This is a genomic window from Mesotoga sp. UBA5557, assembly GCF_002425715.1.
In the GTDB taxonomy this organism is placed as follows: domain Bacteria; phylum Thermotogota; class Thermotogae; order Petrotogales; family Kosmotogaceae; genus Mesotoga.
Genome location: NZ_DIMV01000096.1, coordinates 1 through 57,671, shown reverse-complemented (window position 1 = coordinate 57,671; position 57,671 = coordinate 1). Strand labels below are relative to the sequence as shown.

Below are 57,671 nucleotides of genomic sequence, written 5' to 3'. Positions count from 1 at the left end.
TCATTCAACAGCTCTCCTATGACCGATAGGATCGGCAAACAGAAAGGGCATAAGGTATAAATCATTCCAAGTCGGTGGAACCTTAACTGAGATCAAAACTCTCTGGATGAATGTTTGTATTTCGAAAAGGAGGACTGATTACTATTATTAGAGACCTTGAGGTGTGGTTTATAACGGGAAGTCAGGAGCTTTATGGAAAGGAAGTACTGAAAAAGGTCGAAGAGAATTCGAAGAAACTAGTAGATGCACTCAACGATGCAATTTCAACTCCTGTAAAGATTGCCTGGAAACCAGTGTTGAAGGATGCAGATCAGATAAAGAAAGTAATTGATGAAGCTAACTCCAGCAAAGTCTGCATAGGTTTGATAGCCTGGATGCACACGTTTTCACCCGCGAAGATGTGGATTGCCGGACTGAAATCACTTGAAAAGCCTTTCCTTCACTTCCATACTCAGTTCGAGCAGAAGATACCCTGGAATACCATCGATATGGACTACATGAACACAAACCAGTCCGCACACGGAGGAAGAGAATTCGGCTTCATCTCTGCAAGGCTTGAACTCAAGCGCAAAGTCATCGCAGGACACTGGAGTGACTCTAAGGTCATATCGAAGCTGGAAGACTGGATTAGGGCGGCGCTCGGCTGGAATGAAGCTCATACACTCAAGGTCGCAAGACTTGGCGACAACATGAGAGATGTTGCAGTTACTGAGGGAAACAAGGTCGACGCTCAGATTGACTTTGGTTATGAAGTTCATGGTTTCGCTGTTGGCGACTACATAGAGGGCTACTTCAAACAAGTCAAGAGAAGCGAAGCTGAGGAACTGGTGAACAGGTATCTGGAGGAATATCCCATCAAGAAATCAACAGTCTCTGAAGAAGTCTTTCAGGCATCTATAAGGGAAGCCGCTAGAATCGAAATCGCACTTCGAAGGTTTCTGGAAAAGGGCGGATTCAAAGCATTCACAACCACTTTTCAGGACCTCCACGGGATGAGACAGCTTCCGGGAATTGCTGTACAGAGACTTATGAGAGATGGTTACGGATTCGGGGGTGAAGGTGACTGGAAGTCCGCGGCCCTTGTAAGAATTATGAAAGTGATGGCCGAAGGCATAGATATTGGAACCTCGTTCATCGAAGACTACATTTATCATTTTGAACCGGGGAACATAATGGAACTGGGATCTCACATGCTAGAAGTTTGTGAATCCATAGCGGACGGTACACCTTCCCTTGAAGTGCATCCCCTTTCAATTGGAGGGAAAGAACCCCCAGCGAGACTGGTATTCAATGCAAAGGAAGGCCCTGCAGTCCAGGCCTGCATAGTCGAGTTCGGAGACAGGTTCAGGATGATAGTCAATGAACTAGAAGTAGTGAAGCAGCACGAGGATATGCCGAAGCTCCCTGTTGCAAGGGCGCTATGGGTTCCAAAGCCAGATCTGGCAACAGCAGCGACCGCGTGGATACTTGCCGGCGGGGCGCATCATTCAAGTATGAGCTACACCGTTACTGCCGAACAGCTTGAAGACCTTAGTGACATGTTTGGAATTGAGATAGTAGTAATTGACGATAAGACTGATATCACGGAGTTCAAGAAGGAGCTTAGATACAACGAGGTATACTACAAATTGAAGAAGCTGTAATTTGCAGGTTTGAATCGCTGAAAGTGTAAGCAAATTCCTTGGTAGGGGGAAGCCTATGCTACGTGAACTAAAAGAGGAAGTCTACAGAGCGAATGTTACGCTCATTGAATCCGGACTGGTAAAACTCACGTGGGGAAACGCAAGCGGAATCTCCAGAAAGGAGCGTCTCGTAGTCATTAAGCCGAGCGGGGTAGACTATTCCGATCTTTCCCCCGACAATATGGTTGTTGTAGATCTTGAAGGAAGAGTGGTCGAAGGAGAGCTGAGGCCTTCTTCCGACACTCCAACTCACGTTCTTCTTTACAGATGCTTCGGGGAAATCGGCGGCGTGGTCCATACCCACTCAACCTGGGCAACTTCGTGGGCACAGGCGGGAAAAAACATTCCCTGCTTTGGGACAACTCACGCCGATCACTTCTACAATGAAGTACCTTGTACTAGATTTCTGAACGCCGAAGAGACAGAGACTGATTACGAGTTGAACACAGGCAGGGTAATCGAAGAAGCTTTTTCCGACAGAGATTACCTCGGAACCCCGGGGGTCCTCGTCGCCGGTCATGGGCCCTTCACATGGGGAAAGGATGTGCTGGACGCAGTCAAGAACGGCATAATTCTTGAAGAGATAGCCAAGACGGCATGTCTTTCACTTCTGATAAACGCGGAAACAAGCATCCTTCCAAGATACATAATGGACAAACACTATTTCCGAAAGCATGGGAAAGACGCGTACTATGGACAAGATCCGAAAAACAAGTGAATAGTACAACCGTTAGGAACTTTGGCAGTGATATCTCTTGTGAGTCTGTTTCACTGACTGACTTTTTGGAAGAAGTTCCTTTTCGGACGCAGCATTAAGTTCATATACTGTCCTTTTCATTTTGAGCGGCAGGCACTCTCCGGCCTCTAGCAAAACCGTGGACTCTATCGAGAACCAGATGAAGATAATAGCCGACAGAACCTGAAACACCGAGAAACAGCACTTCTGTGTAGTTCATCTCGCCCCCAAGAAGTTCCGATCTTAGAAGCACCGTTGTCACGATGATCAGGCCATAGAGAAATCCTCCCCATAACGAATGAAAGAAGCCCCTGTGACTGAGAAGATTTATCGCTTTTGAGACGATCACGCCCAATGCAATAGCAAGGGAAAAGGAAATTGCAACCGCAAGAGACATAGAATTTAGCCAGGATAGAACGATAGGCTGAATCTCTGGCGAAATCACCGAAGAGTAAAAGACGCAGGCAAAGAGACCAGCGATAAGCACTTCGAAGATTCTCTTTATTAAAGCGTTTTTTGAATCAATATCGGGTACATCGCTTCCCAACAAAAACAAGAGATATCCATAGCCTATCAGCCTGCTGTCTTGAAGAGGAGAGACATGCAAGAGCTCGATTGTAGTCAGTGAGAGAAAGATGAAGACAGGATAAGTCGCTATTCCCCAGTAAACATGCGTTCTAAAGTCCGGCATCGGCATCACTGCCAAATTTCGTTCCCTGACTCGAGACATCGACATACAGAAGCACGTCTTTCAGAGATATGCTCATACCACACTCTACTTCCTCCGGAACGGATTCACTCACATCCAGCGGATAAAGAGCCGTGCGGTCGCACAGAGAAAGGTTTACTCTCGAAAACCGCCTGTAGATTGCCGTTATTTCTTCTTCTTCGACATTCAGCCCAATGGTTGCCGTTATTCCAGACATGAAGAGGTATTCAAGCTCGTCGGGTTCGATCTTCATTGACTCAGAGTAGAGTGTCCCCTCAACAGGTAAACAGAAGAGAATCAACTCTCTTGAAAGATTTAGAAAGGGTGTTCCTTCAAGCCTTTCATACATTCTATACTTATCGATTGTTTTTTCGTCTGCAAGTAAGACCTGTCCGGAGTATTCGATAAGATCCCCGGCCTTCAATCTCCGGATGTTCTTTATAGATATCGGATAAAACATCTTCAAAGTCTGTCTTGCCAAGATACACCACCCTATTCGTCAAGCGGAAAATCTCTGTGAATAAATTCCAGCATCTTGTCTACCGTCTCAGATATAAATTTCGAGTAGAACTTGTAGAATTCCTCGAGCCTATCGTATACCGGCTTGGATTCAACCAGATCGATTTCGAAGACGGTTGAAACCGGTCTCGCTATTTTCATGTTAGGAGTGACGCTGGCGTTCCTCAGAACACTGCACTTCTTTGTGACTTCGATCCTGAATAATCTTGAAAGTTCCAGTATTATTGAACGGTCGATACTCTCGTTTATTTTGGGAGGACCAAAAGCAATCTTCAAGATATTCTGAAAGGGGAATATCAGGACCTCCCCGTCATCGAACTCTATCCATCTTCTATAGTTGTCTCTGCATATAGAAAAGAGGGCATCGTCAATCATTTCAGGCAGCCTGAAGTAGTCCTTTCCACGGAGAGAATCCTTCAGAATTTCTTTGCGAAGAAGTCTTTCATTGCCATAATAAGCGAGGAAGTACAGCTTCAACGGACTCTGAAAGATCGCCCTATGGAATACCAGCTCAGCTCCCTCTTCGAAGACACTGGAGAAATCATCAACGATAGGTTCTTCCTCTTCGTTTGAGAATCTGTATAAGGCGCTGGCCGTCTCGAAAGGAGACGAATTGGAGAGTCCCACAAAGCCTCTGCCCTCACTGTCTACGAAAACTGAAAGAACCGGTGTATTCCCCTTCGAAGTTTGAACTACAAGCGTCATAAAATGGCCGAAAGCATTGTCAAGTCTATCAGACCGCTCAACAACCAGTTTCGCGTAAGATGGAAAATTGCTTTCGACGCTCTCGTAAACCGCCTTGAGCTTGTTTCTATAGCTTTCTGGACCGGCATAGTATGTCACTTAAGGAACACCACCGATGATCGTCCATAGATAGATTTTGCCTCCTGGGCAAACTCTGGATTGTGGCTCTTTGGAAGAACAAACAACGCCCTTCTCGAAATCGTAGGAAGATCGGTAAATCCATCAGTGAAAAGCAGAAGTCCTTCAGGTCTGAGTTTTTCCTGAGCGTAGTCAACGGCAGGCTGAAGATCGGTCTCCCCTCTACCCATCAACTTAAGATCTCTCCACATACCCTTTCCATACTTCATGACACTCTGCACAGTCTCGTCCACCTGCACCAGCCAGACCCGTGAGTCTGTGACTCTAGTAACCTCATCTATCTCACTGAAGAAGGCGTTGAACTCCTCTTCTATTATGCTCCCGCTAGTATCGACTACGACAACGAGTTTTGCTGCGTAATCGTTTCTCCAGCCGGGCTGATCATCATATCTTCTGTTAGGTCTCATAGGAGTTCGGTATCTGCCAACCTGCATCGATGAACCGAAGAACCGCCTAATCATGTTTCTCCAGTCAAGGATCGGGTTGTCAAGAACCAGTTTCATTACCGCCTCAAGACCCTCCGGCATTCCGTCCTTAGCCTTTTCCATAGTCTCTGAGATCACCTGTTTAAGAAGATCCTCAACGAACTCTTTCGGGAGTTCAAACCTTCCAAAATCCTCATGTGAATCGGGCCTGGATATGCTTGAGTCCAGAAGCTCAAGATCAATGGTCTTGTTTTTCTTCATGAAGTCAAGGCCCCAGTCGTGGTAGAACTCTGCCGTCATTCCCGGATGCTGCATCGGAGGTCCAACGAAGAATCTCTCATTATCGGTTCCACATCCTTCCTGGAGAAGAGAGTCCATAGGAAGACTGAAAGCGTCAAGCTCGCGTATGAACTGATTTACTGCGGCATCCATGGATATATCCCAGAGCATCTTCTCTCTGGATTTGTTGACGGGTATCAGAATGTGTCCATTCACTATATGAAGACACTCGTGCTTCAAAAGCGCCTTCGAAAATGTAAGTGGTTTGTTTCGAAGTGTATCCGGATTGTATAGAAGTTGAAATCTCCCCCTGGAGCTCACCCTCAACTTCATCGTCCTGACCGAAGGAGAGGGAATTCTGTCGATGAAGAGAAGCAGGAAATTGTAGAAGGGGCTGTCCTTGCCTAATTCGAAAACAGCCCTTTCCATCAACTCCTCATTTCTCATCCTTTTCGCTCCTCTGAAGGAATTTCAGAACATCATGGTCCATGGCAAGTTCTTCGAGAAGATTCTCGTAGAAGGCCCGTTTTAATCCCTTTTCCCCCTCGACCTGGTGCACAATATGTCTTATTACCGAAAAGAACGAGTCTTTCGGGATGACTCTGCCTATCCTGAGAAGGTTTTCCGAGATTACAGGTACATTCTGGAAGTATTCCTGAACCTGTAAATCATCTATCTCAGAAAGATGCTTTGTGATACGGAGAATCGAGGCGCTAGTCGCCGAGATATCACCTCCAGAGAGTCTCGAAAGGATATTCTCATCCAGTTCGAGAAGCAGAGTTCGGGGAGAAGGAAGGAGCTCGCTGCCCTGAATCTTACTCATGAAAGTTCTGGCCGCTTCCGGTCCTACTATGCCGGCGGCGATTACATAGCCGAACTTTTCGATCTCCATGCTTGAAAGACCCGCGTATACTCTCCCCAATTTGTACCAGCTACGGGGGCTCGGTCTCAATTCCAGCCGCATCGAGACAACCGTGTCTCTTGAAAGAAACTCTGGATACTCACCTATGAAGTTGGTAACAGTCTCCGGCATCTTCTGGAGCTCTGCCCACTTAAGCCATTCTTCTGGATCGGGAGTCAGTTCTATGTGGAAGAATCGCGACATAAAGGCAGGATCCGTAATAAGTTCAACCTGATCATATTCCTCATCCGGCGGATTTGCCGCGGCCATTATCCAACAACCTTCGGGTAGAAAATGGTTGTGTATTCTTCTATCTATTAGAAGTTGCATAATTGCATTCCTGATTGATCTATGAGCCCTATTTATCTCATCTATCATGAGTATCACATTGCCTTCAGTCGGCCACCAATCGGGCCTCAAAAACAAGGTTCGTTCGCCGTCTCTCGACGGCATCCCGATAAGGTCACCTGGCTCCATCTGTGATATGACTAGGATTATCAACTCTCTGCCCGTCTCAGCTGCAATCTCCCTAGCAAGATCGGTCTTTCCTACCCCAAAGTGACCCCAAAGAAGCGGGATCTCCCCGGATTCCATGATCTTCCTGCTCAAGTGTTTTACGTCCTGAACCTTCAAGCCTATCCCTCCAAAATCCTCATTCAGACAAAATTATAGCACAGCGACTTTAACGATGCCCATGTAATGACTGCCCATAGAGCGAGTGGGAATACCAGCCCAAACAACCATGTGAATGGAGAGGCAACCGGAACATTGAGGAAACCAAGAAAGAGTCCGATATCTCTTGCAAGATAGAGGGTAAGTGGAAGGGTAGAAAAAACCGGCAACAGTGTGGAAAGTAAGAACGAGAGTATTGCACCCGGTAGGCTGAGCGCCTTGAAGACATTTCTTGTATCTTTGGTCCCGAAGCTCTTCTCAAGAAAGCCCCCGAACAATGAGAGCGTGAAAATTGTTGGAATCATTAGAATCAGGAAATTCATCATGAAAGCCCTATACTGAGATGCATTTGAAGACACATACAAACCGACAACCAGTATTATCAAAGAATATAGCGAGCTGACGACAATAGACTTTGAAAGCCCAGATTTTATCCTTCTTATTGGAAACAACCATACGCCATCCCCAATCTGACGTTCAAAGGCAAATAGAGCCGTTGAAGAGACAGTTGTGTAGTTACTGAAAAGAAAGACTATAAGACCAAGGAGCTGCAGAACCCCGAAGCTGTTCAGAAGCGCAGGGTTAACAAACACTACTACAGGCACAAACAGCGAGGGATAGAGAAAGGCAAACGTCAGTTTAGGCTCCCTGACCAGCAGAAGGAGATCCTTAATAATCAAACCCAATAGTACGTTGTGTCTCCTAAACCTCTCTTTTGAATGAAGAGCTGCATTTCCTATTGGTCTTGTCATAAGCTTCTGAAGAACGGTTGGATAAACAAAGACTTCTAGGAAGCCAAGCAAAACAAACAAAACTGCCGAAGTAGTAATGAAAACAAGAAGATCCGTGGTCTCTCCGGTTATTGCCCTTACAAAGGGTGTCCAAGGTAGATATGGAGAGGTGATGACTCTCTGGAGACCTCCGAACTGATTGGCAACCTGATCCGGCCTTGCAAGATCTATAGTAGAGAAGTCCATGAAGCGCAACGTGAAAATGAAGACGAAGATAGTCACCATAGTCATCATGGCAGAGAGAGTCTTGAGAAACCGCCCCTTGGAAAGGAATACTATTCCAAAAGAGATAATTGCGGTTATCACCAGAGTGTCAAGCACAAATACAAACAACAAGACCAGGGCCATCCAGAATCTCCCTCCCGAATAGCCAAGCCCTCTCAGTGCAGCCATGAAGATCGGCGCAAATAGGAGTATGGGAAATCCTCCCGCAGCGAGAACCTCAAGCAGTTGTACATTCGCAACCGTAGACTTCTTAACCGGCAAACTGAGCAGCATCTCAGCCCTATCGGAGAAGAAAAGATTCGAAACTACGATTGGAAGATCGCTACCCAGAAGTATAGAGAATATTATCGCGGAAAAAAAGGAGATGACTATTAGCTTCAGGTCAATTCCGGTAAGCTCTTTGAGCTGGTCGGATAAACCTGCAACTCTAGAGAAATTCGGAACAAGAAAGCCTCTCAGATAGAAAGTAATCGGAACACCTATAGCTATCACAATGACTACTGCAAGGAAAGTTGCAATAATCGCTCTCTTACCCTGCCTTGTCAGCATTCTGTAACCTTCTATAGTTCTCCACTTGATGATTACAAAGAAATCCCTCATATGAATATTCTGCCATAAAGAAGCTTGGATTCTTCATAACACATCCCTGAAGAACTTCTGGTTTTGATTTCAGGAAACAGTCGAGCTTGCAGGCTGCTCCATGGGTAGTGGGAAGAATCGCTTGACGCTGGACGCTGATGGAATGAGTTTCAGGTTCCGAGTTGTAAGCTGCCAGATAGTAATAGGTTCAATGCTGTAATAAGAAGGTACGACAGATTACTCCATTCTCAGAAATACTCCCACCCCGATTATTGGAGTAGAAGACCGGTTTCGATCAAATTATTGATTACTTTAATCTGAAGTATATATAAAAAAAGGGAGAGCAAGCTCTCCCTTCAAAGTGATTCTCTTATCAGTACTCTGGCATCTGTGGCATCGGAGCCTGAGGTTTTTCTTCTGGTTTCTCTGTTAGAGTTGCCTCTGTCGTCAGGAGTATTGCTGCGATAGAAGCTGCATTCTGAAGAGCACTTCTTGTTACCTTTGCGGGATCAATGATACCGACCTTGAACATGTCTGTATAGACATCATTCAGAGCATCGTAGCCGTATGCATTGTCATCGCTATGAAGTATCTTGTCGACAACTACTGCTCCGTCTAAACCGGCGTTCTCAACAATCTGTCTGATCGGAGCCTCTAGAGCCTTGAGAACTACCTTAACACCGATCTTGATATCAGGATTCTCTGTGCTGTCAAAGAGTTCCTGAACGGGCTTCTTTGCTCTTGCAAGGACAACTCCGCCTCCAGCAACTATTCCTTCCTCAACTGCCGCTCTTGTAGCGGAGAGAGCATCTTCGATTCTATGTTTCTTCTCCTTCAGCTCTGTCTCTGTCGCAGCACCAACCTTAATTACCGCTACGCCTCCTGAGAGCTTGGCGAGCCTTTCCTGTAGAGTTTCTTTTTCGTATTCGGAAGTTGTCTGATCGATCTGAACTTTGATCTGACCGATTCTCTGCTTGATCTTTTCAGGATCTCCCTTTCCGTCAACGATTATGGTATCGTCCTTCTTAACCTTCACAACACCTGCGCTACCGAGATCGTTTATCGTTGCGTTTTCCAGAGTAAGCCCAACTTCTTCACTTATTACAGTGCCTCCAGTGAGAATGGCGATGTCCTGGAGCATTGCCTTTCTTCTATCCCCGAATCCAGGGGCCTTAACCGCTACTGAATCGAGAGTACCTCTCAGTTTGTTGAGTACGAGGGTGGAAAGTGCTTCGCCTTCAATGTCCTCAGCAATTATGACAAGTGGCTTTCCTGCCTGCGCGACCTTCTCCAGGATCGGGACAAGCGGCTTAACTGCCGAGACCTTCTTATCGGTTATGAGAATTAACGGTTCTTTAATTATCGCTTCCATCTTTTCCGGATCGGAAACGAAGTAAGGAGAGATGTACCCTCTGTCAAACTGCATACCCTCAACGAATTCAACGTGTGTTTCGAGAGTCTTTGAATCTTCTACCGTTATTACTCCATCCTGACCGACCTTGTCCATTGCTTCGGCTATAAGCTCGCCAATTTCAGTGTCATTGGCCGAGATAGCCGCAACGGAAGCGATATCTTCTCTTGAAGAAATCTTCTTGGAGAGAGATCTTATGTGTGAAACGGCAGTCTCGGTTGCTTTCTGGATTCCCTTCTTCATGAGAATAGGGTTGGCTCCGGCTGTAACGTTCTTCAAACCTTCCTTGATCATTGCATGGGCAAGAACTGTGGCTGTTGTGGTTCCGTCACCGGCAATATCATTTGTCTTGGAGGCTACTTCTTTTACGAGCTGCGCTCCAAGGTTTTCGAATTTATCTTCCAGTTCGATCTCCTTTGCAATCGATACACCATCATTGGTTATCGTTGGAGAACCCCAGCTCTTCTCGAGAACTACGTTTCTACCTTTCGGACCAAGCGTTATCTTAACTGCATTTGCTACAGCATCTACGCCTTTTTCAAGTGATCTTCGTGCTTCTTCGCTGTATTTCAGAATCTTAGCCATACTGATTCCTCCTTCAATCTTCGATCTTTGCCAGGACATCATCCTGATCGATGATTATGTAGTCATCTTCATCGATCTTGATCTCCGTACCGGAATACTTGGAATAGAGGACCTTGTCGTTTTCCTTAAGGTCAATATCCTCGACTTTCTCGCCAACTGCAATTACCTTCGCAGTCATCTGCTTTTCCTTCGCAGCGTCTGGAAGAACGATACCACCTGATGTCTTCTTCTCTTCCTCATAAGGCTTAATCAGTAATCTTGTACCAAGGGGAACTACCTTCATAAAAAGCCTCCTTTCGTATTGTATATTTAGCACTCAAAGTAATAGTCTGCTAATAAATGATAAAACAACATTGTGATTTCTTCAAGGGCTTCCAGTGTTAAATGATCGTAAACATGAAAGATTAAGGGTGTTCGAGGGCGTTTATGCTCTCTTTCCCCCGGTTTTTCTGATTATCTTCGTCCCACTCTCGCCACTCGAGCTCACGGCTACGCAATCTCCAGTTTCAATATATTGGTAGAGTTACTAGTTCCAAACGGAATGCCAGCGGTAAGAATTATCGTATCCCCGCTTTTCACAAGCTTAAGCTGTCTTGCAAGAGGCCCGGCAACTTCAACAAGATCGTCTGTAGAATTGCCAAGACCCATTAATACTGGATGAGCTCCCCAAACGAGGTTTAGCCTATAATACGTTGCTTCATTGGGAGTAACCGCAAGTATATGAGCCCTTGGCCTGAACCCCGAGACATTTCTTGCAGTGTGTCCAGAGAAAGTGGAGCTTACAATGACCTTCACCTTCAGCGCTTCGCTAATGTCCCACGCTGCTCTGCAGATAGCATCTGTGTGATCGTCTGTTGAAACCTTTTCTCTTGTCCACCTCAGCAAACCAGGATCCTGCTTAAGATACCTTTCCGCTGATCTTGCCGTTAGATCCATAACTGTCACAGCTTCCAGAGGATATTTACCAATCGAAGTCTCACCAGAAAGCATTATGGCATCAGTACCGTCAATGATCGCATTGGTAATATCCGTTGCTTCGGCCCTCGTTGGCGCTGGATTCTCTATCATAGATTCAAGCATCTGGGTTGCCGTTATCACAGGAATCCGCTTCTGATTGCCGAACCTAATGATCTTCTTCTGAGCGACCGGCACCTCCTCAACGGGTATCTCAACACCCAGATCGCCTCTGGCAACCATCATACCATCGGAAACTTCTGCTATCTTCTCAATGTTTTTCAGCGCCTGTTCCGTCTCTATCTTGGATACTATAGGAATAGATCCTCCAAACTCCTCAACTACCTTCTTTGCGTGAAGAACGTCTTCCGGTCTCCTGACAAAGGATAGCGCAAAGTAGTCAACTTGTTCCTCGATTCCCAGTTCAATGAACCGCCTGTCCTTTTCTGTAATTGCCGGTATGCTTATGTCTATTCCCGGAAGGTTGATTCCTCTTCTGTGAGTTACAACTCCCCCACTCAAGATTCTTGTCCTAACTTCGGACTTTGTGACGGATAAAACCTTAAGCTTGATCTTTCCATCATCCATCATAATAAGATTCCCGGCCTTCACTTCCTCTGGGAGCTTATTGTAGTTAACACTTACAATCGTATCGTCTCCTTCAATGTCTTCAGTTGTAAGAACAAACTCGCCTCCCTTCGGGAGCTCCACATAAGGAATTCTGAAGACACCTGTTCTGATCTTTGGACCTGAAAGGTCCAGCAAGATCGTGAGAGGAGATCTCATTGATTGGCGAATCTCTTTCAATTTCCTGATTCTATCCTTGTGTTCAGTAATATTGCCATGAGTTGTATTCAGCCTGGCAACATCCATCCCTCTCTGTATGAGAGCCCTCAGCATTTCCGGAGTCTCAGTAACAGGTCCGATAGTGCAGACAATCTTGGTCTTTCTCAAAGCAGATCACCCCGTCAGGAGAGTATTTTCGCCATTTCAACCAGTTCCATATCCAACGTCCTTTTGTTGGAAAGAACTTCTTCGAGAGGTACAGCAGCGATTTTTCCGCCTTTCAATGCCATCATAAGGCCGCCTTCTTCCTTTTCGAGCACCTTAATGGAAGCGTATCCCATTCTCGAAGCGAGAACCCTGTCAAAAGCAGTCGGTGAACCGCCTCTCTGAATATGACCTAAGATGGTTATTCTCGTCTCGTACCCAATTCTGTGTTCTACATGTCTGGCAACAGTGAAGGCACTTGATGCACCTTCGGCAACTACAATGATGCAGTTGATCTTTCCTCTTTTCCTTTCTTTCAAAATCTTATCGGCTATCGACTCATAATCTACGGGGAGTTCAGGAACTATTATTGCTTCCGCTCCAACGGCAATACCCGAAGCAAGTGCCACGTAACCGGAGTTCCTACCCATTACCTCCACTACAAATGCCCTTTCGTGAGAAGAAGCAGTGTCTTTGAGCTTCTGAATTGATTCGACACAGGTATTCAAACACGTATCCACCCCTATACACATGTCTGTCATAGCAATGTCGTTATCTATTGTTCCCGGAATGCCGACAACTGGAATTCCGTTTTCTTCCATAAGCAGTTTTGCACCGGAAAGACTCCCCTCTCCTCCGATGACAATAAGAGCTTCAATGTGATTATTTCTCAGGACTTCGGCAGCCCTAGCTCTACCTTCCTCGGTCTTGAACTCTTCGCATCGGGAACTCCTGAGGACCGTTCCACCTTTCTCCATTATTCCTCCGACCGAGGAGTAATCCATATCGACGAACTCTTCATCAAGCAGACCAGAGTACCCTCTCCTAATTCCTACAACTGCTATTTCATCTGTCTGGGCAGTTCTTACAGCTGCCCTTATAGCTGCATTCATCCCTGGCGAATCCCCTCCACTGGTGAGGACCCCGACCTTCTTTATCATCATTATCCCTCCTAACGATGACTGCACTTAGCTAACCGACTACATTCTAGCACATTGCGATTCTATAATCACCAGCCAGAAATGCGTCCAGAAGTTAACTTATCTAATTACTTGGTGTATAATTTCAGGTGAAACAGGAGGTGATCGAATGAAGGTCCTCAAGTCAGGAATTCCGGAGTTTGAAGCAAAAATGTATCAGGAAATCCTTCTAAAAGAAGGAATCTTCTCGGAACTGGTGGATTCTCATTTCGCATACACCGACAGTATTTACTTTGATTCGGGCGGCTTAGTAGACATTATTATAGCCGACGATGATTTCGAAGAAGCCGTTCAGATCTTTGAAGACTTGCAAGAGAGGGGGAGGGAAGAAACGGATGAGTGATCTAAAGAGAACGCCGCTTTACAGCGAACATGTGAGACTAAAGGGAAAGTTGGTTGATTTTGCTGGATGGGAGATGCCTTTGCAGTTTGATTCGATAATCAACGAGCACAATCTTGTCAGGAAGGAAGCCGGCCTCTTTGATGTCTCGCACATGGGAGAAATCGAAATTGTGGGACCCGATGCTATTCGGTTTTCGGACTATTTGATAACAAACTCAGTCTCTTCGCTGAAGAACGGAGCCATAGTCTATTCTCCAATGTGCAATGAAAATGGTGGGATAGTCGATGACGTATTGGTCTACAGAATAGGCAATGGAAAGGTGATGTTCGTAGTTAACGCTTCAAACAAAGACAAAGATTTCGAGTGGATCACGAAAAACAAGGGTGCTTTCGACGTGCAAATTAAAGACGCATCCGACGACTTTGCGCAGATCGCCTTTCAGGGACCTCATGCAGAGGGGATATTACAGGAAATATCGCAGGTCAAATTGGCGGACATTCCCTTCTACCATTTCGTGTACGGCAGAGTGAACGGCATTCAGGCGCTGGTTTCTCGTACAGGCTATACGGGAGAAGACGGGTTTGAGCTGTATATCGATCCTCAGGGTGCTATCCCTCTTTGGAGAAAGATACTTGAGACGGGAGCTGGTTTAGGTGTGAAGCCTATCGGCCTTGGAGCAAGAGATACACTAAGGTTTGAGGCTTCCTACATGCTTTATGGCAACGAACTCTCCGATGAGACAACCCCTCTTGAGGCGGGTCTCAAATGGACGGTAAAGATGGACAAAGACTTCATCGGCAAAGCTATTCTGGAAGAACAACTAGCAAACGGGACAAAGTACAAGCTCAAGGGACTAGAACTATCCGGCAGGAGTATCGCGAGGCATGGATTTGAGGTCTTTGACGGTGAGAAGAAGATCGGTTGGATCACGAGCGGAGTATTTTCTCCAACGCTCGGCAAATCTCTCGCTCTAGCATATCTGGAAAAGGATTACTGGAAGAGCGGCTCAGAAGTGCAGGTCGAAATTCGATCGAAGAAGTCACCTGCAGTAGTTGTCAAAACACCTTTCTATAGAGGCTCTGTAAAATCGAAAAGTTAAGGAGGAGATTTGTAATGAAGAAGTTCGCGGCAACTCACGAATGGGTATCGGTTGAAGGAAAGGTAGCAACAGTTGGTATTTCAGATCACGCTCAAGACCATCTGGGTGACATTGTGTACGTAGACCTTCCTGAAGTAGGCAAGTCTCTTAAGAAGGGCGATGTCTTCTGCACGATAGAGTCTGTAAAAGCGGCAAGTGACATATACGCTCCCGTAAGCGGGAAAATCGTTGAGGTGAATGAGGAGCTTGATTCCTCACCCGAGAAGATTAACGATGATGCCGAAGGCGAAGGCTGGATAGTGAGAATTGAAGTTGCAGATGAATCGGAACTTGACAGCCTGATGGACTTGGAGGCGTATAAGAAGCACTGTGAAGAGGAGGGCTAATATGCCTGAGTTCCCTTATCTGCCCCAGACCAACAAGGATGTCGAGGAAATGCTGGAGGTAGTTGGCGTCAAGAGCGTTTCAGAGCTTTTCAAGGATATCCCCGATAAGTTTGATGTCGATATCTCAATACCCGAAAGCAAGGATGAATTCACTGTACTCAGAGATCTGAAAGAACTTAGTGAGAAAAACATAACGCTTGACGACCTGTCCGTCTTCAGAGGGGCAGGTGTGTACAAACACTTCGTTCCAAGCGTGGTTCAGGCGATCGCATCGAGAGGCGAGTTTCTCACCGCATATACACCTTACCAGGCAGAAGTCTCACAGGGGACTCTTCAGATGCTGTTTGAATTCCAGACGATGATCTGCGAGCTGACAGGAATGGAGGTAGCCAATTCATCTATGTACGATGGCGCAAGCGCAGCTGCAGAAGCTGCGCTGATGGCTGTTAGGGTAAGAGGGGGTCAGAAGGTCCTGGTTTCGGGGTCACTTCATCCCGAGTATATAGATACGATCAAGACCTACTGTTTTGGCAGTGACATAAGCGTTGAAACCGTTGCTTTCGATTCCGAGACAGGACAGGTGGATTTTGCCGATCTAGAAAAGAAACTCACCGAGGATACTTCCGGTTTTGTGCTGGGCTACCCAAACTTCTTCGGAATAATCGAGAACATTTCGGAGGTTCGAACCAGAATCGGCGAGAAGACAATGCTTATAGTATGCGCTGACCCAATCGCTCTCGGAATACTTGAAGCTCCCGGAAAGCTTGGAGCCGATGTTGTTGTGGGTGAAGGTCAATCGTTGGGCAATTCTCCTTCATTTGGCGGACCGGGTCTAGGCTTCTTCGCGTCAAAAGAGAGCTATATAAGAAAGATGCCCGGAAGAATTATCGGAGAGACAAAGGACAGTGATGGACGCACAGGATATGTCATGGTTCTCCAGACAAGGGAACAGCATATCAGAAGAAGTAAGGCCACATCCAACATTTGCTCGAACCATGCATTCAACGCACTGATCGCTTCAGTCTACATGAGTATGATAGGTTCTGATGGGATAAGAGAGATCGCGAAAAGATCTTTTGACAAAGCTCATTATTTGGCAGAGAGAATTGGAAGAACAGATCGTGTGCGGCTGGTCTTCACAGGCCCCTTTTTCAACGAATTCGTTGCACAGTTTGACTGTAACTTGAAAGAGTTTAACGAACGGCTACTAGAAGACAAGATATTAGGACCGCTAGAACTGGAAAGGTTTAATGAAGAGATGAAGGGTTATGGGCTTATCTGTACAACAGAAGCTAATCTTAACGAGGAGATTGAGTTTTTTGCCGGCAGACTGGAGGAGATATCATGACGATTTTCGATCTTTCAACTGAAGGAAGAAAGGCCTTTCATCTCCCGAAAGAAGAGAGCTACGGTTATGACCCTTCAGATCTGCTACGTGAGGACTGGTTGAGAGAGAAGAATCCCGGTCTTCCTCAGCTTAGCGAGCTTCAGGTAATCAGGCATTACACCGGACTCTCGGAGAAAAACCACTCAGTTGATACCGGTTTCTATCCTCTTGGATCATGTACAATGAAGTACAATCCAAGGCTCAACGAGAAAGTCGCTGGTCTTGAAGGTTTCAGTCAGATACATCCGTACCAATCTGAAGAGACTGTCCAGGGAGCTTTAGAAGTGATGTTCAACTTACAGAACTCTCTGTGCGAGATCACCGGAATGAGCAACTTCACTCTTCAACCGGCCGCAGGGGCACATGGCGAGCTGGTCGGAATGCTTCTGATGAAAAAATACTTCGAACTGAGGGGTGAAAGCAACAGAAAGAAGGTTATTGTACCTGACTCAGCACATGGGACTAACCCCGCTTCGGCAGCCATGGCAGGCTTTGAGGTCGTCGAAGTACCTTCAGGAAGCAATGGAAGGGTTGCCCTTAATAGCCTTGTTGAGATGCTTGATGAAGACGTAGCAGGAATAATGCTTACCAACCCGAACACAGTGGGCCTTTTTGAAAACGAGATCTGCGAGATTCAGGAGGCCGCGCACAAGAAGGGCGCTTTGCTCTATTATGACGGCGCCAATCTCAATGCGATAATGGGCCACGCGAGGCCAGGCGACATGGGTTTTGATATCGTTCACTTAAACTTGCACAAAACCTTTTCGACACCTCATGGAATGGGAGGCCCCGGAAGCGGCCCTGTGGGAGTGAAGAGCTTTCTTGCAGACTTGCTACCTGTTCCTGTGGTTAATTTTGATGGTCGGAAGTTCTCATTTGATTACAATCTTCCGAATTCAATAGGAAAAGTTAGGAGTTTCTACGGTAATTTCGGTGTTTTCCTGAAGGCTTACGCATACATATTATCCATGGGCGGCAATGGTCTCAAGAGAGCTAGCGAGATGGCTGTCTTAAATGCCAACTATCTTCGAGTCAAACTCAACAAGCTCATTCCGACCGCCTATCCCGATATATGCATGCATGAATTCGTTCTGAAAGGCAGCAAGCTTGTATCAGAATATGAAGTGAAGACCCTGGATGTTGCCAAAAGACTCCTAGACTACGGAATACACCCTCCTACAGTCTACTTTCCGCTGATTGTGGATGAAGCATTGATGATAGAACCTACAGAGACTGAGACCAAAGAGGTTCTAGATGCTTTTGCCGATACTTTCGAGAAAATTCTGAAAGAGGCAAAGGAGGATCCCAGCATACTCAAAGCTGCTCCTCAGAAGACAGTTGTCGGAAGACTTGATGAAGCAACTGCTTCAAGAAAGCCAAAGACAAGGTGGAGCAAGGGAACTTGATATTGAAACTTAAAAAGTGCTGTGATATCATAGTTTCAGCAGAGCAGGCGTAGCTTCAATCGGTCGAGCGCCGCCTTGGTAAGGCGGAGGTTGTGAGTTCAAATCTCATCGCCTGCTCCATCTTTATAACCGGACGAAAGTCCGGTTATTTTTTTGACCATGCGAAAAAGTACTAATTTTGAATCTTATTACAATCTATGCTAGAATGAAAATGTAACTTTCTTTGCGTAGCTATAACCATCCAGTTCTCCTTGTAAGGCTTTGAACGGTATTTGAAAGCAATACGACTGTAACCTCCGTTAAGAACACTGTGAGTCTAGCTCCGTTTACGGTCAGATTTGGCAATTCTTTGCTTTTTGGGTGGATGTATAGGTACTCTCGCTGTTCGGTGCGTTCTATTCAGGGGTGAAGTCTGTGTTTGATTTCTATTCAAAGCCAAGAATAATCCTGGTGGGAAGAAGCCAGAAGGATGCAAGAAGGTTAATTGAGGCTTTCGATGATCGTTTTGACGTCAGATACGTCGAAGAGGTGTCTGACGAGTTTGGTCGATTTTCAGATGCTATGATCTTTGATTATGTCAGTGAAGACATCATCAATAATCTTCGTGCAGGAACAATTCCATATCTTTGCCTTGTCGGAAGTGAGAAGTCAATGGAGAAGTTCTCCCTGGTACCGGGCGAGTATTTGCTAAAGGGACCGGGTTACCTGCATTATCTTCCAGAAATCGTCTACTCAATGCTTGAAAAGCACCGACTTCAGAAGACTCTGGATTTCGAGCGAGAAAAGTATATGGGCCTCGTCAATAGTATGGGATGCGGAATGCTCATCCTTAGAAAGAGAGATGGAAACGTAATCTTCTGTAATAAGGTTGCGCAGAGCCTTCTCGGGTACTCAGAAGAAGAGATCGAGAAGATGAGTATACAGGATCTTTTATACGATGAACCCTTTGCCTTGCAGACTATTCTTGGTAGAGAGAACTTTGACACCGATAGAGAGATCGTAATGCTGACGAAGGCCGGGGGAAAAATCTACGTGATTTTCAACACTTCAGAAATGTTATACGGTGCAGAGAGAGTTGTACAACTAACATTCATGGACGTTTCGAAGCAGAAGAGGGATAGGGAAGAACTAATCTTCCAATGGCGTTTTCTGGACAATGCAGAGGAAATTGCAATAGCCGTTGACGAGAAGGGAAGAATAGTCTATCTGAACAGATTTGCTGCGGAGATTCATGGTTATGATCTTGAGGAAATGATAGGGGACAGTCTCACTTCGTATCTGGTGCAAGACGAGGTAGAAGCAAAGTCCATGCAATTCTCCATAATGAAGTCTGGAAAATGGAAAGGAAGACACCTGCACAAGAGAAAGGACGGTTCCGTATTTACTGTAGAAGAGAAAAGAAGTATGTTGAGAGTCGATGAGAATGTATATGAGCTTGTGATTGGAATTGACGTCACCGAGAGCATCGAGCTTCAGAAACGAGCCAATCTCCATTCCCTGCTCCTCAACGGAACGGGAGACCTGGCTGTCGCGACAGACATGGAGAATAGATTGATCTACATGAATGAAGCTGCAGAAGAATACTTCAACACAAAACTCGAAGAAGAACAAGGAAGAGGTCCTAACGAAACGAATTCTAAGACTCTCCGGGCCTTTCTTGAGATGGCTGCATCTAGATCTTCTGAATCATCAGGAAAGAGAATAAGATTCCCTGACAACAGCAACTCAGAACCCCCAGTTGAGTTCACCAAGAAGATTGTGCGCGATTCCGGCAGAGAGGTAGGCACCATCTTTCTAGGAAGGCAGACGGACTAAGTAATAAGCCGTAACAATGATTAAGCAATTAATGGTAGTTGCATTTCCCCGCATAAGCGGCCATATTGGTTGAGTCATTCTAGATTCCGAAACCGAGCTACTATGAGTCTTGCCATTCAAGCACCTCTTCGTGAACGATATTATGACGATAAACTGACAAGCGCAATAATTGACAGACTAGTTCATCATTGCCATCTGTTCGTTTTTACGGGAAGAAGTTACAGATTGGAGCACTCTAACCTTAGAGGCTAAACAGTTAATCCCGGGTTCTGGATTTTTATCTGGCCAAGTACCGTATTTCCTAGGCCAAAAACATTCAGTAATGATTTGTGATTGGCATTCTCCAGTCTTTCCCAAACGCTCTTTTGGAAACCTTTATCCCAGGAGCGCACTGCTTGCGCTTGTACTCGTTCTTTCTCAACAGTTTCAGCGAATGCTCTACTGTTGACCTTTCGAACCCCTCGAGTACGATCTCCTCCGCTGAGAGACCTTCTTCTATGTGAAACCTGAGGATTTCATCTAGAATCTCATATGGAGGGAGAGTGTCCTGATCCTTCTGACCTTCCTTAAGTTCTGCCGACGGTGCCTTCAAGAATACATTGCTCGGAATGACATCTTTCTCTTCAAGTTCATTCAAGCGTTCTGCGATCATATAGACCTGAGTCTTGTAGAGATCCTTAAGAACCGCAAGTCCGCCCGCCATATCTCCGTAGAGAGTTGAGTATCCCGTTGCCATCTCACTCTTGTTGCCTGTTACAAGTACAAGCCATCCAAACTTGTTTGAAAGCGCCATAAGAATGTTTCCCCTGATTCTTGCCTGCAGGTTTTCTTCAGTAACATCTTCCGCTGCATCCTTGAAGGTAGTCTTTAAGGCCTTTAGAGTAGAATCCATTATGCTCTCGATCGGTACCTCAAGGATCTCAATGCCCAGATTCTCTGCAAGCTCCATTGCATCTCTTCTAGACTCATTCGAGGTTATTCGTGAAGGCATGAACACGCCTTTGACATTGTTTTTACCTATCGCCCTTACTGCAAGAGCCGCTACTAGGGCGGAGTCCATTCCTCCACTTAGCCCAAGAACTATCCTCTCGAAGTTGTTCTTCTTCAAGTAGTCTCCTATACCAAGTTCCAAAGCGGCTATCAACTCGTCGTATTTACTCAGTTCTGATTCTCTTCGAACAGCAAGCTCTGAAGCTGTTTCCCTGTATGATGGTTCAACTGTCACTTCTTCGATACTCACGTTCTTGGAGTAGACCTTCCTTTTTCCTTCAAAGAGGTTGTATCTGGTGGAAATATCTGTGTCTATGTCCAGCACAAGCAGATCTTCCTCAAAGGCCCTCCCGACCACCAGCCTCCCGTCTGGCATTGCTACGCAGCTCCTTCCATCGAATACTAGATCATCCTGAGCACCAACCAGGTTACAGTAGGCTATGGTGCTGGAATACTCCATCGCTCTCGTCAGCAGAAGAGAAGACCGGGTTTTATGCTTCTGCGAAGTGAACGGTGAAGCAGATAGATTGAGAATAAGATTCGCGCCCGCAATAGTCTGATCATTTATTGGGCCAGACGGCACCCAGAGGTCCTCGCAAACATTGATCCCAATCTTTGCTTCGCCAAATCTAACGAGAAGCGGGTGTGCTCCTGGAGAGAAGTATCTTCTCTCGTCAAACACAGAGTAATTGGGCAAACTCATCTTTCGATAGACTGATTTGATTTCCCCTCTCTGGAGAATTGCTGCCGCGTTATAGATCTCATTGACGAAGTCAACAAATCCCAAAACGATCATTGCTTTGCTTCTGGCCGTTTGACCCGCGATTTCTTTGAGCACAGCGAGATTCTCTCTTAGAAACCCAGTATTCAGCAAGAGGTCCTCAGGCGGATAACCGGTTATCGTAAGCTCAGGGAATAGAACAATTCCTGAATCAAGCGCTGTCGCCCTGTCGATCGCTTCGATTATCTTCCTTTTGTTTCCATCAAGATCCCCAACCGTCGTGTTTATCTGAGCAAGCGCCGTCCTGACTATCATTTCGAGACCTCCCTGACGTATTCGAAATGGCTTATGAATTGATTTGCAACGTCCCTAGACTCGATTATAACAACTATCTCGCGATTTTTTCCCCATCCGCTAAGTGATGCGTTGGCCGATCCCGTAATCACTATGTTTCGATCTATCACGAACGTTTTATCGTGAATAGTTATGGAAACACCACGTGATACCTCCATTCCGGTAGTGAGATAGTCTTTGAGCGGAGAATCTTCGTTCCAGCTGTCAACCATCCCAAAAACCCTAACCCCTTTTGAAGCACAGAACTTCAAAGCTGCGAGAATTTTGGGATCTGTAAAAGCGAACATGGCGAATCGGATCTCCTCTTTGGCACTCATCAACTCCTTGATTACTCTCTTGCGCGCTTCTTCAGAAGGGCAGAGAAATAGGGTCATATTTCCGACGCTTGTCACTCCTTTTGAGTCTCCAGTCAAAATCGCCTTGTAGTAATCAAGAAACAGCAAGGCAAGGCTTTCCGACTCAATCATGATGAAGCTATTTGAGTCCTCTCTGAGGCTACCCTCGGTGAAGTTTCCTGTTCCGAAGACCACTATTTGACTATCAACAACGATGAATTTCGAATGAACGAGCGCCGCGGTTGTGTCAGTCATAACCTTAAACTGAGGAGACTTCGCGAAGGTTCTCGAAACAGTGGAATTGTCAATCACAACCGAGACATTGAGACCTTTGATGTATAGGCGGTTGAGGCAGTCAATCACCTCCTGCTCGTCAAGGGAATAACTTACAAGAACCACTTCTTCCTGCGCTCTTTCCAGTATTTCAACTATCCTTTCAACGGCTCTCCCGTCATCGGTGAAGAAAACCGTGGGAAGAGTCACAGCAACCAATAAAATAACAACCGCCAGAAAAAATCTCTTCATACAAATCACCATAACAAAAAAGCGGAGAACTCACGTTCCCCGCCTGGTGGAGACGAAGGGATTCGAACCCTCGGCCTATACAATGCCATTGTATCGCGCTCCCAACTGCGCTACGTCCCCACTCAAGAAAAATTATACTCTACCAGGTTTCACATTTCAAGAGGTAGACAACGATCAAGCATGCTTTCTGTTCTCGGCTCGCTTGAGCCATTCGATAACCACCGGACTGGAGATGTAAAGAGAGGAGTATGTTCCAACTACCACACCAACCAGCATTCCAAATGCAAATGGTCTCAGAACCTCTCCGGAGAATATGAAGAGCGTTAGAACCGCAAGGAACGTCGTCAAAGAGGTATTGATAGACCTGACTATCACATCGTTGATGCTTGTGTTGACTACTGTCTCTATTGTCTTGCCTCTCATCTTCTTGGTGTTTTCTCTGATTCTATCGTAGACTACGATAGTGTCATTCAAAGAGTATCCAACAAGCGTAAGAAGAGATGCTACTACCGGTGCATTGAATTCAATTCCGAAAATACTGTAGAAACCCATTACGATAATCACATCATGTATCAGAGTAGCAATCGCGCCAACTCCGAATGAAAACTTGAATCTAATTGTTATATACAACAACAGAAGAGCCATCGACACGATGACTGCAATCCAGGCATACCCTCTGATTTCCTGAGCTGCATAACCGGAGATTGTACTAACAGATAGAATATTACTCTCCGTTACTCCCTCGCTCTCAAGACCGGCCAGGATCCTTGATGTCACCGATTCGTCGCTTTCACTAGTGTTAACGATTATCGAGAATCTGCTTCTTTGTTCGGAAGAACCTTCTTCAATCAAAGGACTCTGTTTAATGATTCTAGCTGCGGCAAAGCTTGGGTCCTCTGCACTGAGGAGCTCTCGCATCTCCGCTACGGTCATGTCAATATCGGGAACGGATACGCTGATTTCAATTCCACCAGTGAAATCCACTCCGAAATTGAAGCCCTTGGTAAAGATGAAGACAAGTGAAACAAGAATCAGTACAAGGGAAAGAGCAATGAAGTACTTTCTTTTTCCAACAAAGTCAGCTTTGAAGGTCATCTTGCATCTCTCCCTTCCGTTTCAACTTCGACATAGTGATGAGGCTTCAAGCTTCCCGACATTCCAGTCAACACCGCTCTCGACACAACGATGTTTGTGAACATGGCGCCAATAACTCCGATTATCAAAGTAATAGCGAATCCCTTCACTGTACCCGTTCCAAAGTAGAAGAGAACTAGTCCGGCAAGAATTGTGGTGAGGTTCGCGTCAAAGATAGTCCATACAACTTTCGAAAATGCCGAGTCTATAGCGTTCTCTGGCGTCTTGCCCAGTCTTAGCTCTTCCTTTATCCTCTCAAAGATCAGCACATTTCCATCGACCGTCATTCCGATGGTAAGAACAATACCGGCTATTCCAGGCAACGTGAGAATCGAACCTGTAAGGGATATCATTCCAAAGAGAAGCACCGCATTGTACAGCAAGGCGAGATCTGCAACAAGACCCATCTTCTTGTAGAAGACAACCATGTAGATCATAATTATCACTATTCCAGCCACTCCGGCCCAAAGACTTGAGTTGATTATATCTCTGCCGAGAGTAGGAGAGAGAACCCTCTTATTAAAGGATGCAAGATCGACTGGAAGGTTTCCACTTCCGACCAAAATCGACACTTCTCTAGCCTCTTCAATCGAATTCAAACCTTCGATAACTGCGTTACCATCAGAGATTTGAGACTGAACAAGCGGAGCTATAATCACCCTGTCATCCAGTACTATGGCAAGTCTCTTCTTGATGTCTGAATCGGCATATGTGGACTTCACAGAAGTGATGTCCCTGAAGGTTCGGGCACCGTCTGAACTGAACTTCAAAGAAACCATGAAACGTCCCTGGCCAGGTCTCGGTTGATTATTGACGAGAGCCTTGGCATCGGTGACTACACTTCCGTCTAGTTCGGCATAACTTGAACCTACGCTAATCATTGGACTGATAAAGTACCAGGTATTGTTCTGTACTCCGCCAACATACTCCCCGTAGTGAAGCTCCTTAACCCAGTAAGGTTCGGCTCCCTGAAGTTTCCTCCTGCTAATCTCTAGGGACATACCTGCAGGGATCGAGGGCGTAGAAACCGAGGTCTCGATAGCAAGAACATCGGCAAAGTAGAGTTTACCTGTCTTCCCAACAAGATTCTCCGCTCTCGAAACGTCAGTAATTCCAGGAATTTGGACTCTAACTCTTACCGGCGGAATATCCTCGCCAAATGAGATTCCTGTGGTCACTTTTTCTACGGTTGCCTCTGTGAATCCTGCAGCGTCTAGCCTTGCCCTTAAGACTTCAATAACCCTGTCTGCAAGGGCATTCATTTCTGAATCTGACACATCGGTAACCATCTGGTACTCAAGAAGAGCTCCACCCTTTATATCAAGCCCTAACTTGATGTTTGCAGCTAATTTGTCGAGGAAGCTGCTATCGGCTGGCGCACTACCATGTGGTATTAACAGCGGGAGTAATGCTGCAATCAACACCACCATGGTGACGATCAAGCGTTTTTGGTTTGCTCTCATACGGACTTTGCCCGAAAGACTCGGACAGACACCCCCTTCCAATATCTACGAATATAACTGAAACTATTACTGCTTAACGTTTACATCGGGTTCTACTTCTTCCTTTTCATTCTCGCCCTTGTTCACTACAACGGCGATCGCCTTTCTTGTGACGTCCAGTTCCGTACCGGTGCCGGTCCTGATCCTGAGACTATCCGGTTTTATCATGGTAATCTTCCCGATTATTCCGCCGGCCGTGACGACTTTATCACCAACCTTAAGCTTCTCCATCATCTGCTTGAACTGCTTATCCCTCTTTCTCTGAGGCATAATTATCAAGAAGTAGAAGAAGGCAACCATTAGGACTAGCCAGATAATAATCCCCGAAAAGCCCCCGGTTGAAGCCCCAGCATCCGCCGAAGGAGCCGCTACATCTCCGGCCGGGGCATATGCTATGAAACTAAGGATTGAAAACATTTACATACCTCCTGTCATGGTTAGAGCACCTGTATGATTTTACCAGAATAGACTATCCAATTCAACTAACAAGCCTTTTTGGAGTTCAGTCGCTGATAATACGAAAAGTCTTACATGATATAATTCCGTTGACGAATGGAAGAAAGGGAGGAAGATCATGAATAGCCTGCTAAAAGATGCCGAAAGCAGAATGAAAAAAAGTGTTGAAAAGATCGTTGAAGAGTACGGTCAGATGAGAACGGGTAGACCTTCTCCTGCCCTTCTTGAGTCTGTAAAAGTCGATTATTACGGGGTCCTTACTCCGATCAATCAGATGGCGACAATCACCGTGACTGAAGAAAGATCACTGATTATTAAGCCTTGGGATAAGACCGTTCTCAGTCAGATTGAAAAGGCCATCTTTGCGTCAAAACTAGACCTTACACCAATTAATGATGGAGCAAACATTAAGCTGAATTTCCCTATACCGACAACGGAACAGAGAGAAAAATGGGTGAAGCTCGCAAGAGACAATTCGGAAAAGGGTAAAATAGCGATTCGAAACATTCGAAGGGACGCGATAAAGGAAGCTAGAGATCTTGAGAAGGCTTCTGAAATGACCGAAGATGACCTGAAGAAATTTGAGGAGGATATTCAGGAACTTACGAACAAGTACATAGAAGAAATGGACAAGGCTTTCGAGAAGAAGAGCAAGGAGATCATGGAGTTTTAATGCCCCTTCCCGTTCACGTTGCTTTCATAATGGATGGAAACGGCCGTTGGGCTCAGAGGAGAGGACTCGAGAGAATTGAGGGGCACAAGAAGGGGGCAGAAATTGCAGACTCCGCCTCTCATTGGTGTGCCGATCTCGGTATTAGTTATGTAACTCTCTATGCATTCTCAACGGAAAACTGGAGACGACCCAGGCAAGAAATAGATTTTCTTTTCCAACTGATGCTCATTTACATAAGCAGCAAGCTCGGCAGTATGCTGGAAGAGGGAGTGAGGATGCGCTTCATTGGAAGATTGAATGAACTCCCTCAGAAACTCAACGAGTTCACAAAAGAAATCGAGAAGAAAACTTCACTGTGCAGGAAACTGAATGTTATAGTTGCTTTGAATTATGGAGGAAGGGCAGAGATTGTCGATTCAGTCAACAGAGTTATTGAGAGCGGAAAGGATAGGGTTTCTGAAGAGGATATAGAAGAGAACTTGTATCTCCCCGATGTGCCTGAACCAGACCTGATAATAAGGACTTCTGGGGAAAAGAGAATAAGCAACTTCTTAACCTGGCAGTCGGTTTACAGTGAGCTCTTCTTCACAAGAACCTTGTGGCCTGATTTCGAGAAAGAGGAATTTGAGAGGATATTGGATGAGTACTCTAAACGCAAGCGAAGGTTTGGTGCATTGAGCTGATGAAGAAGATCTCGGAGACAAATATCAGAATAGTTACGGCTGCAGTTGTGGCACCTTTCGTGGTTCTCTGTTTCGCAAATTACTACTCCTTCATTGGTCTGGTATCTGCCGTTGTTCTCTTTTCGAACTACGAATACTTGAAGTTCAGCCTGAAGGACAGTAATCATCAGACAGTTAGAATTGCCCTGTCAGGTATGATTCCTGCAATAATCGTCATATACGGGATTCTGCTTGACAGGTTCAACGATGTTGAAACTTTTACTCCGATACCTGAACTGATTTTCGCAGTGGGGGTAATTGCACTTGCGTCTGTGGTGATAGTAACAGTGTCCGATGTTAGAAGTGCCAAAGAGATTATCGCCAATTCTGTGTTCTCATTAATCTATGTTGGTTTCGATTTAGCGTTTTTCTATCACATCTATCTAGGATTTGGTTCTTCAATGGCCTTGATGGCTCTCACATCGGTGTGGCTCTTCGACACGGGAGCTTATTTCATAGGTAAACGCTTCGGTCGGATCAGAATATCTCCAAGTTATAGCCCTAAGAAAAGTCTCGAAGGTGTAATCGGAGGATATGTGACCACGCTTCTCTTCATGCTGCTTTTCGTCTCTATGAGTAAGCTCGTAGGACTCTACAACGGACCCGATCTCGGGATACCCCATTTCATGGTTCTGGCGGTTGTTGTATCCGTATTTGGCACTATCGGAGACATTGTGGAGTCGTCTTTCAAGAGGTATCACGGCGTTAAAGATTCCGGTAATCTACTTCCCGGCCATGGTGGTATGCTAGATCGAATAGATGGTGTTCTTTTTGTAACACCCATGTTCTATATATTCCTTACTCTTTTGACTTAAGGGGGCTAACCAATGAAATTCATGACCGGAGCTGAGATAAGGGAGAGTTATCTCAACTTCTTTGAATCGAAGGACCACAAAAGAATACAGAGTGCTTCTCTTATCCCTAACGATCCACAACTGATGTTCACTGTTGCCGGTATGGTTCCTTTCAAACCAATCTTCTGGGGAAAAGTCGAAGCCACATACAAGAGAGTCACAACTTGTCAAAAGTGTGTGAGAACCAACGATATCGAAAATGTTGGTAGAACTCCCAGACATCAGACTTTTTTTGAAATGCTTGGAAACTTCTCGTTTGGAGATTATTTTAAGAGAGAAGCAATAAAGTGGGGCTGGGAGTTCGTTACGGAGCATTTGGCTCTACCGGATGAGCTCCTATGGGTTTCGATTTACCTAGATGACGATGAAGCGTTCTCAATATGGAGAGATGAAGTCGGAGTCCCCGAGAAGAAGATTGTTAGGCTTGGGAAGGCGGATAATTGGTGGGGACCAGCCGGCCCTTCGGGTCCTTGTGGACCTGATTCAGAGATTTTCATAGACAGAGGTTACGGAAACAACTGCCCTGATCCCGAAAACTGCAGTCCTGCTTGTGACTGCGGAAGATTCCTTGAATTCTGGAATCTTGTATTTACTGAGTTCAACCAGGATGAGGAAGGAAATCTCTCCTATCTAGAAAGAAAGAATATCGATACCGGATTCGGGCTTGAACGAGCTGCCTCGATTCTTCAGAATGTCGACTCAAACTTCGATACTGATCTGTTCATACCCATAATCAGGAAGATTGAAGAGCTTCTGGGAGTCAAGTACAAGGAGAAGGAAATCTCCGATGTCTCGATCAAAGTTATCGCAGATCATGCGAGATCAATTGCATTCATGGTTTCCGACGGAGTCTTACCTTCCAATGAGGGAAGGGGTTACGTGCTCAGGAGAGTCCTAAGGAGGGCTGTGAGGCACAGTTCTTTACTTGGCTACGATTCTCCATTTCTTTACAGAATAGTGGAGACGGTCGCTGAACAGATGGGAAACGTATACCCAGAGCTAAAAAACCGGCTTTCGTTTACGCAGGAAATCATAATGAAAGAGGAGGAGAGATTTCTTTCAACGCTGCTGAACGGCGAGAAGAGGCTTAAATCAATTCTAGTAGATAAGAAGGAACTGTCTGGCTCCGAGTTGTTCATTCTTCACGACACTTATGGATTTCCATTGGAACTTGTCGAAGAGATCGTTGCAGATACCGGTGTTACACTAGACAAAGAAGGTTATGAAAGAGAAATGAAGTTACAAAGGGAGAGGGCAAGAGAGGCGCTGGGAGACAGGAAATATCTGGGAAACATCGAGGTCTACTCCAGTATCTTTCCAACGACTGGCAATTCAAAATTCACAGGTTACTCGAGACTTGAAGACAGATCGACCATAGTCGCGATTTTAAAGGACGGCGATGCAGTGGAAGTCCTTGAAGAAGGAGAGACTGGAGACGTCATCCTTGAAAAGACTCCCTTCTATCCCGAAAGAGGCGGGCAGGTAACGGACACCGGGCTTATCGAGACCGAGACAGCACTGGCTAGAGTTGAGAGTGTGTTCATTCCTTATCAAGAGATGATAGTCCACAGAATTTCAGTCGAAGAAGGAACCCTGCGGGTGAAGGATCAAGCCAGGCTAACTGTAGATACAGACCGAAGAAAAGCAATAATGAGAAATCACACTGCCACTCACTTGCTGCACGCAGCTCTCAGAAAAATCATAGGAGGCCACATTCATCAGTCTGGTTCACTGGTTCTACCTGACAGATTGCGCTTCGATTTCTCACACTTCCAGTCTTTGTCAACCGATGAGATAAATAAAGTGGAGAACATGGTTAACGAAGAGATCCTCAAAGCAAAACCAGTCGAAAAGGCAGAGAAGAGCTTCGATGAAATAAAGGGTGAAGACGTAATGGCCCTCTTTGAAGAAAAGTACGGCGACAAGGTTCGAGTAATCACTGTAGAGGGATTCAGCAGAGAACTGTGCGGAGGAACTCATGTAAACAACACCGGAGAAATCGGCCTCTTCAAGATTCTCTCGGAGACCTCCGTAGCGGCCGGAACAAGGAGAATTGAGGCAATAACCGGAACCACTTCGCTCGAATATTTCCGCAACCTTTTCAACAGACAGAAGACAATCAGAGAAGTACTTGAAGTTCCTGAGGATGTAATAATTCAGCGGCTTCAGGGCATACTCGACGAACTAAAGTCGGGCGGCCAGGAGATTGTCAGATTAAAAGAGAAGCTACTTTCTGGCGATGCACTAATGAAAGATAAGAGAATGACGGCCAAAGGCGTCAATCTGCTTATCAGAAGAGTAGAGAACGCGCCGTCCAGCGCTTTGAGAAACGGTGCAGATGTCCTCCTCAGCAAGGAAAATGGCGGCATAGTTATTATCTTCAATGAACTGGAAGATTCTGTTTCTTTCGTCGTGAAGGTCGAGAAGAAACTTACTGACAGGTTCAAGGCAGGAGAAATCGCAAAGAAGATAGCCCACGACCTGGGAGGAGGAGGAGGAGGCAGGCCAGACTTCGCCCAGGCAGGTGGAAAGGATGTTTCAAAATTGGAAGCCATCATAGACAGGATCGATGAATACCTTTAATAATGAGTTTGACGATGCCTCCTTAGGCAGCCTCTTTGCCGTCTCAGCCGCTCCCGACAAGCTTTCCCTTGACAGTCTTGCCTTTGTGGGAGATGCAGTGTACACTCTTTACTTCAGATTGAAGACTCTCCCGCAGGCGCATCGGAGGGCAGGTCATCAGCACGATATTGTGAAAGACTATGTAAGCGCTCCTGGTCAGAAAAAGGCTCTCGAAGAAATCGAAGGACTTCTCGATGAAGAGGAGAGGAAGATCGTCAGACGGGGTTACAATTCAAGAGGCTCGAAAAAACATGGGGACGACGAGGATTATAGAATGGCTACCGCTCTCGAGGTCCTTATTGGTCATCTATTCCTTGAGGGAAGAGTCAAAAGGATAAAAGATCTGCTCGAAAGGGTGATTTAATGTATCTCCATGGCAGAAATGTTCTGAAAGAACTGCTTGGAATCGACTCGTCACTATTAAGAATCAAACGAATACTCTTTACCAATCAGAAGAATGTCGATTCTCAGTTGCTAGAACTTGCCAATGAAGCGAAAGCTAAGGGGTTTAAAATAGAAGAGATGCCCCCGGAAAAACTCGCAAATCTCTGCCGAGAGAAGAAGCACCAGGGAGTGGTGATTGATCTCAAGGAGTTCTCATACGTGGATTCCGAAAAAATGCTCGATATTCTTGAAAAACAGAACACAGCAACCATTGTGCTTTTAGACCAGATCCAGGACCCACATAATCTTGGAGCGATTATCAGGACTTCGGTTGCGGTCGGGGCCGATGCCATTGCAATCACTTCGAGCAACTCTGCAGAAATTACTCCGGCAGTCGTAAAGGTCTCTGCAGGACTTGCCTTTAGTATCCCGGTAATCAAGATAGTCAATATGGCGCAATTTGAGAAATCTCTCAAAGAAAGAGGATTCTGGATATACGCTTCAGATATGGACGGAATCCCTTATTACGAAAACGAATATTCTGACAAATCGGCGATAATCTTCGGAAATGAGGGAAAAGGAGTCAGGCGGTTGGTGAAAGAGAGAAGCGACGTTCTCATTTCGATTCCCATGGAGCGAACGGTAGATTCACTGAATGTCGCTGCCGCTGCGGCTATTATCTTATTCGACAGACGACGCCAGCTCGCCGTACGAGGAGCGTGAACAAAACTAATGAGAATACGCGAACTGTCGTCCGATGTTGTTAGAAAGATTGCCGCAGGTGAAGTCGTAACGGGATGCTTTTCCGTAGTGAAAGAACTGGTGGAAAACAGTATAGATGCCGGTGCAACGGCTATTGAAATTGAGATCAAATCGGGCGGAAAAGAATACATAATGGTAAGAGACAACGGAAGAGGGATGACCAGAGAAGAAGCAAGCGTTGCTATTCTGCCTCATACTACCAGCAAGATTGTCTCCATAGATGATCTCGATACTCTTCTCACATTCGGCTTCCGGGGAGAGGCCCTTTCAACGATAGCCTCGGTGTCGCGCATGCGGCTGTCAACCGTCTCAGATACAGAGGAACTTGGGGTGGCTCTCGACATTGCCGGAGGCGATATCATAGGAGAGAAACCTCTCAGCGGTTCAAATGGAACTGCGGTCGAAGTCTACGATCTTCTCTATAACACGCCCGCCAGAAGGAAGTTCTTGAAATCCGCTTCAATTGAAGGCCGAATGGTAACTGAGATGGTTCAGAGGTTCATACTCGCATTTGATAAGATCGATTTCACTTATTCTCGGGATTCTCAAGTGATATTCGATACAAGGGGCCTTGAATCGGTCGAGGCCAGAGCTGCACTTATCTATCCAGGGCTTTCTGAAAAAGACTTGATACCAGTTTTGGAAAGCTCGGCAGAAATAAAGATACGGGGTTTTGTTACACTTCCAAATCGCACAAGAAAGAATAGAATGGGTGAAAACATCTTCGTGAACGGCAGATATGTTAGGCAATTCGAACTGAATTATGCTCTCGAGAGGGGTTACGGAGAGACTCTTCAAAAGGGGAATTTTCCTTTTGCAGTTCTCTTTATCGATATCGATCCTCACGAAGTCGATGTTAACATCCATCCACAGAAGCTCGAAGTGAAATTTGCGTCTACTTCATCCGTTCTGGATCAGGTGAAGAGGGCTGTACGGTCTGCCGTTAAAGGCGCCGGTCATTTCACAATCGATGTGGTTCATAGCGAAGAGAGCGCCGCCGGAAGATCGGTTGAACGGAGAGAGATCTCAGACATTGATCAGGAGCATTTAATAAGGGATCGCGGAATAAAACACTCCTGGAGGGACCAGAGAGTCTTTGATAACAGTGCGAGCGACACTTATGCGAAGTCCAGACTAGATCGTCAGCTTTTCAGATCATTTACTCCTGCTGAAGAGCGCGAACAATCAGCAACCAAAGAAAAGAGCGGGGGAGTAAAAGCAAGCTTCATTGGTGTCTTCGGAGAACGGTATTTGATTGCGGAATCCGAGGACGGTCTCTTGTTGATCGATCAGCATGCCGCTCATGAGCGGATCATTTTCGAGGCTCTAAAAGAAAGCAAGAAGATCTCCCCTCAGAATCTTCTCATGCCGCTTGAGCTGAATCTCGAGAGGTCCAAAATGGATCTGATTATCGCGAGAGAGGAAGCGTTGAAGAAACTTGGGTTCACTTTCAATTTCGGCAATGATAAAATAATAATGGTATCCATTCCTCAAGTCATTAAGACGGAGGGTGCAATAGATACACTCGAGGAAATTCTAGACGAGATGAGGTTGGAAGGTCTTGAAACTCCCGAGAGGGTTTTCGATAATCTTTTGGCCTCTATAGCGTGTAAAGCGGCAGTAAGGACTGGAAACAGACTTGACATAGGGCAGGCTGAAGTTCTTTTTGAAGAGTTGAAGGAGAAGAATCTTCTTGTATGCCCCCATGGAAGACCGATATCCATGGTAATAAGGCTGGAGGATCTGGACAGATACTTCTCCAGATAGCTCTCAGAAACAATGCTTCACATCAAGGGAAACCGGTGTGAATCCGGTACGGTCCCGCCACTGTAAGCGGTACGAACTCTGCACATGCCACTGGGCAACCGGGAAGGCGCAGACAGTAGATTGATCCGCAAGTCAGGAGACCTGTGTGAGGCTCAGATATCACCATCCTTCCGAGGCAGAGGGGTGGTGAAATTCCTTGCAGAAGAGGTGAGTTTTTTGAAGAGGTTTTTTGCAGTCGGCTTTATGGTACTGTTCTGTGTTCTGTCACTTGCATTTGAAATCGTGGATGATCTTGGAAGACTCGTGGCGATTGACAATCCACCCGATAGGGTTGTCATAGCTTCTCCTGCGATCACCAGATATCTCGAAGTTCTGGGTGTATCATCCAGGATCGTAGGAGTGACTGACTGGGACCCGTATGCCTTATCGAATGAAGTGGAGAAAATAGGCAATCTCGTTCCTCTCAACCTTGAGAAGATTCTCTCTCTTGGTCCTGATCTGGTAATGATCTCTGGTGGCTTTCAAGAGGCGGAAGTTGCCAAGCTCGAGAAGATCGGGATCTCTGCCTTCGTAATGAATCCGAACTCTTTCGAGGATATCTACAGGAATCTAATGGTTGTTGGCAATTTGTTCGGCATACCTGACAAAGGAAGGATAACGGCGACGAACTTCAGAGATGAGGTTCTTGAAATCGCAAAAGACTCCTATAATGTTCCACAGAGTGAGAAGCCCAAAGTTGTGTACATAATGATAGTCGGTGAGGTAAGCGATATCTGGACTTGCGGAACGGGATCTTTCGTTAACCAGGCGATCGCATATGCCGGTGGGGCAAACATCGGAGCACCTTACAGCGGAAATAATGGATGGTTTCCCGTCAGTCCTGAATTCGTTCTTAACTCCCAGCCGGACATAATTCTTGTGCCATACTATTACGAAGGCGGTCAGGAAGAGGCGGTAAAAATGATAACTTCTTACAAACCCTTTGCAGATCTTCCTGCAGTGAAGAATAACCGAGTCTACCCGCTTTACGACGGCCTAACCGCATATGCAAACCCTGATTTTGTAGTCCTCGTGAAGACGTTGAAGGAATTCTTCTATTGAAACGCGCTGCACTTTTCGCGTTTTTCTCCACAGCATCCGTACTTGGGATGCTGTGGCTCTCGAGTTTCGGAACAGTCAATTATTCGTTGAATGAGATTTTCGGCATATTTCTTGGAGACTCTTCGGAACCAGCTTCCAGTATCTACGTGAATCTCAGACTGCCGAGATTATTAGTGGCTTTCCTGATCGGCTCAGGGTTGGCGGTAAGTGGAAATGGACTTCAACTTACTCTGAAGAATCCCCTTGCAGACCCATATATTATCGGCATATCGGCGGGGGCCTCCTTTGGAGCTGTTTTGTCTTTGTTCTTGAGAGATGTTGGCAGAATATCGCTGAACATGGATCTCCTTGCTTTTGTCTTTGCCTTGTTTTCTTCATTCCTGACCTATACGATTTCCCGAAGAGGAGGGAGAATCCCTATAACAACACTGGTTCTTTCCGGAGTAATAGTCTCCTTTCTTTTCAACGCGGCGGTGACTTTTCTTGTCGTATTTGCCTGGCGAAATGTTATTACCTTGCATTTCTGGTCTCTCGGTTCTCTTTCGGGTGTTACCTGGGATGATTTTTTCAGACTGCTTCCGATAATTATTCTTCAGTATGCTTTGTTCACGATAATTCGCCGAAGAATGATAATAATGGCAGCCGGAGAAGAACACGCCATAACCGTCGGAGTTCACCCGGAGCGCATAAAGTTCCTGGTATTCTTCACCGTATCAATCGTTTCGGCAATTGCAGTCTCAACAGCCGGTTTGATTGGTTTTGTGGGGCTTGTTATACCCCACATGGTTAGGCTTGCCTTTGGCACTGACAGCAAGCTGAACCTTCCTGCAACCGCGATTTTCGGCGGGGTTTTTCTGGTGGTCTGCGATACCATTGCGAGAACGCTCTTTCAACCCACGGAACTCCCAATCGGTGCAGTGACTGCCCTGGTAGGCGCTCCCGTCTTCATATATCTTCTAAGAAGCAGGGAAGTGGCTAATGATGGTTGATCCAATACAGGTAAGAGATCTGCATTTCAGTTATGGAAAGGAAGAGGTTCTGAGTGGAATCGATCTGGAACTCAGGCACGGTGAAGTGCTTGGAATACTTGGACCAAACGGGAGCGGAAAATCAACTCTGATGGGTGTTATCTGTGGAATTAGAAAGAACTGGAACGGACTTGTGAAAATCACGGGAGAAGATCTTCACGGTCTCTCAACGAAAAAACTGGCTAGAATAGTATCTTACATACCTCAGAGCTTCGAACCGTCGTTCGATCTGAAAGTTGAGACTATTGTTTCGTTTGGAAGAAATCCACATTTAAGGGGACTGGGAAACTTAACAAATGAGGATTATATGATAATTGACGAATCGATGAGGCTTACGGAAGTATGCGGATTCAAGGATCGTCCCTTCAGCACGCTCAGCGGAGGCGAGAAACAGCGAGTAATAATCGCAAAGGCTCTTGCCCAGGAAGGAAAGATACTTCTTATGGACGAGTTCACAACTCATCTGGACCCGGGGCACGCAAGAAGAGTAGGAAAAATCGCGACTGATCTCGTTCGCGCAAAGGGACTAAGTGCAATAGCGATCTTTCACGATATAAATCAGGCGGTAGAGATTTCAGACACGCTCTTATTCATCAATAATGGAAGAGTAATTACTTCAGGCAAGGCCTGGGATGTCGTTACTCCGGAAATCATTAGGCAGGTTTACGGCCTTAAATCAAAAATCATGCAAAACCCGGTCAGTGGGCTGCCACTGGTAGTGTTCTACGATTGAGACATGGGATTGCTGACATCGGCTGCCTCGGCACCAGTTATCCTTACAAGTTCTTCGAAATTAGTCTCGACAGCGGAACCGGAAGTCCCCGCAGCAGGAAAAACAGTATCATACTGTTGAAGAGACTGATCGACAATGATCTTGACTCCTGAAAGTCCATAGGGACAAACGCCACCTGGCGAGAAACCTGTCACTCTAAGCGTTAGGATCTCATCGGCCAGGCGAGGTTTCTCCCCGGCTATAATCTTGAGCTTCGAGGGTGAAACCTTTCTATCACCGGGGCAGACCACAAGATAAGCTCTTCCACTCTTGCAAGTGAAGAGAATCGACTTTGCTATTTGACCGACTTTCACCTTCAACATCTGCGCAGCCGTCGTGGCAGTGGGTGTAGTTCCTTCGGGAAATTCGTAGAACTTTAGGTCGTTGGCCTTCAGTATTGCAAGCACCTTTTCTGGGATCATCGTACACCTCCGGGAAGGGAATTGAACTATGATACCACGAGCCCAAAAGTCGAATCGAGAATTCATTATCGAAGTGGAGAAGAAAATCCTACGGAAAAAGCTTTCGCTTAAATGAAAAGTGTCCACTCCTTCTGCGAAATTTCTCTATTCAAATATCATTCCATTACTTCAATTAAGAAATCGAAAAAAATCATATGGATGCGATACACGAATACTCTTATTTACAGTCGCAAGCGAGAGCTTTTTTAAGCTCATTTACACTCTCTCCATCAGTACCGGCCCACTCTCGAAAAAAATCCAACAATGCCTGTAGAATCGCATATTTTCTATTGACTCTTTAGGCAGATCGTCACAACCTTGAGTTTAAGTCAACGTCAATCCCCTTCAATGCGACAATCCATCTTCTTCCAATAATCAATGGCTGGCGCCATACGAAACTCCGTACAAAAGGAATTAGACCGGTATTCGCGCTAATACCGGAAGGGATCCCCCTCCTGTGGATCGACGCCAACAACAATGGCAATGTGCTAGACGACCCAACGATCGCACCGGACTTCAAGGAGACCCACCAAGACACAACGACCTACGAGTGGATTACCAGAGTCAAAGTCTTTTACGAACTCGAGGGCTATTGGGAATCAAGATCTGTCAAACTGTTAGCCAGAAAGACGGGGTTGACTGGCGAGCTGGAGATCCGATACTGTTTGTACGAGCACATGGAGGGGTTAGTCTGGGCCGAAGACGGTCCAAGAAAGATCAAACTCTTCACGCTCGACCCCAAAGGTTTTTACTATACCGACCAGGTTTACTTCGGAGTCGATACGGACGGCGACGGCGAAATAGCTCTAATCCACGACTCTTATGAGATTTTCCTGCATGGGGAAGTCTTCTCTTTGAACGGCAAGGCATACAGACTCGGCGAGGTTTCCGAAGACGGGAAAAAGGTCTCCTTTGAGGAGACTAAGGAGACTCCGACGGAGAAGCCAAAATTTCTCAAGGGACAACCTCTTCCGATTCCCGGAGTTCTCCAGACGGATCCAAGTCTTAATGCGGCCTTTCTCGAGGGGTCCCCCAGCCTGATCGTTCTCAGCAAAGTCTCGCCTGCGACAGTCCTCGAACCAGTATACACCGATTGCGACTGCAGTTCTCTGAGCGCTTTCGAAAGGTATAGATTGGACGGAATCATCGATCTCGCCCGGAGGTACGCAGAACTGAAGGTTCTATGGGTACTCACAGGAAAGGAGCAAGCTGAGCCGGAAGCGGCGCTGTTGGAAAATATCTATTTGAGAGACGAAAGAAGTTTGGTCGATTTCTACGGCTTCCCAGGCGAGGAGAGGGTTTTCATCGCCGATTCGAAGGGCGTTATAATTGAATTAGACCGTTACTGGGTCGACGAGGCCAGCCTCGAGACTGATCGGCCGCAAAGCGGAAAACTGATGCTCAATTACTCCGACATAAAAAAGACTGTAGAAGCTCTGTACAAAACCAATTGAAGATCCGACCATTGGCGAATTGAACTTTCAGCAAAACGGAGAACCGCTCTTCAAATGAATGAGAGCGGTTCTCTTGATTTCACCTTCCGGCACAAGAACGTTCAACCCGTCGAGTCAATCCGTTCCCATACCGTTCACTATCACGGCTTTCGCCAGTTCGTGCGCGAGCGCGGTGAAATCCCTTCCCTCGATGTTGCTCAGCACCACCACAAAGATGTCGTCGTCGACATACCGATTTATTCTAGTCGAGGTACCCTTCGTGTCCCCGTCGTGATAAACGACCCTTCTGTACTCGCCATCTATAAACTCGTTACCGATAAAGACTCCATAGCCTGCCTCGAAGAGTTCATTCGTTGGACTCTCCATTAGTCTTAAGGAGCTTTCCGAAAGCACTTCTCCGGAGGAAAGCGCTCTGTCCCACAGATACAGATCATACACAGTGGAGTATAACCCCCCCGCTCCCCCTGGAAGCCTTCTATCGACCCAATCAGCAGGTCTTACGCTAGAGAGATCTATAACATAGGAATCACAGTAGTAAGGAAGACCCCATCCGCTATCGTATTCATTGTAATCGTAACCGGTATTATTCATTCCCAGTGGTTCGAAGAAGTTCGTTCTGAGATAATCATCATAGCGCTTCCCGCTTGCCCTTTCTATGATGACGCTGAGAAGGAAATACGCGCTGTTGCTGTAGAGAAAGCTGCTTCCAGGTTCAAATCTCAGAGGCAGAGAGGAGATGTAAGCGATTTCGGCTTCTTGAAGAGTTCTATCCTCCTCAAATTTCTTGACTTCTCCAAGAAGTTCTAACGTGTTAATCATTGTTGGAATTCCAGAAGAATGATTAAGCATCTGATGAATAAGGATTCTCTCTCCGTTAGGGAATTCGGGAATGAATTTTGCAACAGAATCTGAAAGAGATATTGTCCCCTCTTCCAGTAGCCTAAGAACTGCAGCTGCGGTAAACTGCTTGGTAATCGATGCAATTCTGAACTTCTTTTCAGGAGTGTTGGGGATATTCCTTTCAATGTCTGCCATTCCGTATCCTGCTGCGTGCAAGATTGCATCTCCTCTTGAGACAAGAACGGTTCCCCAAAAGCCTTCAAACACGATACTCTTATTCATTACTTCATCTATGGGATTGGCAAATAGAAGAAAAGAAAGAGATATAACAGATAACACTACAGTAGCCAGTCTTCTGAACAAAAGGCACCTCCAGTTGAGAGAGTTTGTGGAGACCATGATCAATGATAACTCACTTCTGCAATACTGAGATGGATTCTGGATTAACCATGCGAATTGCTCGTCGTTCTGAATTCGCCTGCCGGAACTGATATCCACAGTCTTCCCATCGAAACGATCTGTCACTGTCACCGGCTTTGGACTAAGTCTATTGAATCTCCAAGAAGCTCTTCAGTTACCTGGCGGCTCAAAGAGAGAGTCTTTCTGCACAGTCATGAGCCAAATCGATCATCGCTTCGATGAGCAGAATGAAATCATCTGCGTTAGACTATAGTTGAAATACAACAGTTGGCAAATCTATTTCAAATGTCTCACTTTGAAAGCATCATTAGGTCTCTGCAGCCATAAAGATTAAAATAACAAATGTCGAGGACGCAATGATCGAAGCATATCCGACGGCTACACCGGAGAGGTTACTGACAAGATTTGTTTAAGGAGGAATGAAATGAGAAAGATTCTCTTGATAATAACGCTTTCTATTATTTCTTTGACCAGTTTGCTGTCTCAAAAAATCGTGGTCGCAGTGATGCAGGATCCCGACTTTCTTGATCCACATAGAGCGGCTGCCTCGGGCACTTACGAGATGATGTTCAACGTATTTGAGGGTCTCCTCAAACCCGACTCGAATGGAAGTGTTGTTCCGGCTGTGGCCGAGAGTTACCATATATCGGAGGACGGCCTGACCTATACTTTTACGTTAAGAAGCGGTGTGAAGTTTCATAACGGATTTGAGGTCACAGTTGACGATGTTCTCTACTCTCTCAACAGGCTGAAAGGAAACAATCAGGAAAGGGGCCTTTCATCAGACTTCGAAAAATTCGTTTCGAAGATCGAAGCGGTAGATGAAAAGACAATAAAGGTTGAACTCAGTACCTTGAACACCGACTTTCTCGAGAAGTTCATCATCGCGATAATTCCCGCAAATAATGACAACCATGAAGTCAACCCGATAGGAACGGGCCCGTTCAAATTCGTCAAGTACCAGCCGGGTCAGAGGCTTGTAATAGAGAAATTCGACGAATACTGGAATCCCGAGCTGCCTATAGTGGACGAAGTCGAATTCAGAATAATCCCCGACAACCAGGCTGCTATCATGAGTTTCATGGCCGGGGACGTTCAGATACTTCCAAGACTCGATGCAATTCAGGCAATGGTTCTGGGTAATCGATTCAACTTAATTACTGCAGAGCAAAACATGGTCCAGTTGATGGCAATGAACCATGCGGTCAGCCCCTTCGACGACATTAGAGTCAGGAGAGCGATTAACCATGCAGTGGACAAGGACGAGATTATAGAAATCGTGGCTGGCGGTTACGGGACGAAGCTCGGTTCAAACATGTCGCCGATAATGAGCATGTATCATCAGGAGGGTCTCGAGGATTACTATGAAACCAGTTTGGTAAGGTCAAGACAGCTTCTTTCTGAGGCAGGGTATCCCGACGGTTTCAGCACAAAGATCACAGTACCTTCGAACTATCAGTTTCACATAGATACAGCCCAGATAATTGTCGAACAGCTTAAGAGAGTTGGCATAGAAGCCGAAATAGAGCTGGTAGAATGGAGCGTATGGCTGGACAAGGTCTATACGTCAAGAGAGTACGAAATGACAATAATTGGTCTCACTGGGAAACTAAGCGCATACGATATTTTGAGACGGTACGTTTCCGATTATCCGAGAAACTTTTACAACTACTTCAACATCGAATACGATCGAGTGGTCAAAATGGCCATTGAAAAAACGGACATTGAAGAGAAGGCCTCTCTATTTAAGCAGGCACAGATAATCCTCACAGAAGACGCTGCGGCAGTTTACATAATGGATCCCAACTTCTTTGTGGCACTTGCTCCTAATCTATTTGGGTACAAGGTCTATCCACTGTACGTACAGGATATGTCAACTCTTTATTACCGTTAGGGAGGAGCGTCATCTGTGTATGTATATCTGAAGAAACTCTTTGCAATGATTCTTACGGTGCTTCTGGTTTCGCTCATAGCTTTTGTAGCTTTCGAGGTGATCCCCGGGAATCCTGCACTGTCGAGACTCGGCGTAGACGCTGAAGAATCGCAATTCGAAGCTCTTTCAGCCGAATTGGGACTAAACGATCCTCTCGGCGAGAGACTTTCGAGGTGGTTTAAGGGTCTTTTGACGGGAGACCTCGGCACTTCTATGAGATACTCAGTCCCAGTGTCTGATCTGATTCTAGACAGGATACCGGTAACTCTTTCGCTGGCGCTTATGGCCATGATGTTCATTACTCTAATCGGAATTCCTCTTGGAATAGTCAGTGCAAAATATGGTCACAGACTTCCCGGCATTTTGATTTCTATGATCTCACAAATTGGAATGGCTATTCCTTCTTTCTGGAGCGGGATAATCTTGATGTACATATTTGGAATCGTTCTCCGCTGGGTTTCGCCTGGAGGATACGTCCCGTGGAGCGAGGATGCCGTAGGAGCTTTCAAGTCTTTACTGCTCCCCGCCATCGCAATAGCCCTTCCGTCAATTGCCTCGATTATCAGGTATACGAGAAATTCCGTAATGGATCAGATGAAGAGCGACTATGTGCAGCTGGCCCTGTCTAAGGGTTTGAACATAAACTCAGTGTTGTACAAGCATGTGCTGAAGAACTCTCTAATTCCGATCGTTACAGTCCTCGGTATGATAGCGGCAAACATTCTTGGAGGCTCGATAGTGATCGAACAGGTTTTCACGCTTCCAGGTCTTGGAAGACTGTTGATCAATGCGATCTCAACCCGTGACCTACCTCTCGTCCAGGGGATGGTACTGTACATTGCGTTTATAATTGTGATCATCAACTTCCTGATCGACATTGTCTATACCGTAATCGACCCTCGAATCAGATTGGGCGCATGAGGATAGTATGGACAAGAGAAGCATAAATCTCAGAATTGGAATTGTATTGATATCTCTTCTGTTCTCAATGATGATTGTGAGTTTGTTTTACACCCCGTTTTCAGTAACGGAAATCAATAGGGAAGAGCGTTTTTCACCTCCGTCAGTCCGCCATCTTCTGGGTACAGACAATTTCGGAAGAGATGTGCTTAGCAGGATCATGAAAGCTTCTCAGACTGCTTTTTTTGTAGGATTGGTTGCCGTTTCTATCGGAACTCTCTTTGGAGTAACGATCGGTGCCGTGTCAGGTTATTTCGGAGGAATTGTCGATGAGATAATCATGAGATTCATCGATGCAATGATGGCCTTCCCCAGCATTCTCCTTGCGTTGATGTTTGTTTCAGTCTTTGGGGTGGGTCTGAGAAACACGATCGTCGCAATAGGTATCATGTCGATTCCTTCATTTGCCAGGATCACAAGGAGTGGCTTCGTTCAGTATAAAGAGCTGGATTACGTAAGAAGTGCAAAGGTAAGAGGAGTTTCAAACCTCCGTATTATGTTAAGACACATTTTGCCTAATGTACTTTCCCCAATTGTTGTCGCAGCATCTATGGGTTTTTCAAATGCAGTTCTGGCCGAAGCGGCGCTCAGTTATCTTGGACTTGGAATCCAGCCGCCCAATCCCAGCTGGGGAAGAATGCTGAGTGAGTCTCAGGTCTTCATAACCGTCAGCCCCTGGTACGCGATAGCACCAGGAATCTTTATTACCCTACTTGTGCTGGGATTCAATTTTCTCGGAGATGGGATTCGGGACATGAGAGAGAAGAGAAAATAGGTGAGAACATATGCGAACTGAAAAAGAGCCTCTGTTAGATATCAAAGATCTCAAAATCGCCTTCGACTCTACAGAAGGGATGCTCTACGCAGTGAAGGGCATATCTCTGGAGGTGCTGGAGAAGGAGATAATCGGGATCGTTGGAGAATCTGGATGCGGAAAGACAGTGACAGCTCTTTCGATAATGAGGTTGCTTCCAGGCAATTCGCACGTGACAGGAAGTCTCTTCTTCTCAGGAACCGATCTGCTCTCTCTCAATGAGGAGAAAATCAGGCGAATACGTGGCAAGGATATCTCGATGATCTTTCAGGAGACACTTTCATCGCTCAATCCTCTACTGAAGGTCGGGTGGCAAATCGAGGAGAACCTTAAGATGCACACTTCTCTTGACAAGGAAGAGCGATTCTCAAGGGTCCTTGAGATCATGAAAGGTGTCGATCTTCCTGATCCAGAAAGGACATATGGCAAGTACCCTCACGAACTGTCGGGCGGTATGAGGCAGAGAATAGCTATAGCCATAGCCATTGTCTGCAATCCAAAACTGATAATCGCAGATGAGCCGACTACTTCTTTGGACGTAACAATACAGGCACAGATACTGGAGCTGTTAAGAGAGATAAATCGTGAGAGAAACTCCTCAATGATTTTTATTTCGCATAATCTAGGAGTAGTTCGGGAGATCTGCTCGATGGTTTACGTTATGTATGCCGGGCACATCGTTGAGAAAGCACCTGTCGATAAGCTCTTCACAGATCCTGCCCATCCCTACACAATGGGCCTCATAAAAGCCATACCTAAGAGAGACTCAAAAGGCAAGGAGCTCTTCGACATTCGAGGCCGGGTGCCGTCAATAGCAGACATGATTTACGGTTGCCCATTTGAGCCAAGATGTGACTACGCTGTCGAAAAATGTAAGAGAGAGTTCCCCGGCTTCAAAAAGATGGACAATGATCACGAAGCGAGATGCTTCCTTGCTGGAGAGATTTGATGAAGAGAGGTATTCTGGAGATTCATAACCTTAGAAAACATTACAGGCTGAGAAGAACCCGATTGCTGAAGAAGCCGGGCTCGATCAAGGCACTTAACGGAGTTTCCTTAAGTATTTCTGAAGGAGAATCTTTCGGACTTGTAGGTGAGTCCGGCTGTGGAAAATCAACGGCCGCCTATACAATCGTGGGGCTACTAAAACCGACGGAGGGGAGGATCCTCTTCAAAGGCGACGACGTTACTTCGCTGAAGAGAGATCAAAAACGTGAATTCAGAAAGAAGGTTCAGCTAATCTTTCAAGACATTTCAGGATCCTTGAATCCAAAAGGAACAGTCGAGTGGATACTGAGAGAACCTTTGAGAGCAATGGGAATGCAAAAAAGAGAGATCAAAGAGCTGATTTTGGAGAGCATGAACCTTGTGGGACTTGACAAGGATCTCTTGGGAAGATTCCCTCACGAGCTTTCTGGAGGTCAAAAACAGCGCGTAGGAATCATGAACGCGTTAATTCTTAATCCAGAAGTCGTAATAGCCGATGAGCCGGTTTCTTCGCTCGATGTCTCTATCCAGGCACAAATGCTTAACCTTATGAAAGACCTTCAGGAGAGGCTTTCTCTGACCTATCTCTTCATTTCCCATGATTTAAACGTTGTTCATTACTTCTGCGACAGAATAGCCGTCATGTATCTTGGCGAAATCGTTGAGCTCTCCGAATCTGAAGAACTCTACACATCACCGCTTCACCCATATACTCAGTCCCTCCTTTCGGCAATTCCCGGTGAAACCGATCATAAGCTCGAAAGAATAATACTTGAAGGTGATGCTCCCAGTCCCTTGAACCCACCAACTGGATGCTTCTTTCACCCCAGATGTTTCAGGAGAATGGCGATTTGTTCGAGTGTGAAGCCGCAAAGGACCGAGGTAACGAAAGATCATTTTGTAAGCTGTCACCTTTATGAGCGTTCGACTCTCCTAATACCGTAACCCGAGGTGTTTTTTGACCGGCATCGCTTTAAGGAGCACGAATCAATTCTTTCATCCGATCTTCTTGAGTAAATACATACTGAACACATAAAGACAGCTTGCCATCACAGCCAGTGAGACAAAAGCAACTCCAAACGAGATTGTGTCAGCGATTCTTCCGAAAATTGGGAAGAAAATTATCATTACTAAGCTATACATCATACTTGCAAAGGATATTATCGTTGCCCTGCTCCTGGATGGAATCAGCTTATTTATGTAGTCGTTGCCTGCTACGAACAGCATAGCTTCAATCATAGTTACAACCATGAAGAAAGGTAACTTGTTCGAGCAAAGAGCCACACCCCACATGGATGCGACGGAAACAAGAGGCAGTATGATCAGGACTTTCTTCTCCTTCAGCAGATGAGATAACCTCTGAACCTTCATGGCCACTAAACCGGCAAGAAACGACCCGGCTGCAAGGTATATGCCAATCTGAAACTCCGTGCGGCCAAGTCCTTTCCAGTAGTTTTGAATGTAAAAGAATATGCAGGCGCTGAATGCCAATATAGTCTGAACAAAAAAGATAAGAAATGCAACCTTCTTATCTCTAGCGATTATTGAGAAGCTATCAACAATCTGCTTCAAGAAGCCCCGGAAGGTCTTTGAGTTACGGCTCACCGATTCGAGGATTGGTGGTTCTGTGAACGAAAGAGAATAGACCGCCGAAAATGTGATGATCCCGGCGGAAACCCAAAATGCATAGTGGTAATTGTACGTTCCCAGGAACCCGCCGATTAGAAGCGCCGCAACTGAAGACACTTGAAATATAGCCTCCTGCCTCCCAAGAACCGATATGAAATTGTCTTCTTTTTTCAGATATTTGAGAGAGTCATAAACAAGAGCCTCTCCAGAACCCGATTCCAAGTTATACGAAAGTGCAGCGAGTATCATGAATAGTGCGAAATGAAGGAAGTTCCTAGAGCCGATCAATACTAGAATGCTTACAAGAGATAGACACCTCCCGATGGTTCTGCTGAGCTTTCTTCCGAACAAGTCTGCTACAGACCCTGTAGGGACCTCCATCGTCAAAGAGGTCACGTGGAATATTCCTTCAAGGAAACCGATCTGCGTCAAACTCATTCCCCTGGAGGCCATGTATATCATCCATAGACCGCTCGACAGTCTCATGTTCATAAGGAAAGAGAATAGGTAATTTTTCTTTATGTTGCTTTTCATGCGCTCAACCATATTATTCATACGATTTCTCCCAAAAGAAAGAGGCCGTGACGCTCGTCACGGCCTCTTGATTCACAGCAAAGATTTCAGAGCAATCCAGGCTCGACGAGGTAGCATTCACCCACGGAATCCAAAAATCCGCCCAAGATAGCTCTTCTATAAGCCTGAATAACTTCTAGCATGTGGGTTTGCTCCTTCTCCTGGATTGAGTTAGGAATATTATATATCAAATAGGCTCATAAAAAAGTTTTCAATGCGGATGAGGCATTTCTCGTTATTCTCCGGGTTCTCCAGCTGTCAGAAAATCCCCATCGGCGCCGAGCTCTCAATCTTCCTCCTCAGAATTATGAAGGAAAGTTTTTGCGCTTCTCCTGAAGTTCGACTCATCATAGGAGTCCGCAAGAATCTCTTTTGTACGATCAAAGGAGTCGATATCAATCTCCTCTGAATACTCGAAGCTTTTAAGCATACCTTCTTCAATGGTGAGAATCTTTTCCCCGTGTTCTGCAATGAACTGCCTGTCGTGGCTAATGAAGAAAAACCCTCCTGCGAAGTCGTTGAGAAGTCTGTCAAGTACTTCTAGAGATTCAATATCCAAATGATTGGTTGGCTCGTCCATAAAGATGAACTCAACCTTTGAAAGAAGGGATTTCAGTAAGGCAAGCCTCATCAACTCTCCGTAGCTCATCTTTTTAATCTCCGAGAAAGCCTTCTCTCCCTTGAGACCGATATTGGCCAGGTGACTTCTGACGGTGGTCTCTTCCAGTCCAAGGTCGGCGATTTCTTCATAGGGAGTTCCTCTTTCGAAGAGTTCTGCGACATTCTGTGGAATGTACATCCAGTTTACACTATCGTTTCTGTACATTCTGCCACTCGATGGTTCCAGAATCCCTACCAGGCATTTCATCAGAGTTGTTTTCCCCGAACCATTCGGCCCTATGAGACCAACTCTATCGGAAGTATCTATGTTAACAGAGGCCTCCCTTATGACTTCATTTTCTTCGTAAGAGAACGAGAGGCCCTCCACCATGACCATTTTTCTGTTCGGAACTCCATATTTAGGAATCCTGACAGTAACAGGCTTCTCAACAAACGGTTTTTCGCACTCCAGTTCACCGATCAGTCTTTCGGTCCTTTTCTGTACAGCTAGCGCACGTCTGGCTAGTTTAGCCGCCATATGTCCTTCATGGCCTTTATCGCTTGCGAATCTCTTTGAAGCCTCTCTTGAATCTGACCAGCTCTTCCTCCTCGACGCATCGAGTTCAAGTTGACGTATCTTCTTACTTATCTCTTCACTTTTCTTCTGCCTTGAGAGGAAATCACTTTTCAGATGCGCCAGCATCTCAGAATAGCCGCCTCGAACTCCTATTGCCTCTCCTCTTTTCAGATAGATCGTCTTGTGAGCGACTCTGTCGATGAATCTCCTGTCATGACTTACAACAATAACTCCAACACCCCTCTCGCTTAGTGAGGTTATGATCTCTTCAAGTCTTAAGGTCATTTCTATGTCGAGATGGTTTGTCGGCTCGTCCAGCAAGAAAAGATTCGAACCGGAGAGAACTCCCCTGACAAGGGAGAGAATTCTCTTCTGCCCATGGGAGAAATTCATGTACGGGAAATCCAGATTGTCAACATTGATGCCAAACTCATTTAGAAATGAAGAAATCTTTGCTTCGAACTCGAATCCCCCAACATTATGAAATTCATTTATGAGTTCCGCATAGGTCATAGGATCATTTACAGAGCTGCCCAATTTCTCGTAGATGTCGAAGAGCTCTTTTTTCGCCCCCAGTAGATACTCCTTCACTGTCCCATAAAAGTCTGCGATCTCCTGGTTAACAAGAAGCGGGTCGATACCTTGCTCTATAGTTATTTTTCCTTCCGAGGGAGTGATTTCACCTTTGATGGATTTCAGGAGAGTCGACTTGCCGGCACCGTTTGCCCCGGTGACAGCCAAAATCTCTCCTGCAGCGAGATCGAGACTGACTTTCTTAAGAACGTCTACGCTTCCAAAGGAAATTGAAAGATTGTGTATTTGAAGCAAATTGATCACCTCCAGTAAGGCTAGAAGCTCAAAGTTTTTTGAATTGAACGGCTAAACAGGATTGAGGTCTTTCGATGTTTTTTTGAGGAAGTATTCAGTTTTGTAGATTAAAGAAGTCTATTCTTCATTTCAGCACCTACTGGTTTGCGATCAGTAATTTATAACACATAGATCAAGGCCAAGTCAAACTCATTATCGAGTTGAGCATGATGCACTACCAACAAGTACTACGTTTTAGTTTGATTGTGAACTTGCGCAGCGATGGAAAGCAAAAGCAAGTTCTAGTTAGATTATGATCTTCAGAATGTTTCTGCCGTCAACATAGGAGTATTCGGCTTTCTTGGAAAACCTCTTTATTAAGTAGATACCCATTCCACCTTGCTGCAGAAGCTCGATGTTCTCAAGATTTGGATCATCCACCTCAAGTGGATTGAACTCTCTTGAAGTGTCTTCGATTGTAATTACTACTTCATTTTCCCCGATAGCGAGACTGACTGATATAAGATCTTCTTCAGTAAGCTGGCCGTGCTTAACGATATTAGAGCAAGCCTCAATTACTATCAAGCCAGCTCTGAAACCGGTTTCATTGTCCATGCACCTTCTTACTATCTCCGAGACTTTAGCCGAGAAAGCATCGATTTTGCCCATTTCGGGTCTAACGTTGAAATTGTACTTCTTCTCACCCATCTCTCAACACGAATTCTTGATGACTTCTTCAAGGCTACAATCCTTTACAACAAAGAGCCTATCGAGCCTCAGAGTATTAAGCAGCTTCTTTATCTCTTTAGACAGATTTATCAAGACGAGATCACTATCTTCAGCAGCAACTGTCTTGTAGATGCTTATCAAAGCGGCAATGCCCATAGAGTCAATGAATTCGATGTTGGTCCCATCGACGATCACTGACGAACAGCTTTTGAGATCGACTGTCTCTTGCCATTTTCTGAACCTCGCCGATGTCTCTCCTGTGATTCTCGCTCTTTCCAAGAGGGAAATTACTCCGATCTTATTCTCCATCATCTTCAGTTCAAACATCTTACACTCTGCTCCTCGTTTTCATAGATTTCCGGACCATCTGACGTTCTTACTAGAACTCTATGAGCAGCGCCGTAATATCATCTTCAGCCAACACACTTCCTTTGAAGCTATCAAATGAGGTCTTAAGACGCTCAGATGTTTCCTCAATGTCTATATTCGCACAACTCGCAAAGAGATCTCTTAGTCTGCTCTCACCATACATCTCACCTTTTTCGTTCGACAACTCAATCAATCCGTCTGTATACACCAGAAGACGATCTCCCTTTAATAACGGCACTCTCGACACTTCTCCGCGAACCATGTTCATACCAATCAGGCTTTCTCTCCTATCATCAAGCAGTTCAACAGAGCCCTTTCTAAGAATCATCGGCGAGGGGTGGCCCGCATTTGCCAGAAGAGCAAAGCCTTCTAGATCAACAACTACGGCGATAATAGTAAAGAATAGATTGAACCTCTCAAACACGAAGTTCTTGTCGAGCTCTTTCATGAAGCTGCTCAGGTCGAAATCTATGTCGTTAATACCGGATCTGAAATCTTCAATGAACCGGTGCACCATAACCGATAGCATTGCAGCATTTACTCCATGTCCGGACATATCCGCTAAATAAACGAAGAAACGGTTTTCGTTCAACCTAAACACATCGAATATATCGCCGCCAACTCTGTAGGAAGGTTCGTAGATCCATCTGACAGCAAGTCCTTGTGGATCGCTTTTTGGTACAAGCGCGTTTTGTATCTTTCCCGCCGCAAGAACATCACTCTCAAGATTGTCTACAGCTATTCTCAGGGACTTTATCAACTCGTGTAACTTCAACTGAGTATTCACTCTAAGTAAAACCTCTTCGGGAAGAAAGGGTTTTGAGATGAAATCAACGGCCTCCGAACTGAGAGCAGTAAGTTTGCTCTGCCTGTCGGAAGAGCCGGTAAGTACGATTACTGGAATAGACCGCAGCTCTTCACTAGACTTGAGCTCAGTCAGAATATCCAGTCCATTATAGTCGGGCAGCATAAGATCCAGCAAGATCATATCAGGCTTGTCTCTTGACAGTGAAGACAACGCAGACCTACCATCGGGGCTTTCGATCACATCGTGTCTATCCCTGACAAGTATTGATTTTAGAAGCACTCTAACCGAACTGTCGTCATCCACCACCAATATCCTGCTCACCTCACCACTCCTATTCGAAATAACGCAGAGCTTCAGCAGGTTCTATTCTTGAGGCCGAATAACTGGGAATAATCGTAGACACAAGTGAAGCAAAATAGAATATCAGGGTCATGGCAGCAAGCTGATTCCACGGAATATACAGTTTCATGCCTTCCATCAATGGAGAAGCGTAGATCTCTATACTTGTAAGAGTGCCGGTTACAATTCCGAGAACAATACCAACAATCGCGATAAATGAACTTTCCAAGAGAAAGGAGGAGAACACCATCTTCTTCGTAAATCCAATTGCCTTAAGCATTCCGATTATTCGCTTTCTTTCGTGAAGAGCCTTGAACATAATGATCGCGATTCCTACGATCCCGACTAGCATCCCGAAGTAAAGGAAAGATCTGAGAATGTTGACTGTTCCTTCCAGCATATTGGATGTTAAATTGATTATGTCGTCAACATAAAGGAGGAAGAGGCTCCTAGATTCGATCTTACTCTGCAGGGTGTCGAAGTTCTCTTTCTTCTGATCCGGAGAAGTGCCTGCAAGGTTGAAAAGTAAGTATCTCTCTGCAGCACTTCCTGCTAACTCGCTAGGAACATTTCCTGCATAGATTAGGAGTCCATTGAGGAAGGAGATAGTATTTTCCGGAATTGTAGCGATTACTTCCAAATAAACAGGACTGGTGTCAATCGACTCTGACGAAACCCCTCTTCTCAACAACCCGCCAATACCTTGACCGGAATCTCCCTGATCGACTAACCCTCTGAGTTCCAGAGTATCTCCAGGAACAACATCCGGCAAAACGCTATTAGACACTATTACAGTACCGGGATTACTACGCAAGTAATCCCAAAGCTCTTCACCGCTTGATATGTCTAGGTCCTCATCGTAAAGAATATCGGTCAATCTGCTATTGTCTATGAAAAGGTCGTCAACTAGATATATCTGTTCAAGTCCAAAGCTATCCTCTTTTCTCACAGCTACGTTCATACCCGCCACGGTCGAGATCTCTCTCACTTCAGGCTGTGACTGAAGTTCAGTGAAGGAGATGGTTCTCTCTCCTGTAAGCGAGAAGGCGCCAGCATCAAAACCAGTGAAAACCGCGTCCCTGCTTCTTATAAGCATTTGCTCCATCGAGTAAGGTATTACAGAGATAAGCGTAATCACGAAAATCACAACCGCAAACATGGCAATGGTAAGACCTGTCCTCATGCGATTCCTGGAAGAAAAGGCTATCGAAATCTTGAATACTGGTGCGGCAGCTCTCGCCTTTTGGAACAACTTATTCAGGAGAAACTCGAAAGTCTTTAGATTATAGACAATCAGGAAAAGACCGGCGAAAAGAATCGCAGCCCCTTTTGCAACCGTTAGATAGATGGAAGAACCGCTGGAAGCTATTAATGAAAAAGAGTTACTGACCATTGTAAACGCTATGACCGCAATGGAGAAGAGCGACTCGATTAACCTCTTGTTTCTCGCTGGAATAGCAATCGGTATTAGCAGACCTGTCAATACGACACCCGTAAAAAAGCCGTTTGCATTACCTATAGAGTAGGCGCTATATGCAACTACTATTGACAAGAGAACTCCAACTGAAGCTATGATATTCAGTAAGAGTCTTTGGCGCTCGTCCAGTTCTTCGGGAATATTCCTTACGGCGGTAACTATATTTGTTCGCGAAATTTTCCTTCCCGTATATAAAATTATTACCAATGGAATGATCAATCCAAGGAGAAACCCATAAGCAATCGAATCGGTACGCACAAAAAAGGCAAACGAGCTCTGCATGGAATCAAATGCGATGTTCGCTCCTTCAATGGGAATAAGCGTTACGATATCTTCGGAAAGACTCACAAAACTTCCCAGAGTAAACCTTGCGATAGCCAAACCAGCGAGCACACCAATTGCTGAAGATATTATCGAGTAGAAGAATCCTTCATAGAAAATGGTTCTTGAGACCCTTTTTCTCGAATAGCCTATCGCTCTGAGAGTTCCAAGCTCGGTTCTTCTCTCTTGTGCCAGCATCAAATATATATTTGTCAGAAGAAGCGCTCCTGCGAATATTGCGAAAACGCTTAACATAAGGAATAGAAGACCGATATTGCCTTGATCAACCATCCTGATAGAATCCCTCTTTACCTCTCTAACAGCAAACTCTTCGCCGGCCACCTCTCTTATCGCTACCACAACATCATCAGTATGCCTCTCCCCCTTTAAGAAATCACCGCGATTGGATACAAGCAAAGCGTTGAAATAATCATCCACACCGATTTTCAAAACCTCTCTCGCGACTTCAACATCCATAAGCATAGTGAATGCGTTTGGCCGTTGATTCTCTATCTGATAATTAAAAACACCGTTACCTTCAACAATGTCAATAATTTTCACTTGTGGAAGAGGAATCCAGAAGAGCAACCTCTGTCCAGGATCCGCAAGGATTTCGATCTCGTCTCCAACCGACACACTTAATGAATCAGCGAGCTCTCGGTTTATTATGACGCCGGGTACACCATCCGTTAGGGGAGGAATCGCTGGATCGATACCGGAAGCGTCGGGCCACTTTGACAAATGATCGAACAAGACTCCTATGATGGTGACCTCCATACTCTGACCGGTTTGACTTCTTGCGTTACCCGGGAGACCCGCTGAAACAGTCCTGCTGAGAATGGGAAGAACACCGTCAACCTGTTCATTTCTGGACAGTGAATCGACAAGAGCCTCTATCTTGAAGTTTGGGATGAACTCTTTTACGACGTTCTGATTATCTGAAGGAATGTAGACCAATTCATCTACCTCACCATGAGTTCTCTCGATCTGACTAAACAAAAACTTCTGAAAGGAATCGTTCATGGCCATGGAACCCATTATCAGTGCCGTTCCTATCAATGATCCCATTATTACGAGGAAAGTATCGGATTTTCTTCTGTAGACGTTCCTGTAACCTATTTTGAAGATTATTGGATTCATTATCATGGAGACAATGGTTGCAATTACAGCAATCCCCGTAAAAAGACTCACTATCTGTATTAGCACTCTTCCACCTTCAATTCATTATTCTCTTCAATCTTCAGAATGTGACCGCTGTCCATATGGAGAATCCTGTTGGAATAATCGGAGACTCTTTCATCGTGGGTTACAATAACGAAAGTCTGATTAAGAGTTTGGTTCAGCTCAGTTATAAGATTCATAAGGTCGCCGCTGGTTTTCGTATCGAGGGCTCCGGTGGGTTCGTCGGCCCACACGATTGCAGGTTTATGAACAAGTGCTCTTGCAATGGAAACTCTCTGTCGCTCACCACCGCTTAGTCGAGAAGGCAGATAATGCTCTCGCTCCATGAGATTCACTTTTGCGAGAATCTCCATAGCGGCTTCTCGAGCCTTTTTTTGGTTGCTTCCCATTGTAAGCATGGCAAGCTCGACGTTCTCGACCGCATTCAGTACTGGTATAAGATTGTAGAACTGAAAAACGAATCCCATGTTCATTGCCCTGAATCGAGTCTTTTCGTCGTCCTTCAGTGAATGAAGATCCACACCTCTAATCATGACTTTCCCTTCAGTCGGGGTATCAATTCCTGAAAGGCAGTTCAGAAGCGTACTCTTTCCACAACCAGATGGTCCGAGAATCGACAGTATCTCCCCCTCGTAGATATCGAAGGATACACCCTTCAAAGCCTCAACCGAAATCTCACCTGACCTATAAGTTTTACTAACGTTTCTAACTTCAACAAACGCCATTTCGAACCTCCTTTCAGTAAGCGAAAGATCATTTCTACAAAGTAATATCGTCCACAGCTTTTCTTATCTCATTATTGAGCTTCTGTATTGTCTTCTCAAGACTTGAAAAGGCCTTTCTAGACAAAGCAACAATTATCCCTGAAGCACAGTAGGAGAATACACCGGCCGCAACTTCTGTCCTCCTCTGAACCAGTACCGATGAAAGCATTACTGCAAGAGGAAAAAGCGGTGCGGCATAGGCAGAGAATATGTACAGCTTTCTCTGTAGCTCTGATGGTTTTCTTAGCTTCTCTTCGAGAGAAAGCACAACTTCTTTAAGCTTCTTCAGATTCTCGGAATCGATTATCTTGCCTTTCGTACTTTCGTTAAAGGTATCGGTAAGAGTTAGTACACTGTGAACATCTTCTAGAAAGGCAGAGATCTTCTTGGAGCGACCACCCCCCGGTACTCCCATTATAATCAAGTAGTCGAAAACGATTACTAGCGGAAGAAAGAAAAAAATGGGCTGCGTATAAGTGCCCTCGGCGAAATTGAGTATAAAAAGAATTGCAGTAGCTACCAAATAGTAAACCGTCAACTTTTTCATCAATCCATTTCCGGCAGTTTCTCCACCATCACTGAGGACGCGGAGACTCTTACTTTACATTCGTCAATCTCCTCAACCCAGTCTATCGGTATGAGCTTTTTCGACTTGGAGCCAAAACCACCATATTCGGAAACTAAATGAGTTATCTTCCCTTCGTCATTCAGGACGAAGCTTCTTAACCTTCCAATCGTCTTTTCCTCAGCACTAACTATATCACAACCTGGTTCGAGTGACTTAGTATCTTTGGGAACGTTTATCGAAGTGTTGAGGGGCGGAAGAGGATAAAGCTCTGCATAATCACCTACCGGTCTGAGCCAGTATACCGGAGTAACCCCGCTTTCCAAGTTATCAATCTCCTCTCCGGTCACAAAGAATGTCTCCTCGTAATCCTGCAGAGTTTCAACATCCTTCGATTCAATTTTCAACCTAACCTCATCGGGAGCCGCAAAAAAGATAGTCGTTATCGGCACGAGCTTTGCCACTCTATTGAAGATACCTTTCTCTATTACGACATGAGTGACTTCATTGTTCTTGGGATGAATAACAACCCGGATGACTTTCCCGAGGTCTTTTCCATCGGAAGAAATGGCTTTTGCACCCCATCTAATTCTGTTTTCCATAGGTTCACCCCCTTAAAACAAGTTTATCACGTAGGGCATGCTCTACCACAAAGACAATTGGTTATATGACTGCAGAAAACTGGAACGAGTTGTAAAATATAGTGGCTGAATGGTCAAGAATAGAGAGAAATACTGATCCTGGTCAAGGCACTTCGCTGAAGGAATAATCAAAACCGAGAGGAGGAAGTTCGTCTCTACGATTTGGATATGATGGACAATGAGCTATATGAGCCCATTTAAGCTTTTCTGGATATTCGTCAAAGTTAGCACGTTCACCATAGGTGGTGGATACGCGATGATCCCCGTCATCAAAGAATTCATTGTTGATAAGTACAAGATTATGCAAAACGATGAATTTCTTGATGTTATTGTTACTGCTCAGACAGTACCCGGTGTAATTGCAATCAACACCGCGATGATACTGGGGAGCAGACTGTCCGGATTCTGGGGTGCATTTTTCGCGGTTCTTGGAGCTTCGTTAACTCCATTCATAATAATACTGGTTATCGCAAGCTTCTTCACTGATTTCGTTGATCTACCTGTTTTCAAGGGCTTCTTTGCCGGAGCAAGGGTCGGAGTAACCGTCATACTGGCCAATCTTTCTTTCCAGTTGCTGAGGAGAAGTCTCAAGAGATATATGATACTGGCGGTTATTACCGCGGGGACAATTGCAATTGTCCTTCTCAATTTATCTTCGATCTGGGTCCTGCTAGTCTGCTCTATGCTGATCTACTTCATAGACAAGCGGAGGACGCAATGATCTTAATAAACCTGTTCTGGGCCTTCTTCAAAATCGGTCTTCTTGCCTTCGGGGGTGGTTACGGTGCTCTCAGCCTCATTCAGGATCAAATAGTTAACATAAACAAATGGATTGAACTTGATGAATTTCTCACTCTTATTTCTATCTCTCAGATGACCCCTGGGCCGATATCAATCAATTCTGCTACCTTCATTGGGTATCAAATTGCCGGAATACCAGGATCGATATTCTCTACAGTTGGAGTAGTTCTTCCAAGTGTGTTCTGGATCTTCTTGATATTGAAAATCCTGAAAGTTGTGTCTAAGTGGATCGATACAGTGGAAGTATTCAATGCACTACGTCTGGGCATAATCGCGCTGATTCTTTCGGCGACTTTCAGAATTGGGATTGAATCTATCAATAGTATTTTTGCACTCATTCTTGGCATTGCTGCTTTTTACATCCTCTATAAGTTTAAACCTTCAGTTATCTGGATTGTTCTTGGAACAGGTTTGATGGGTGTTATCATGAGCTTGTTCCTTCCCCTATAAACCTTATATTATTCGGTTTCTGAGCCACACATGTGCAATAGAGTCAAGAAACAATTCATTCTTTTGATTGCAAAAATTGAATTTTTCATTCGCATGAGTAATTTGATCAATTTATTCCTGATCTAGCAACGACTCCACTTGGATAATTAAGAGGATTCAAATGAACATATTGATTGAAACTAGTTAATACTTCAATCGTATGATTCCACGATTAGATCTTGAGAATCTGCCATTATAACCATCTATAGACCGTCAATAACGATTATCATCTCTATGCTTTCTCTTGATAAGTTTTAGAAATCAGCTGAACATGATCTACAATAGACTTGTAATCATAGTTGATGGAAGGGTTCTAGATCCATGGATCATCGAGTGACCTATTCTTTTCAACTGATTCTTGACAATATGAGAACTAAGTATCTGAGAATTGAAGCAGTTAATGTACGGATTATTGCTCAAACACTTGACCGAGGGGGTGCATTGTATGTGGAAGATACCTGAAGAAGACGAGCATTAGCAACGGTGAATCGAGAAGGTAAAAAGGAAGTTGACTGATTTGGAGGTGTACTGGATGAAGAAGATTGTTGCGATCATTCTGTTGGGTTTAGTTGCTTTTGGTAGTGTTGCCTTTGCAGGGCCGGGACTCTGGAAGATCCCCGAAGACGAAATTTCCGTCTGTGGTGGACCGGGTCTATGGAAGATTCCTGAAGGT

General features: G+C 45.4%; 52 protein-coding genes, 2 tRNA genes, 1 pseudogene and 1 riboswitch. Of the genes and pseudogenes, 28 read left to right on the top strand and 27 right to left on the bottom strand.

Annotated features, from left to right (window positions below):
* The first annotated feature begins 110 nt into the window (after positions 1–110).
* Both araA and B3157_RS12085 read left to right on the top strand, forming a co-directional pair.
* Positions 111–1,643: an L-arabinose isomerase gene (gene araA / locus B3157_RS12090; RefSeq protein ID WP_214079524.1), complete on the top strand. Its 1,533-nt coding sequence runs from the start codon at positions 111–113 to the stop codon at positions 1,641–1,643.
* 55 nt (positions 1,644–1,698) lie between these two features.
* Positions 1,699–2,400 carry an L-ribulose-5-phosphate 4-epimerase gene (locus tag B3157_RS12085; protein ID WP_214079525.1) on the top strand — a complete coding sequence of 234 codons (702 nt, stop codon included), beginning with the start codon at positions 1,699–1,701 and terminating at the stop codon, positions 2,398–2,400.
* A 100-nt stretch (positions 2,401–2,500) separates the two neighbouring features.
* Here the strand turns inward: B3157_RS12085 and B3157_RS12080 are convergent, their stop codons facing one another.
* The 10 genes from B3157_RS12080 to pfkA form a co-directional block, all read right to left on the bottom strand.
* Positions 2,501–3,109 (bottom strand): metal-dependent hydrolase, encoded by a 609-nt coding sequence (locus tag B3157_RS12080; protein WP_292590686.1) that lies wholly within the window; start codon positions 3,107–3,109, stop codon positions 2,501–2,503.
* Positions 3,096–3,608 (bottom strand): hypothetical protein, encoded by a 513-nt coding sequence (locus B3157_RS12075; protein WP_214060164.1) that lies wholly within the window; start codon positions 3,606–3,608, stop codon positions 3,096–3,098. Before B3157_RS12075 ends, B3157_RS12080 begins: the two co-directional genes overlap by 14 nt.
* 11 nt (positions 3,609–3,619) lie before the next feature.
* Entirely contained in the window at positions 3,620–4,489 is an 870-nt protein-coding gene (locus tag B3157_RS12070; RefSeq protein WP_292590683.1) for a DUF4895 domain-containing protein, read from the bottom strand.
* Positions 4,486–5,679: a VWA-like domain-containing protein gene (locus B3157_RS12065; RefSeq protein ID WP_214079528.1), complete on the bottom strand. Its 1,194-nt coding sequence runs from the start codon at positions 5,677–5,679 to the stop codon at positions 4,486–4,488. The genes B3157_RS12070 and B3157_RS12065 overlap by 4 nt, the downstream gene beginning before the upstream one ends.
* The gene (locus B3157_RS12060; RefSeq protein WP_214079529.1) at positions 5,669–6,766 is read right to left on the bottom strand and encodes an AAA family ATPase; all 1,098 of its coding nucleotides are present in this window, start codon (positions 6,764–6,766) and stop codon (positions 5,669–5,671) included. Before B3157_RS12060 ends, B3157_RS12065 begins: the two co-directional genes overlap by 11 nt.
* A gap of 23 nt (positions 6,767–6,789) precedes the next feature.
* Positions 6,790–8,421, bottom strand: coding sequence for a hypothetical protein (locus tag B3157_RS12055; RefSeq protein WP_214079530.1), 1,632 nt, complete (start codon positions 8,419–8,421; stop codon positions 6,790–6,792).
* A gap of 352 nt (positions 8,422–8,773) precedes the next feature.
* A complete protein-coding gene (groL, locus tag B3157_RS12050) occupies positions 8,774–10,396 on the bottom strand; it encodes a chaperonin GroEL (protein ID WP_214079531.1) in 1,623 nt (540 codons plus the stop codon).
* A gap of 13 nt (positions 10,397–10,409) precedes the next feature.
* Complete coding sequence (gene groES, locus B3157_RS12045; RefSeq protein WP_214079532.1) at positions 10,410–10,679, bottom strand: co-chaperone GroES; 270 nt, start codon at positions 10,677–10,679, stop codon at positions 10,410–10,412.
* A gap of 206 nt (positions 10,680–10,885) precedes the next feature.
* Positions 10,886–12,304 (bottom strand): pyruvate kinase, encoded by a 1,419-nt coding sequence (gene pyk, locus B3157_RS12040; protein WP_214079533.1) that lies wholly within the window; start codon positions 12,302–12,304, stop codon positions 10,886–10,888.
* A gap of 14 nt (positions 12,305–12,318) precedes the next feature.
* Positions 12,319–13,278: a 6-phosphofructokinase gene (gene pfkA, locus B3157_RS12035; RefSeq protein WP_349680399.1), complete on the bottom strand. Its 960-nt coding sequence runs from the start codon at positions 13,276–13,278 to the stop codon at positions 12,319–12,321.
* Positions 13,279–13,429: 151 nt separating this feature from the next.
* On the opposite strand from pfkA, the gene B3157_RS12030 reads away from it, so the two are divergent.
* From B3157_RS12030 to B3157_RS11995, 8 genes and pseudogenes are all read left to right on the top strand, one after another.
* Positions 13,430–13,663 (top strand): DUF2007 domain-containing protein, encoded by a 234-nt coding sequence (locus B3157_RS12030; protein WP_214079534.1) that lies wholly within the window; start codon positions 13,430–13,432, stop codon positions 13,661–13,663.
* Complete coding sequence (gene gcvT, locus B3157_RS12025; RefSeq protein ID WP_214079535.1) at positions 13,656–14,762, top strand: glycine cleavage system aminomethyltransferase GcvT; 1,107 nt, start codon at positions 13,656–13,658, stop codon at positions 14,760–14,762. The genes B3157_RS12030 and gcvT overlap by 8 nt, the downstream gene beginning before the upstream one ends.
* A 14-nt stretch (positions 14,763–14,776) precedes the next feature.
* The gene (gene gcvH / locus B3157_RS12020) at positions 14,777–15,148 is read left to right on the top strand and encodes a glycine cleavage system protein GcvH (RefSeq protein ID WP_214060411.1); all 372 of its coding nucleotides are present in this window, start codon (positions 14,777–14,779) and stop codon (positions 15,146–15,148) included.
* A gap of 1 nt (position 15,149) precedes the next feature.
* Positions 15,150–16,496 (top strand): aminomethyl-transferring glycine dehydrogenase subunit GcvPA, encoded by a 1,347-nt coding sequence (gene gcvPA / locus B3157_RS12015; protein WP_214079536.1) that lies wholly within the window; start codon positions 15,150–15,152, stop codon positions 16,494–16,496.
* The gene (gene gcvPB, locus B3157_RS12010) at positions 16,493–17,941 is read left to right on the top strand and encodes an aminomethyl-transferring glycine dehydrogenase subunit GcvPB (RefSeq protein WP_214060413.1); all 1,449 of its coding nucleotides are present in this window, start codon (positions 16,493–16,495) and stop codon (positions 17,939–17,941) included. Before gcvPA ends, gcvPB begins: the two co-directional genes overlap by 4 nt.
* A 43-nt stretch (positions 17,942–17,984) precedes the next feature.
* Positions 17,985–18,061 (top strand) — tRNA-Thr (locus tag B3157_RS12005).
* Between the two features lie 294 nt (positions 18,062–18,355).
* Complete coding sequence (locus tag B3157_RS12000; protein ID WP_292590676.1) at positions 18,356–19,756, top strand: PAS domain-containing protein; 1,401 nt, start codon at positions 18,356–18,358, stop codon at positions 19,754–19,756.
* 138 nt (positions 19,757–19,894) lie between these two features.
* Positions 19,895–20,008 (top strand): annotated as a pseudogene (locus B3157_RS11995) (ATP-binding protein); the annotation flags it as partial.
* Positions 20,009–20,072: 64 nt separating this feature from the next.
* Here the strand turns inward: B3157_RS11995 and B3157_RS11990 are convergent.
* The 6 genes from B3157_RS11990 to yajC form a co-directional block, all read right to left on the bottom strand.
* Positions 20,073–21,782: an NAD+ synthase gene (locus tag B3157_RS11990; RefSeq protein WP_214079538.1), complete on the bottom strand. Its 1,710-nt coding sequence runs from the start codon at positions 21,780–21,782 to the stop codon at positions 20,073–20,075.
* Positions 21,779–22,681, bottom strand: a complete 903-nt coding sequence (locus B3157_RS11985; RefSeq protein WP_292590672.1) for a phospholipase D-like domain-containing protein — start codon at positions 22,679–22,681, stop codon at positions 21,779–21,781. Before B3157_RS11985 ends, B3157_RS11990 begins: the two co-directional genes overlap by 4 nt.
* Before the next feature lie 44 nt (positions 22,682–22,725).
* Positions 22,726–22,801: transfer RNA gene (locus B3157_RS11980), tRNA-Ala, on the bottom strand.
* A gap of 54 nt (positions 22,802–22,855) precedes the next feature.
* Complete coding sequence (gene secF, locus B3157_RS11975; protein WP_214079540.1) at positions 22,856–23,776, bottom strand: protein translocase subunit SecF; 921 nt, start codon at positions 23,774–23,776, stop codon at positions 22,856–22,858.
* Positions 23,773–25,245: a protein translocase subunit SecD gene (gene secD, locus B3157_RS11970; protein WP_292590694.1), complete on the bottom strand. Its 1,473-nt coding sequence runs from the start codon at positions 25,243–25,245 to the stop codon at positions 23,773–23,775. The genes secF and secD overlap by 4 nt, the downstream gene beginning before the upstream one ends.
* A gap of 99 nt (positions 25,246–25,344) precedes the next feature.
* A complete protein-coding gene (gene yajC, locus B3157_RS11965; RefSeq protein ID WP_099830398.1) occupies positions 25,345–25,734 on the bottom strand; it encodes a preprotein translocase subunit YajC in 390 nt (129 codons plus the stop codon).
* 154 nt (positions 25,735–25,888) lie between these two features.
* On the opposite strand from yajC, the gene frr reads away from it, so the two are divergent.
* The 10 genes from frr to B3157_RS11915 all read left to right on the top strand — a co-directional run bounded on the left by frr (position 25,889) and on the right by B3157_RS11915 (position 36,419).
* On the top strand, positions 25,889–26,446 hold the full coding sequence (gene frr / locus B3157_RS11960; protein WP_180977903.1) for a ribosome recycling factor: 558 nt from the start codon (positions 25,889–25,891) through the stop codon (positions 26,444–26,446).
* On the top strand, positions 26,446–27,129 hold the full coding sequence (uppS, locus tag B3157_RS11955) for a polyprenyl diphosphate synthase (protein WP_214079543.1): 684 nt from the start codon (positions 26,446–26,448) through the stop codon (positions 27,127–27,129). Before frr ends, uppS begins: the two co-directional genes overlap by 1 nt.
* Positions 27,129–27,983, top strand: coding sequence for a phosphatidate cytidylyltransferase (locus tag B3157_RS11950; RefSeq protein ID WP_292590670.1), 855 nt, complete (start codon positions 27,129–27,131; stop codon positions 27,981–27,983). Before uppS ends, B3157_RS11950 begins: the two co-directional genes overlap by 1 nt.
* Before the next feature lie 12 nt (positions 27,984–27,995).
* Entirely contained in the window at positions 27,996–30,605 is a 2,610-nt protein-coding gene (alaS, locus tag B3157_RS11945) for an alanine--tRNA ligase (protein ID WP_214079545.1), read from the top strand.
* The gene (locus B3157_RS11940; protein ID WP_214060986.1) at positions 30,592–31,008 is read left to right on the top strand and encodes a Mini-ribonuclease 3; all 417 of its coding nucleotides are present in this window, start codon (positions 30,592–30,594) and stop codon (positions 31,006–31,008) included. The genes alaS and B3157_RS11940 overlap by 14 nt, the downstream gene beginning before the upstream one ends.
* Positions 31,008–31,751, top strand: a complete 744-nt coding sequence (rlmB, locus tag B3157_RS11935) for a 23S rRNA (guanosine(2251)-2'-O)-methyltransferase RlmB (RefSeq protein ID WP_214079546.1) — start codon at positions 31,008–31,010, stop codon at positions 31,749–31,751. Before B3157_RS11940 ends, rlmB begins: the two co-directional genes overlap by 1 nt.
* A 9-nt stretch (positions 31,752–31,760) precedes the next feature.
* Positions 31,761–33,557, top strand: coding sequence for a DNA mismatch repair endonuclease MutL (gene mutL, locus B3157_RS11930; protein WP_214079547.1), 1,797 nt, complete (start codon positions 31,761–31,763; stop codon positions 33,555–33,557).
* A 2-nt stretch (positions 33,558–33,559) separates the two neighbouring features.
* Positions 33,560–33,720: riboswitch (cobalamin riboswitch) on the top strand.
* Positions 33,721–33,764: 44 nt separating this feature from the next.
* Positions 33,765–34,658 (top strand): ABC transporter substrate-binding protein, encoded by an 894-nt coding sequence (locus tag B3157_RS11925; protein WP_292590693.1) that lies wholly within the window; start codon positions 33,765–33,767, stop codon positions 34,656–34,658.
* Complete coding sequence (locus B3157_RS11920; RefSeq protein WP_214079549.1) at positions 34,655–35,647, top strand: FecCD family ABC transporter permease; 993 nt, start codon at positions 34,655–34,657, stop codon at positions 35,645–35,647. Before B3157_RS11925 ends, B3157_RS11920 begins: the two co-directional genes overlap by 4 nt.
* Complete coding sequence (locus tag B3157_RS11915; RefSeq protein WP_292590665.1) at positions 35,637–36,419, top strand: ABC transporter ATP-binding protein; 783 nt, start codon at positions 35,637–35,639, stop codon at positions 36,417–36,419. Before B3157_RS11920 ends, B3157_RS11915 begins: the two co-directional genes overlap by 11 nt.
* Here B3157_RS11915 and B3157_RS11910 read toward each other — a convergent pair.
* Entirely contained in the window at positions 36,410–36,880 is a 471-nt protein-coding gene (locus B3157_RS11910) for a YbaK/EbsC family protein (protein WP_214079550.1), read from the bottom strand. The two genes, B3157_RS11915 and B3157_RS11910, sit on opposite strands and share 10 nt — an antisense overlap.
* 524 nt (positions 36,881–37,404) lie before the next feature.
* Between B3157_RS11910 and B3157_RS11905 the strand changes: the two genes are divergently transcribed.
* Positions 37,405–38,373 (top strand): hypothetical protein, encoded by a 969-nt coding sequence (locus B3157_RS11905; protein ID WP_292590662.1) that lies wholly within the window; start codon positions 37,405–37,407, stop codon positions 38,371–38,373.
* 114 nt (positions 38,374–38,487) lie between these two features.
* Here B3157_RS11905 and B3157_RS11900 read toward each other — a convergent pair whose 3' ends face one another.
* Positions 38,488–39,576 carry a serine hydrolase domain-containing protein gene (locus tag B3157_RS11900; RefSeq protein ID WP_214061041.1) on the bottom strand — a complete coding sequence of 363 codons (1,089 nt, stop codon included), beginning with the start codon at positions 39,574–39,576 and terminating at the stop codon, positions 38,488–38,490.
* Between the two features lie 481 nt (positions 39,577–40,057).
* Here B3157_RS11900 and B3157_RS11895 point away from each other — a divergent pair, with 481 nt between their 5' ends.
* The 5 genes from B3157_RS11895 to B3157_RS11875 are packed head-to-tail and all read left to right on the top strand — an operon-like array spanning position 40,058 to position 45,272.
* Positions 40,058–41,527: an ABC transporter substrate-binding protein gene (locus tag B3157_RS11895; protein WP_214079554.1), complete on the top strand. Its 1,470-nt coding sequence runs from the start codon at positions 40,058–40,060 to the stop codon at positions 41,525–41,527.
* Positions 41,528–41,542: 15 nt separating this feature from the next.
* Entirely contained in the window at positions 41,543–42,487 is a 945-nt protein-coding gene (locus tag B3157_RS11890; RefSeq protein WP_214061062.1) for an ABC transporter permease, read from the top strand.
* Positions 42,488–42,494: 7 nt separating this feature from the next.
* Positions 42,495–43,301, top strand: a complete 807-nt coding sequence (locus B3157_RS11885; protein ID WP_099830383.1) for an ABC transporter permease — start codon at positions 42,495–42,497, stop codon at positions 43,299–43,301.
* A gap of 10 nt (positions 43,302–43,311) precedes the next feature.
* The gene (locus B3157_RS11880; protein WP_214060634.1) at positions 43,312–44,289 is read left to right on the top strand and encodes an ABC transporter ATP-binding protein; all 978 of its coding nucleotides are present in this window, start codon (positions 43,312–43,314) and stop codon (positions 44,287–44,289) included.
* The gene (locus B3157_RS11875; protein WP_292590657.1) at positions 44,289–45,272 is read left to right on the top strand and encodes an ABC transporter ATP-binding protein; all 984 of its coding nucleotides are present in this window, start codon (positions 44,289–44,291) and stop codon (positions 45,270–45,272) included. The genes B3157_RS11880 and B3157_RS11875 overlap by 1 nt, the downstream gene beginning before the upstream one ends.
* Positions 45,273–45,323: 51 nt before the next feature.
* Here the strand turns inward: B3157_RS11875 and B3157_RS11870 are convergent, their stop codons facing one another.
* The 9 genes from B3157_RS11870 to B3157_RS11830 form a co-directional block, all read right to left on the bottom strand.
* On the bottom strand, positions 45,324–46,511 hold the full coding sequence (locus B3157_RS11870; protein WP_214060842.1) for an MFS transporter: 1,188 nt from the start codon (positions 46,509–46,511) through the stop codon (positions 45,324–45,326).
* Positions 46,512–46,815: 304 nt separating this feature from the next.
* On the bottom strand, positions 46,816–48,543 hold the full coding sequence (locus B3157_RS11865; RefSeq protein ID WP_292590655.1) for an ABC-F family ATP-binding cassette domain-containing protein: 1,728 nt from the start codon (positions 48,541–48,543) through the stop codon (positions 46,816–46,818).
* Between the two features lie 276 nt (positions 48,544–48,819).
* On the bottom strand, positions 48,820–49,221 hold the full coding sequence (locus tag B3157_RS11860; RefSeq protein ID WP_214079557.1) for an ATP-binding protein: 402 nt from the start codon (positions 49,219–49,221) through the stop codon (positions 48,820–48,822).
* Positions 49,222–49,224: 3 nt separating this feature from the next.
* Positions 49,225–49,569, bottom strand: a complete 345-nt coding sequence (locus B3157_RS11855; RefSeq protein WP_214060845.1) for an STAS domain-containing protein — start codon at positions 49,567–49,569, stop codon at positions 49,225–49,227.
* 52 nt (positions 49,570–49,621) lie between these two features.
* Positions 49,622–50,740, bottom strand: a complete 1,119-nt coding sequence (locus tag B3157_RS11850; protein ID WP_292590653.1) for a PP2C family protein-serine/threonine phosphatase — start codon at positions 50,738–50,740, stop codon at positions 49,622–49,624.
* A gap of 10 nt (positions 50,741–50,750) precedes the next feature.
* Positions 50,751–53,762, bottom strand: coding sequence for an ABC transporter permease (locus B3157_RS11845; RefSeq protein ID WP_292590651.1), 3,012 nt, complete (start codon positions 53,760–53,762; stop codon positions 50,751–50,753).
* Positions 53,756–54,463 carry an ABC transporter ATP-binding protein gene (locus B3157_RS11840; protein ID WP_214060848.1) on the bottom strand — a complete coding sequence of 236 codons (708 nt, stop codon included), beginning with the start codon at positions 54,461–54,463 and terminating at the stop codon, positions 53,756–53,758. The genes B3157_RS11845 and B3157_RS11840 overlap by 7 nt, the downstream gene beginning before the upstream one ends.
* Before the next feature lie 34 nt (positions 54,464–54,497).
* Positions 54,498–55,049, bottom strand: coding sequence for a hypothetical protein (locus B3157_RS11835; RefSeq protein ID WP_292590649.1), 552 nt, complete (start codon positions 55,047–55,049; stop codon positions 54,498–54,500).
* Positions 55,049–55,669 (bottom strand): PRC-barrel domain-containing protein, encoded by a 621-nt coding sequence (locus tag B3157_RS11830; protein WP_214060849.1) that lies wholly within the window; start codon positions 55,667–55,669, stop codon positions 55,049–55,051. Before B3157_RS11830 ends, B3157_RS11835 begins: the two co-directional genes overlap by 1 nt.
* A gap of 217 nt (positions 55,670–55,886) precedes the next feature.
* Here B3157_RS11830 and B3157_RS11825 point away from each other — a divergent pair, with 217 nt between their 5' ends.
* Positions 55,887–56,429, top strand: coding sequence for a chromate transporter (locus tag B3157_RS11825; protein WP_292590647.1), 543 nt, complete (start codon positions 55,887–55,889; stop codon positions 56,427–56,429).
* Positions 56,426–56,959: a chromate transporter gene (locus B3157_RS11820; protein ID WP_292590645.1), complete on the top strand. Its 534-nt coding sequence runs from the start codon at positions 56,426–56,428 to the stop codon at positions 56,957–56,959. The genes B3157_RS11825 and B3157_RS11820 overlap by 4 nt, the downstream gene beginning before the upstream one ends.
* Positions 56,960–57,671: the final 712 nt, after the last annotated feature.

What these genes read in the sequence shown, in the direction of transcription:
- B3157_RS12030 (WP_214079534.1), top strand. Translation starts at nt 13,430, where the DNA reads ATGAAGGTCCTCAAGTCAGGAATTCCGGAGTTTGAAGCAAAAATGTAT.
- B3157_RS11885 (WP_099830383.1), top strand. Translation starts at nt 42,495, where the DNA reads ATGGACAAGAGAAGCATAAATCTCAGAATTGGAATTGTATTGATATCT.
- gcvH (WP_214060411.1), top strand. Translation starts at nt 14,777, where the DNA reads ATGAAGAAGTTCGCGGCAACTCACGAATGGGTATCGGTTGAAGGAAAG.
- uppS (WP_214079543.1), top strand. Translation starts at nt 26,446, where the DNA reads ATGCCCCTTCCCGTTCACGTTGCTTTCATAATGGATGGAAACGGCCGT.
- gcvT (WP_214079535.1), top strand. Translation starts at nt 13,656, where the DNA reads ATGAGTGATCTAAAGAGAACGCCGCTTTACAGCGAACATGTGAGACTA.
- B3157_RS12085 (WP_214079525.1), top strand. Translation starts at nt 1,699, where the DNA reads ATGCTACGTGAACTAAAAGAGGAAGTCTACAGAGCGAATGTTACGCTC.
- B3157_RS11950 (WP_292590670.1), top strand. Translation starts at nt 27,129, where the DNA reads ATGAAGAAGATCTCGGAGACAAATATCAGAATAGTTACGGCTGCAGTT.
- yajC (WP_099830398.1), bottom strand. Translation starts at nt 25,734, where the DNA reads ATGTTTTCAATCCTTAGTTTCATAGCATATGCCCCGGCCGGAGATGTA.
- B3157_RS12080 (WP_292590686.1), bottom strand. Translation starts at nt 3,109, where the DNA reads ATGCCGGACTTTAGAACGCATGTTTACTGGGGAATAGCGACTTATCCT.
- B3157_RS11915 (WP_292590665.1), top strand. Translation starts at nt 35,637, where the DNA reads ATGATGGTTGATCCAATACAGGTAAGAGATCTGCATTTCAGTTATGGA.
- gcvPB (WP_214060413.1), top strand. Translation starts at nt 16,493, where the DNA reads ATGACGATTTTCGATCTTTCAACTGAAGGAAGAAAGGCCTTTCATCTC.
- gcvPA (WP_214079536.1), top strand. Translation starts at nt 15,150, where the DNA reads ATGCCTGAGTTCCCTTATCTGCCCCAGACCAACAAGGATGTCGAGGAA.
- B3157_RS11910 (WP_214079550.1), bottom strand. Translation starts at nt 36,880, where the DNA reads ATGATCCCAGAAAAGGTGCTTGCAATACTGAAGGCCAACGACCTAAAG.
- B3157_RS11875 (WP_292590657.1), top strand. Translation starts at nt 44,289, where the DNA reads ATGAAGAGAGGTATTCTGGAGATTCATAACCTTAGAAAACATTACAGG.
- mutL (WP_214079547.1), top strand. Translation starts at nt 31,761, where the DNA reads ATGAGAATACGCGAACTGTCGTCCGATGTTGTTAGAAAGATTGCCGCA.
- araA (WP_214079524.1), top strand. Translation starts at nt 111, where the DNA reads ATGTTTGTATTTCGAAAAGGAGGACTGATTACTATTATTAGAGACCTT.
- B3157_RS11835 (WP_292590649.1), bottom strand. Translation starts at nt 55,049, where the DNA reads ATGAAAAAGTTGACGGTTTACTATTTGGTAGCTACTGCAATTCTTTTT.
- B3157_RS11825 (WP_292590647.1), top strand. Translation starts at nt 55,887, where the DNA reads ATGAGCTATATGAGCCCATTTAAGCTTTTCTGGATATTCGTCAAAGTT.
- B3157_RS11870 (WP_214060842.1), bottom strand. Translation starts at nt 46,511, where the DNA reads ATGAATAATATGGTTGAGCGCATGAAAAGCAACATAAAGAAAAATTAC.
- B3157_RS11840 (WP_214060848.1), bottom strand. Translation starts at nt 54,463, where the DNA reads ATGGCGTTTGTTGAAGTTAGAAACGTTAGTAAAACTTATAGGTCAGGT.
- B3157_RS11820 (WP_292590645.1), top strand. Translation starts at nt 56,426, where the DNA reads ATGATCTTAATAAACCTGTTCTGGGCCTTCTTCAAAATCGGTCTTCTT.
- B3157_RS11830 (WP_214060849.1), bottom strand. Translation starts at nt 55,669, where the DNA reads ATGGAAAACAGAATTAGATGGGGTGCAAAAGCCATTTCTTCCGATGGA.
- groES (WP_214079532.1), bottom strand. Translation starts at nt 10,679, where the DNA reads ATGAAGGTAGTTCCCCTTGGTACAAGATTACTGATTAAGCCTTATGAG.
- B3157_RS11860 (WP_214079557.1), bottom strand. Translation starts at nt 49,221, where the DNA reads ATGGGTGAGAAGAAGTACAATTTCAACGTTAGACCCGAAATGGGCAAA.
- groL (WP_214079531.1), bottom strand. Translation starts at nt 10,396, where the DNA reads ATGGCTAAGATTCTGAAATACAGCGAAGAAGCACGAAGATCACTTGAA.
- B3157_RS11855 (WP_214060845.1), bottom strand. Translation starts at nt 49,569, where the DNA reads ATGTTTGAACTGAAGATGATGGAGAATAAGATCGGAGTAATTTCCCTC.
- alaS (WP_214079545.1), top strand. Translation starts at nt 27,996, where the DNA reads ATGAAATTCATGACCGGAGCTGAGATAAGGGAGAGTTATCTCAACTTC.
- B3157_RS11990 (WP_214079538.1), bottom strand. Translation starts at nt 21,782, where the DNA reads ATGATAGTCAGGACGGCGCTTGCTCAGATAAACACGACGGTTGGGGAT.
- B3157_RS11880 (WP_214060634.1), top strand. Translation starts at nt 43,312, where the DNA reads ATGCGAACTGAAAAAGAGCCTCTGTTAGATATCAAAGATCTCAAAATC.
- secF (WP_214079540.1), bottom strand. Translation starts at nt 23,776, where the DNA reads ATGACCTTCAAAGCTGACTTTGTTGGAAAAAGAAAGTACTTCATTGCT.
- secD (WP_292590694.1), bottom strand. Translation starts at nt 25,245, where the DNA reads ATGGTGGTGTTGATTGCAGCATTACTCCCGCTGTTAATACCACATGGT.
- B3157_RS12055 (WP_214079530.1), bottom strand. Translation starts at nt 8,421, where the DNA reads ATGAGGGATTTCTTTGTAATCATCAAGTGGAGAACTATAGAAGGTTAC.
- B3157_RS11985 (WP_292590672.1), bottom strand. Translation starts at nt 22,681, where the DNA reads ATGAAGAGATTTTTTCTGGCGGTTGTTATTTTATTGGTTGCTGTGACT.
- B3157_RS11895 (WP_214079554.1), top strand. Translation starts at nt 40,058, where the DNA reads ATGAGAAAGATTCTCTTGATAATAACGCTTTCTATTATTTCTTTGACC.
- B3157_RS11940 (WP_214060986.1), top strand. Translation starts at nt 30,592, where the DNA reads ATGAATACCTTTAATAATGAGTTTGACGATGCCTCCTTAGGCAGCCTC.
- rlmB (WP_214079546.1), top strand. Translation starts at nt 31,008, where the DNA reads ATGTATCTCCATGGCAGAAATGTTCTGAAAGAACTGCTTGGAATCGAC.
- B3157_RS12065 (WP_214079528.1), bottom strand. Translation starts at nt 5,679, where the DNA reads ATGAGAAATGAGGAGTTGATGGAAAGGGCTGTTTTCGAATTAGGCAAG.